73 protein-coding genes, 22 pseudogenes and 1 riboswitch (2 of these 96 only partly in view) are annotated in these 54,222 nt (G+C 31.4%); of the genes and pseudogenes, 18 read left to right on the forward strand and 77 right to left on the reverse strand.

Annotated elements, in window-relative coordinates; all coding sequences use genetic code 11:
- The 6 genes and pseudogenes from PL321_RS00785 to PL321_RS00810 all read right to left on the reverse strand — a co-directional run.
- Positions 1-237, reverse strand: partial view of a dihydroorotate dehydrogenase electron transfer subunit gene (locus tag PL321_RS00785; protein WP_443110681.1) — the 5' portion only. It extends 450 nt beyond the left edge of the window; the window shows 237 of its 687 coding nt (coding positions 1-237); its start codon is at positions 235-237; the stop codon falls past the left edge of the window.
- Positions 227-1,078: pseudogene (pyrF, locus tag PL321_RS00790) on the reverse strand (orotidine-5'-phosphate decarboxylase). The gene PL321_RS00785 and the pseudogene pyrF overlap by 11 nt, the downstream one beginning before the upstream one ends.
- A pseudogene (locus PL321_RS00795) lies at positions 1,056-2,265 on the reverse strand (dihydroorotase). The pseudogenes pyrF and PL321_RS00795 overlap by 23 nt, the downstream one beginning before the upstream one ends.
- Before the next feature lies 1 nt (position 2,266).
- Positions 2,267-2,698: an aspartate carbamoyltransferase regulatory subunit gene (locus tag PL321_RS00800; RefSeq protein WP_273963137.1), complete on the reverse strand. Its 432-nt coding sequence runs from the start codon at positions 2,696-2,698 to the stop codon at positions 2,267-2,269.
- A gap of 1 nt (position 2,699) precedes the next feature.
- A pseudogene (gene pyrB, locus PL321_RS00805) lies at positions 2,700-3,620 on the reverse strand (aspartate carbamoyltransferase).
- 178 nt (positions 3,621-3,798) lie between these two features.
- Entirely contained in the window at positions 3,799-3,960 is a 162-nt protein-coding gene (locus PL321_RS00810) for a hypothetical protein (protein ID WP_273963138.1), read from the reverse strand.
- Positions 3,961-4,398: 438 nt separating this feature from the next.
- Between PL321_RS00810 and PL321_RS00815 the strand changes: the two genes are divergently transcribed.
- Positions 4,399-4,593, forward strand: coding sequence for a DUF378 domain-containing protein (locus tag PL321_RS00815; protein ID WP_273963139.1), 195 nt, complete (start codon positions 4,399-4,401; stop codon positions 4,591-4,593).
- Positions 4,594-4,614: 21 nt separating this feature from the next.
- Here the strand turns inward: PL321_RS00815 and PL321_RS00820 are convergent, their stop codons facing one another.
- From PL321_RS00820 to PL321_RS00885, 15 genes and pseudogenes are all read right to left on the reverse strand, one after another.
- Positions 4,615-5,010, reverse strand: coding sequence for a hypothetical protein (locus PL321_RS00820; protein WP_273963140.1), 396 nt, complete (start codon positions 5,008-5,010; stop codon positions 4,615-4,617).
- A gap of 154 nt (positions 5,011-5,164) precedes the next feature.
- Positions 5,165-5,650, reverse strand: coding sequence for a pyridoxamine 5'-phosphate oxidase family protein (locus tag PL321_RS00825; RefSeq protein WP_273963142.1), 486 nt, complete (start codon positions 5,648-5,650; stop codon positions 5,165-5,167).
- On the reverse strand, positions 5,638-5,832 hold the full coding sequence (locus PL321_RS00830) for a hypothetical protein (RefSeq protein WP_273963143.1): 195 nt from the start codon (positions 5,830-5,832) through the stop codon (positions 5,638-5,640). The genes PL321_RS00825 and PL321_RS00830 overlap by 13 nt, the downstream gene beginning before the upstream one ends.
- 4 nt (positions 5,833-5,836) lie before the next feature.
- Complete coding sequence (locus tag PL321_RS00835; protein WP_273963144.1) at positions 5,837-6,184, reverse strand: hypothetical protein; 348 nt, start codon at positions 6,182-6,184, stop codon at positions 5,837-5,839.
- On the reverse strand, positions 6,185-6,748 hold the full coding sequence (locus tag PL321_RS00840) for a DUF1576 domain-containing protein (protein WP_273963145.1): 564 nt from the start codon (positions 6,746-6,748) through the stop codon (positions 6,185-6,187).
- Positions 6,727-7,424, reverse strand: a pseudogene (locus PL321_RS20655) (DUF1576 domain-containing protein). The gene PL321_RS00840 and the pseudogene PL321_RS20655 overlap by 22 nt, the downstream one beginning before the upstream one ends.
- A 91-nt stretch (positions 7,425-7,515) precedes the next feature.
- Entirely contained in the window at positions 7,516-7,677 is a 162-nt protein-coding gene (locus PL321_RS00850) for a hypothetical protein (RefSeq protein ID WP_273963146.1), read from the reverse strand.
- A gap of 440 nt (positions 7,678-8,117) precedes the next feature.
- Positions 8,118-8,528, reverse strand: coding sequence for an Hsp20/alpha crystallin family protein (locus PL321_RS00855; protein WP_273963147.1), 411 nt, complete (start codon positions 8,526-8,528; stop codon positions 8,118-8,120).
- A 75-nt stretch (positions 8,529-8,603) separates the two neighbouring features.
- Positions 8,604-8,864, reverse strand: a pseudogene (locus tag PL321_RS20660) (heparan-alpha-glucosaminide N-acetyltransferase domain-containing protein); the annotation flags it as partial.
- Positions 8,861-9,291 (reverse strand): annotated as a pseudogene (locus tag PL321_RS20665) (heparan-alpha-glucosaminide N-acetyltransferase domain-containing protein). The pseudogenes PL321_RS20665 and PL321_RS20660, both read right to left, overlap by 4 nt.
- A gap of 19 nt (positions 9,292-9,310) precedes the next feature.
- A pseudogene (locus PL321_RS00865) lies at positions 9,311-10,259 on the reverse strand (acyl-CoA dehydratase activase).
- Positions 10,250-11,334: pseudogene (locus tag PL321_RS00870) on the reverse strand (2-hydroxyglutaryl-CoA dehydratase). The pseudogenes PL321_RS00865 and PL321_RS00870 overlap by 10 nt, the downstream one beginning before the upstream one ends.
- A 285-nt stretch (positions 11,335-11,619) precedes the next feature.
- On the reverse strand, positions 11,620-12,207 hold the full coding sequence (locus PL321_RS00875) for an acyl-CoA dehydratase activase-related protein (RefSeq protein ID WP_273963150.1): 588 nt from the start codon (positions 12,205-12,207) through the stop codon (positions 11,620-11,622).
- Positions 12,208-12,288: 81 nt separating this feature from the next.
- A pseudogene (locus PL321_RS00880) lies at positions 12,289-13,050 on the reverse strand (exodeoxyribonuclease III).
- A gap of 74 nt (positions 13,051-13,124) precedes the next feature.
- The gene (locus PL321_RS00885; RefSeq protein WP_273963151.1) at positions 13,125-14,309 is read right to left on the reverse strand and encodes a transglutaminase domain-containing protein; all 1,185 of its coding nucleotides are present in this window, start codon (positions 14,307-14,309) and stop codon (positions 13,125-13,127) included.
- 166 nt (positions 14,310-14,475) lie between these two features.
- Here PL321_RS00885 and PL321_RS00890 point away from each other — a divergent pair.
- Together PL321_RS00890 and PL321_RS00895 are read left to right on the forward strand one after the other, a co-directional pair.
- Positions 14,476-14,918: pseudogene (locus PL321_RS00890) on the forward strand (cell wall hydrolase).
- A gap of 140 nt (positions 14,919-15,058) precedes the next feature.
- Positions 15,059-15,310: a hypothetical protein gene (locus PL321_RS00895; protein WP_273963152.1), complete on the forward strand. Its 252-nt coding sequence runs from the start codon at positions 15,059-15,061 to the stop codon at positions 15,308-15,310.
- A 36-nt stretch (positions 15,311-15,346) separates the two neighbouring features.
- Here the strand turns inward: PL321_RS00895 and PL321_RS00900 are convergent.
- The 3 genes and pseudogenes from PL321_RS00900 to PL321_RS00910 form a co-directional block, all read right to left on the reverse strand.
- A pseudogene (locus PL321_RS00900) lies at positions 15,347-16,288 on the reverse strand (phosphoglycerate dehydrogenase).
- An 84-nt stretch (positions 16,289-16,372) separates the two neighbouring features.
- The gene (locus tag PL321_RS00905) at positions 16,373-16,993 is read right to left on the reverse strand and encodes an ATP-binding protein (RefSeq protein WP_273963153.1); all 621 of its coding nucleotides are present in this window, start codon (positions 16,991-16,993) and stop codon (positions 16,373-16,375) included.
- A 130-nt stretch (positions 16,994-17,123) separates the two neighbouring features.
- Entirely contained in the window at positions 17,124-18,260 is a 1,137-nt protein-coding gene (locus tag PL321_RS00910; RefSeq protein WP_273963154.1) for a THUMP domain-containing class I SAM-dependent RNA methyltransferase, read from the reverse strand.
- Positions 18,261-18,389: 129 nt separating this feature from the next.
- Between PL321_RS00910 and PL321_RS00915 the strand changes: the two genes are divergently transcribed.
- Both PL321_RS00915 and PL321_RS20670 read left to right on the forward strand, forming a co-directional pair.
- Positions 18,390-18,797, forward strand: coding sequence for an aminotransferase class IV (locus tag PL321_RS00915; RefSeq protein ID WP_273963155.1), 408 nt, complete (start codon positions 18,390-18,392; stop codon positions 18,795-18,797).
- Between the two features lie 35 nt (positions 18,798-18,832).
- A complete protein-coding gene (locus PL321_RS20670; protein WP_443110713.1) occupies positions 18,833-19,180 on the forward strand; it encodes an aminotransferase class IV in 348 nt (115 codons plus the stop codon).
- Positions 19,181-19,200: 20 nt separating this feature from the next.
- Here PL321_RS20670 and PL321_RS00920 read toward each other — a convergent pair whose 3' ends face one another.
- The 22 genes and pseudogenes from PL321_RS00920 to PL321_RS01010 all read right to left on the reverse strand — a co-directional run bounded on the left by PL321_RS00920 (position 19,201) and on the right by PL321_RS01010 (position 28,783).
- Complete coding sequence (locus PL321_RS00920) at positions 19,201-19,617, reverse strand: 4Fe-4S binding protein (RefSeq protein ID WP_337961023.1); 417 nt, start codon at positions 19,615-19,617, stop codon at positions 19,201-19,203.
- Positions 19,618-19,699: 82 nt separating this feature from the next.
- Positions 19,700-20,845, reverse strand: a complete 1,146-nt coding sequence (locus tag PL321_RS00925) for an NADH-quinone oxidoreductase subunit D (protein ID WP_273963156.1) — start codon at positions 20,843-20,845, stop codon at positions 19,700-19,702.
- A gap of 107 nt (positions 20,846-20,952) precedes the next feature.
- Positions 20,953-21,195: pseudogene (locus PL321_RS20675) on the reverse strand (NADH-quinone oxidoreductase subunit C); the annotation flags it as partial.
- A 5-nt stretch (positions 21,196-21,200) separates the two neighbouring features.
- A complete protein-coding gene (locus PL321_RS00930; protein ID WP_273963157.1) occupies positions 21,201-21,329 on the reverse strand; it encodes a hypothetical protein in 129 nt (42 codons plus the stop codon).
- Positions 21,310-21,870, reverse strand: a complete 561-nt coding sequence (nuoB, locus tag PL321_RS00935; RefSeq protein ID WP_273963158.1) for an NADH-quinone oxidoreductase subunit NuoB — start codon at positions 21,868-21,870, stop codon at positions 21,310-21,312. Before nuoB ends, PL321_RS00930 begins: the two co-directional genes overlap by 20 nt.
- Before the next feature lie 43 nt (positions 21,871-21,913).
- Entirely contained in the window at positions 21,914-22,570 is a 657-nt protein-coding gene (locus PL321_RS00940) for a complex I subunit 1 family protein (protein ID WP_273963159.1), read from the reverse strand.
- A 5-nt stretch (positions 22,571-22,575) separates the two neighbouring features.
- A complete protein-coding gene (locus PL321_RS00945; RefSeq protein WP_273963160.1) occupies positions 22,576-22,797 on the reverse strand; it encodes an NADH-quinone oxidoreductase subunit H in 222 nt (73 codons plus the stop codon).
- A 115-nt stretch (positions 22,798-22,912) separates the two neighbouring features.
- Positions 22,913-23,134 carry a hypothetical protein gene (locus tag PL321_RS00950; RefSeq protein ID WP_273963161.1) on the reverse strand — a complete coding sequence of 74 codons (222 nt, stop codon included), beginning with the start codon at positions 23,132-23,134 and terminating at the stop codon, positions 22,913-22,915.
- Between the two features lie 20 nt (positions 23,135-23,154).
- Positions 23,155-24,003: a proton-conducting transporter transmembrane domain-containing protein gene (locus PL321_RS00955; RefSeq protein ID WP_273963163.1), complete on the reverse strand. Its 849-nt coding sequence runs from the start codon at positions 24,001-24,003 to the stop codon at positions 23,155-23,157.
- A gap of 26 nt (positions 24,004-24,029) precedes the next feature.
- A complete protein-coding gene (locus PL321_RS00960) occupies positions 24,030-24,344 on the reverse strand; it encodes a proton-conducting transporter transmembrane domain-containing protein (protein WP_273963164.1) in 315 nt (104 codons plus the stop codon).
- Between the two features lie 71 nt (positions 24,345-24,415).
- Complete coding sequence (locus PL321_RS00965; protein ID WP_273963165.1) at positions 24,416-24,664, reverse strand: hypothetical protein; 249 nt, start codon at positions 24,662-24,664, stop codon at positions 24,416-24,418.
- 10 nt (positions 24,665-24,674) lie between these two features.
- Complete coding sequence (locus tag PL321_RS00970) at positions 24,675-24,839, reverse strand: hypothetical protein (protein ID WP_273963166.1); 165 nt, start codon at positions 24,837-24,839, stop codon at positions 24,675-24,677.
- Positions 24,840-24,844: 5 nt separating this feature from the next.
- Positions 24,845-25,243 carry a proton-conducting transporter transmembrane domain-containing protein gene (locus PL321_RS00975; RefSeq protein ID WP_273963167.1) on the reverse strand — a complete coding sequence of 133 codons (399 nt, stop codon included), beginning with the start codon at positions 25,241-25,243 and terminating at the stop codon, positions 24,845-24,847.
- Positions 25,244-25,266: 23 nt separating this feature from the next.
- Positions 25,267-26,121 (reverse strand): complex I subunit 5 family protein, encoded by an 855-nt coding sequence (locus PL321_RS00980; protein ID WP_273963168.1) that lies wholly within the window; start codon positions 26,119-26,121, stop codon positions 25,267-25,269.
- A 4-nt stretch (positions 26,122-26,125) separates the two neighbouring features.
- Positions 26,126-26,476 (reverse strand): sodium:proton antiporter, encoded by a 351-nt coding sequence (locus PL321_RS00985; RefSeq protein ID WP_273963169.1) that lies wholly within the window; start codon positions 26,474-26,476, stop codon positions 26,126-26,128.
- Positions 26,477-26,478: 2 nt separating this feature from the next.
- On the reverse strand, positions 26,479-27,222 hold the full coding sequence (locus PL321_RS00990) for an MnhB domain-containing protein (RefSeq protein ID WP_273963170.1): 744 nt from the start codon (positions 27,220-27,222) through the stop codon (positions 26,479-26,481).
- Positions 27,212-27,457: a Na(+)/H(+) antiporter subunit B gene (locus PL321_RS00995; RefSeq protein ID WP_273963171.1), complete on the reverse strand. Its 246-nt coding sequence runs from the start codon at positions 27,455-27,457 to the stop codon at positions 27,212-27,214. Before PL321_RS00995 ends, PL321_RS00990 begins: the two co-directional genes overlap by 11 nt.
- Before the next feature lie 90 nt (positions 27,458-27,547).
- The gene (locus tag PL321_RS20680; protein WP_443110682.1) at positions 27,548-27,697 is read right to left on the reverse strand and encodes a monovalent cation/H(+) antiporter subunit G; all 150 of its coding nucleotides are present in this window, start codon (positions 27,695-27,697) and stop codon (positions 27,548-27,550) included.
- 75 nt (positions 27,698-27,772) lie between these two features.
- Positions 27,773-27,859, reverse strand: coding sequence for a monovalent cation/H+ antiporter complex subunit F (locus PL321_RS20685; RefSeq protein WP_443110714.1), 87 nt, complete (start codon positions 27,857-27,859; stop codon positions 27,773-27,775).
- Positions 27,850-28,020: a hypothetical protein gene (locus PL321_RS01000; protein ID WP_273963172.1), complete on the reverse strand. Its 171-nt coding sequence runs from the start codon at positions 28,018-28,020 to the stop codon at positions 27,850-27,852. Before PL321_RS01000 ends, PL321_RS20685 begins: the two co-directional genes overlap by 10 nt.
- A gap of 16 nt (positions 28,021-28,036) precedes the next feature.
- A complete protein-coding gene (locus tag PL321_RS01005; RefSeq protein WP_273963173.1) occupies positions 28,037-28,453 on the reverse strand; it encodes a Na+/H+ antiporter subunit E in 417 nt (138 codons plus the stop codon).
- Positions 28,454-28,537: 84 nt separating this feature from the next.
- Positions 28,538-28,783: an ArsR/SmtB family transcription factor gene (locus PL321_RS01010; RefSeq protein WP_273963174.1), complete on the reverse strand. Its 246-nt coding sequence runs from the start codon at positions 28,781-28,783 to the stop codon at positions 28,538-28,540.
- Positions 28,784-28,976: 193 nt separating this feature from the next.
- Here PL321_RS01010 and PL321_RS01015 point away from each other — a divergent pair, with 193 nt between their 5' ends.
- Both PL321_RS01015 and PL321_RS01020 read left to right on the forward strand, forming a co-directional pair.
- A complete protein-coding gene (locus PL321_RS01015) occupies positions 28,977-29,621 on the forward strand; it encodes an arsenic resistance protein (protein WP_273963175.1) in 645 nt (214 codons plus the stop codon).
- 62 nt (positions 29,622-29,683) lie between these two features.
- Entirely contained in the window at positions 29,684-29,983 is a 300-nt protein-coding gene (locus PL321_RS01020; RefSeq protein WP_273963176.1) for a hypothetical protein, read from the forward strand.
- A 55-nt stretch (positions 29,984-30,038) separates the two neighbouring features.
- Here PL321_RS01020 and PL321_RS01025 read toward each other — a convergent pair whose 3' ends face one another.
- From PL321_RS01025 to PL321_RS01095, 15 genes and pseudogenes are all read right to left on the reverse strand, one after another.
- The gene (locus PL321_RS01025) at positions 30,039-30,419 is read right to left on the reverse strand and encodes a desulfoferrodoxin (RefSeq protein WP_273963177.1); all 381 of its coding nucleotides are present in this window, start codon (positions 30,417-30,419) and stop codon (positions 30,039-30,041) included.
- Positions 30,420-30,922: 503 nt separating this feature from the next.
- Positions 30,923-31,249, reverse strand: a pseudogene (locus tag PL321_RS01030) (hypothetical protein); the annotation flags it as partial.
- Positions 31,250-31,340: 91 nt separating this feature from the next.
- Positions 31,341-32,255, reverse strand: a pseudogene (gene pabB, locus PL321_RS01035) (aminodeoxychorismate synthase component I).
- Positions 32,230-32,553 carry a hypothetical protein gene (locus tag PL321_RS01040; RefSeq protein WP_337961024.1) on the reverse strand — a complete coding sequence of 108 codons (324 nt, stop codon included), beginning with the start codon at positions 32,551-32,553 and terminating at the stop codon, positions 32,230-32,232. Before PL321_RS01040 ends, pabB begins: the two are co-directional and overlap by 26 nt.
- Entirely contained in the window at positions 32,523-32,666 is a 144-nt protein-coding gene (locus tag PL321_RS01045; protein ID WP_273963179.1) for a hypothetical protein, read from the reverse strand. Before PL321_RS01045 ends, PL321_RS01040 begins: the two co-directional genes overlap by 31 nt.
- Positions 32,659-33,233, reverse strand: a pseudogene (locus PL321_RS01050) (anthranilate synthase component II). Before PL321_RS01050 ends, PL321_RS01045 begins: the two are co-directional and overlap by 8 nt.
- Before the next feature lie 125 nt (positions 33,234-33,358).
- Positions 33,359-33,574, reverse strand: a complete 216-nt coding sequence (locus PL321_RS20690; RefSeq protein WP_443110715.1) for an ATP cone domain-containing protein — start codon at positions 33,572-33,574, stop codon at positions 33,359-33,361.
- A gap of 155 nt (positions 33,575-33,729) precedes the next feature.
- Positions 33,730-33,909, reverse strand: a complete 180-nt coding sequence (locus PL321_RS01060; protein ID WP_273963181.1) for a hypothetical protein — start codon at positions 33,907-33,909, stop codon at positions 33,730-33,732.
- Positions 33,910-34,017: 108 nt separating this feature from the next.
- Positions 34,018-34,254: a hypothetical protein gene (locus PL321_RS01065; RefSeq protein ID WP_273963182.1), complete on the reverse strand. Its 237-nt coding sequence runs from the start codon at positions 34,252-34,254 to the stop codon at positions 34,018-34,020.
- A gap of 203 nt (positions 34,255-34,457) precedes the next feature.
- Positions 34,458-34,685, reverse strand: a complete 228-nt coding sequence (locus PL321_RS01070) for a hypothetical protein (RefSeq protein ID WP_273963183.1) — start codon at positions 34,683-34,685, stop codon at positions 34,458-34,460.
- Positions 34,686-34,835, reverse strand: a complete 150-nt coding sequence (locus PL321_RS01075) for a 6-pyruvoyl trahydropterin synthase family protein (RefSeq protein ID WP_273964325.1) — start codon at positions 34,833-34,835, stop codon at positions 34,686-34,688.
- 109 nt (positions 34,836-34,944) lie between these two features.
- Positions 34,945-35,109, reverse strand: coding sequence for a 6-pyruvoyl trahydropterin synthase family protein (locus tag PL321_RS01080; protein ID WP_273963184.1), 165 nt, complete (start codon positions 35,107-35,109; stop codon positions 34,945-34,947).
- Positions 35,109-35,784, reverse strand: a pseudogene (gene queC, locus PL321_RS01085) (7-cyano-7-deazaguanine synthase QueC). Before queC ends, PL321_RS01080 begins: the two are co-directional and overlap by 1 nt.
- Positions 35,781-36,543: pseudogene (locus PL321_RS01090) on the reverse strand (acyl-CoA dehydratase activase). Before PL321_RS01090 ends, queC begins: the two co-directional pseudogenes overlap by 4 nt.
- Positions 36,540-37,537, reverse strand: a pseudogene (locus PL321_RS01095) (2-hydroxyacyl-CoA dehydratase family protein). The pseudogenes PL321_RS01090 and PL321_RS01095 overlap by 4 nt, the downstream one beginning before the upstream one ends.
- Before the next feature lie 403 nt (positions 37,538-37,940).
- Between PL321_RS01095 and PL321_RS01100 the strand changes: the two are divergent.
- The 3 genes from PL321_RS01100 to PL321_RS01110 are packed head-to-tail and all read left to right on the forward strand — an operon-like array spanning position 37,941 to position 38,835.
- Positions 37,941-38,366 (forward strand): hypothetical protein, encoded by a 426-nt coding sequence (locus PL321_RS01100; protein WP_273963185.1) that lies wholly within the window; start codon positions 37,941-37,943, stop codon positions 38,364-38,366.
- A complete protein-coding gene (locus PL321_RS01105) occupies positions 38,363-38,551 on the forward strand; it encodes a hypothetical protein (protein WP_273963186.1) in 189 nt (62 codons plus the stop codon). The genes PL321_RS01100 and PL321_RS01105 overlap by 4 nt, the downstream gene beginning before the upstream one ends.
- Before the next feature lie 26 nt (positions 38,552-38,577).
- Complete coding sequence (locus PL321_RS01110; protein WP_273964326.1) at positions 38,578-38,835, forward strand: GerMN domain-containing protein; 258 nt, start codon at positions 38,578-38,580, stop codon at positions 38,833-38,835.
- A 209-nt stretch (positions 38,836-39,044) separates the two neighbouring features.
- On the opposite strand, the pseudogene PL321_RS01115 reads toward PL321_RS01110, so the two are convergent.
- Together PL321_RS01115 and lysA are read right to left on the reverse strand one after the other, a co-directional pair.
- A pseudogene (locus PL321_RS01115) lies at positions 39,045-39,776 on the reverse strand (glycerophosphodiester phosphodiesterase).
- A gap of 152 nt (positions 39,777-39,928) precedes the next feature.
- Positions 39,929-41,213: pseudogene (gene lysA, locus PL321_RS20695) on the reverse strand (diaminopimelate decarboxylase).
- A gap of 506 nt (positions 41,214-41,719) precedes the next feature.
- On the opposite strand from lysA, the gene PL321_RS01125 reads away from it, so the two are divergent.
- The 6 genes from PL321_RS01125 to PL321_RS01150 all read left to right on the forward strand — a co-directional run bounded on the left by PL321_RS01125 (position 41,720) and on the right by PL321_RS01150 (position 45,221).
- On the forward strand, positions 41,720-42,250 hold the full coding sequence (locus PL321_RS01125; protein ID WP_337961025.1) for a spore germination protein: 531 nt from the start codon (positions 41,720-41,722) through the stop codon (positions 42,248-42,250).
- Positions 42,251-42,258: 8 nt separating this feature from the next.
- Positions 42,259-43,044 (forward strand): spore germination protein, encoded by a 786-nt coding sequence (locus PL321_RS01130; RefSeq protein WP_273964328.1) that lies wholly within the window; start codon positions 42,259-42,261, stop codon positions 43,042-43,044.
- Positions 43,045-43,057: 13 nt separating this feature from the next.
- Positions 43,058-43,354 (forward strand): GerAB/ArcD/ProY family transporter, encoded by a 297-nt coding sequence (locus PL321_RS01135; RefSeq protein ID WP_273963187.1) that lies wholly within the window; start codon positions 43,058-43,060, stop codon positions 43,352-43,354.
- Between the two features lie 334 nt (positions 43,355-43,688).
- Positions 43,689-43,991 carry a GerAB/ArcD/ProY family transporter gene (locus PL321_RS01140; protein ID WP_273964329.1) on the forward strand — a complete coding sequence of 101 codons (303 nt, stop codon included), beginning with the start codon at positions 43,689-43,691 and terminating at the stop codon, positions 43,989-43,991.
- 136 nt (positions 43,992-44,127) lie between these two features.
- A complete protein-coding gene (locus PL321_RS01145; protein ID WP_273963188.1) occupies positions 44,128-44,418 on the forward strand; it encodes a hypothetical protein in 291 nt (96 codons plus the stop codon).
- On the forward strand, positions 44,391-45,221 hold the full coding sequence (locus PL321_RS01150) for a Ger(x)C family spore germination C-terminal domain-containing protein (protein WP_273963189.1): 831 nt from the start codon (positions 44,391-44,393) through the stop codon (positions 45,219-45,221). Before PL321_RS01145 ends, PL321_RS01150 begins: the two co-directional genes overlap by 28 nt.
- Before the next feature lie 119 nt (positions 45,222-45,340).
- Here the strand turns inward: PL321_RS01150 and PL321_RS01155 are convergent.
- From PL321_RS01155 to PL321_RS01215, 14 genes and pseudogenes are all read right to left on the reverse strand, one after another.
- Positions 45,341-45,529, reverse strand: a pseudogene (locus tag PL321_RS01155) (ATP-binding cassette domain-containing protein); the annotation flags it as partial.
- Positions 45,530-45,605: 76 nt separating this feature from the next.
- On the reverse strand, positions 45,606-45,872 hold the full coding sequence (locus tag PL321_RS01160) for an ATP-binding cassette domain-containing protein (RefSeq protein WP_273963190.1): 267 nt from the start codon (positions 45,870-45,872) through the stop codon (positions 45,606-45,608).
- Between the two features lie 41 nt (positions 45,873-45,913).
- Positions 45,914-46,279 (reverse strand): ABC transporter permease, encoded by a 366-nt coding sequence (locus PL321_RS01165; RefSeq protein ID WP_273964330.1) that lies wholly within the window; start codon positions 46,277-46,279, stop codon positions 45,914-45,916.
- Between the two features lie 11 nt (positions 46,280-46,290).
- Positions 46,291-46,563, reverse strand: a complete 273-nt coding sequence (locus tag PL321_RS01170) for a hypothetical protein (RefSeq protein WP_273963191.1) — start codon at positions 46,561-46,563, stop codon at positions 46,291-46,293.
- A gap of 169 nt (positions 46,564-46,732) precedes the next feature.
- Positions 46,733-47,401: a substrate-binding domain-containing protein gene (locus PL321_RS01175; protein WP_273963192.1), complete on the reverse strand. Its 669-nt coding sequence runs from the start codon at positions 47,399-47,401 to the stop codon at positions 46,733-46,735.
- A riboswitch (molybdenum cofactor riboswitch) is annotated at positions 47,394-47,510 on the reverse strand. It overlaps the preceding gene by 8 nt.
- A 2-nt stretch (positions 47,511-47,512) precedes the next feature.
- Positions 47,513-47,927: pseudogene (locus PL321_RS01180) on the reverse strand (secondary thiamine-phosphate synthase enzyme YjbQ).
- A gap of 181 nt (positions 47,928-48,108) precedes the next feature.
- Positions 48,109-48,264, reverse strand: a complete 156-nt coding sequence (locus tag PL321_RS19365; protein WP_337960915.1) for a hypothetical protein — start codon at positions 48,262-48,264, stop codon at positions 48,109-48,111.
- On the reverse strand, positions 48,261-48,923 hold the full coding sequence (locus PL321_RS01185) for a carbohydrate ABC transporter permease (protein ID WP_337960916.1): 663 nt from the start codon (positions 48,921-48,923) through the stop codon (positions 48,261-48,263). Before PL321_RS01185 ends, PL321_RS19365 begins: the two co-directional genes overlap by 4 nt.
- Positions 48,920-49,834 (reverse strand): carbohydrate ABC transporter permease, encoded by a 915-nt coding sequence (locus tag PL321_RS01190; RefSeq protein ID WP_273963194.1) that lies wholly within the window; start codon positions 49,832-49,834, stop codon positions 48,920-48,922. The genes PL321_RS01185 and PL321_RS01190 overlap by 4 nt, the downstream gene beginning before the upstream one ends.
- A 70-nt stretch (positions 49,835-49,904) precedes the next feature.
- Complete coding sequence (locus PL321_RS01195; RefSeq protein WP_273963195.1) at positions 49,905-51,047, reverse strand: ABC transporter substrate-binding protein; 1,143 nt, start codon at positions 51,045-51,047, stop codon at positions 49,905-49,907.
- Positions 51,048-51,497: 450 nt separating this feature from the next.
- Positions 51,498-52,517: a hypothetical protein gene (locus PL321_RS01200; RefSeq protein ID WP_273963196.1), complete on the reverse strand. Its 1,020-nt coding sequence runs from the start codon at positions 52,515-52,517 to the stop codon at positions 51,498-51,500.
- Positions 52,518-52,519: 2 nt separating this feature from the next.
- A complete protein-coding gene (locus PL321_RS01205; RefSeq protein WP_273963197.1) occupies positions 52,520-53,065 on the reverse strand; it encodes a hypothetical protein in 546 nt (181 codons plus the stop codon).
- Positions 53,062-53,373, reverse strand: coding sequence for a hypothetical protein (locus tag PL321_RS01210; protein ID WP_273963198.1), 312 nt, complete (start codon positions 53,371-53,373; stop codon positions 53,062-53,064). The genes PL321_RS01205 and PL321_RS01210 overlap by 4 nt, the downstream gene beginning before the upstream one ends.
- Before the next feature lie 22 nt (positions 53,374-53,395).
- The gene (locus PL321_RS01215; protein ID WP_273963199.1) at positions 53,396-53,533 is read right to left on the reverse strand and encodes a hypothetical protein; all 138 of its coding nucleotides are present in this window, start codon (positions 53,531-53,533) and stop codon (positions 53,396-53,398) included.
- A 388-nt stretch (positions 53,534-53,921) separates the two neighbouring features.
- On the opposite strand from PL321_RS01215, the gene PL321_RS01220 reads away from it, so the two are divergent.
- Both PL321_RS01220 and PL321_RS01225 read left to right on the forward strand, forming a co-directional pair.
- Positions 53,922-54,113 (forward strand): hypothetical protein, encoded by a 192-nt coding sequence (locus PL321_RS01220; protein WP_273963200.1) that lies wholly within the window; start codon positions 53,922-53,924, stop codon positions 54,111-54,113.
- Positions 54,114-54,124: 11 nt separating this feature from the next.
- A protein-coding gene (locus tag PL321_RS01225; protein ID WP_273963201.1) for a coiled-coil domain-containing protein crosses the window boundary here: on the forward strand, positions 54,125-54,222 show its 5' portion. The gene runs 67 nt beyond the window's last position; 98 of the gene's 165 nt are visible here — the first part of the coding sequence; its start codon is at positions 54,125-54,127; the stop codon falls past the right edge of the window.

A 54,222-nucleotide genomic window follows, 5' to 3' on the forward strand; every position in this document is an offset into this window, starting at 1 on the left:
GGACTTTAAATTGCTTAATATTTTTGTCCCCCTACCCTTTACCTGATATGCAAAACTTACCACACCATCCTCTACATTATGAACACTTATAGGTCTTGCAAGTATTGGCTCATCCTCCCAAGCCTTTAACATATAAAACTGTCCTGCTTTAACCTCATCATCTATTTTTAAGCTTAATACATATACATCATCATAAACCTTTATATTTGAATATACTAAAACACTTTTATATTCCACTTAAAATCTCCTCCCTCATCCTTAAAACTTCTTTCCTTGCACAATAATCAAAGTTTTTTCATCTTGATATTTCTTATATGCAAGGAGAACTGACCTTGAGGAGTTTACAACTCCACCATTTTTGCCCTTCATAAGCTTTCTTACATCCTCTGAAGTGCCCCCTGTGCCCCATAGCCTGGTATTAAGAAGAAAATGTTTTTATACCTTTCTCTTATATTTAATGCCTCCTTTGTGTCTGTGCACCCTACAACAAATCCAATGCTACTATATCCACAATCTCCTATATATTCTTCAGCCACCTTACTAAACAAATCTCCAACCTCTTCATATACTCTCCTTCCATCTATAAGCCTTTTCATCTGTATATCCTTTGAACCTTTGTTTGACGTTTTTAAAAGAAGAAATATTCCTTTATTATTTTTAATATAACTTAGATATTCATCTATACTGTCTAAACCCATATAGGGATTTAGTGTTATAAAGTCTCCCTCAAAATCACCCTCAAAGTGGGCCTTTGCATACATTCTTGCTGTACTTGAAATATCACTTCGTTTAACATCACATATAGCTATTAACCCCTTCTTTCTAAGATACTGTAGTGTCTTTTTATATACCTTTAAACCCTCTAATCCTAATGCCTCATAATAGGCAATCTGAAGCTTGTAGCAGGAGGCTACATCCTCTGTTGCATCAATTATTCTTTTATTAAATTCAAATAGTGCATTATATTCATCCGTATATCTTTTAAAAACTCATATGGTATATAATCAATTGAGGTGTCAAGTCCTACACATACAGGTCCTTTTTCTTCTACAATTTTATATAACTTGTTTATTATCATTTTCTTCACCTCTTTTATAAACAACTCTTCCTGCCTTTATTGTCATAACCACCTCACCAAATACCTCCATTCCATCAAAGGGCGTGTTTTTCCCTTTAGATACAAATTTTTAGAATCTATTTTATATTTTTTATTTAAATCTACCAAAGTAACATCTCCATCAAATCCAATATCTATCTGACCTTTATTAAATCCAATAAGCCTTGATGGATTTTTAGACATTAGTTTACTTAGAGTTTTTAAATCAATATGTCCACTTTTTACAAGGTGTGTATAGCAAACCGAAAAGGCTGTCTCAAGACCTGAAATACCAGGTGCCCCTTTATCTTATCTTCCTTTGTATGTGGTGCGTGGTCTGTTGCAATTACATCTACATACCCCTTCTCTATGGCATATATCAATCTATCAACATCCTCCTTTTTTCTTACTGGAGGATTTACTTTATAATCATTATCATATAGGGCTATATGGTGTGGAGTTACCTCGCAAGTTACCTTAACGCCCTCCTCCTTTGCCCTAATTACCTCATTTATAGATTCCTTTGTACTAATATGGGCAACGTGAAGAGGTGTTCCTGTAAACTTGGCAAGGGATATATCGCGAATTGTCATTATGTTCTCAGACAGCCTTGTATCAACCTGTGATATATCCTCATCCTCTGCGTGAGAAATTACAGTTATGCCCATATTCTTTGCCTTCATCATAGCCTCCAGCATAACCTTACTTCTCAATACTCCCTTACCATCATCTGAAATAAACCTTGTTGGGAATTTTAATTCATCAAGATGTGATGTGTCTGTACCTTCCATATTCCTTGTGATTGTTACCGTCTGATGTATATCTACCAAATTAATATCCCTTGTTTTTGAAATGACATATCCTAAAACCTCATTTGTCGAACAGGGCGGATTTGTATTTCCCATTAAATTTACCCCTGTATACCCTCCCTTAACTGCAGCTAAACTACCTGTAAATATGTCTTCCTTGTAGGTAAAACCAGGGTCTCTAAAGTGGCAGTGCATATCCACAAAGGAGGGAAGCAGCACAAGGCCCTTCCCATCAACAGTATTACACTCTTTTTTAATATTCGCTCCAACTTCCTTTATTATTCCATTTTCTATATAAACATCAAGCATTTCATCTTTATTAAAATCAACTACTCTTGCGTTTTTTATTAAAATATTCATATTACACCTCCATATTTGAATAGGCCTCATCACAATATATACATCTATATTCTCCTATTTGTTTGTTAACTAAGTAGAATATGTGTTTTATATCAGGCTCTATGGAGGTTACACATCTTGGATTTTTACATTTTATGATGTCAACAACCTCTTCAGGTAGATTAAGTTTTATCTTCTTGGTTATTACTTCATCTTCGATTATGTTTATTGTTATATTTGAGTCGATTAATCCTAAAACCTCATAATTTAAATCAATTATATTTTCAATTTTGATAATATCCTTCTTCTCAAGTTTACTACTCTCTGCATTTTTTATAAGAGCAACATTATAATCTGCCCTATCAAGTCCTAAATATTTAAATATGTGTATTCCAAGACCAGCTTTTATATGGTCAATTACTATTCCATTCTTTATACTGTCTATATTAAGCATTTTATTCCACCCCCAAAAGTTTCATAATAAGTGCCATTCTAACGTACATACCGTACTTTGCCTGTTTAAAATAGCAGGCTCTTTTATCTTCATCTACCTCATAGGCTATTTCATTTACCCTTGGAAGTGGATGCATAATAATCATATCTTCCTTTGCTTTATTTACCTTTTCCCTATCAAGTATATAGCTGTCCTTTAGCCTTAAATACTCTTCTTCGTTAAAAAACCTCTCCCTTTGAATGCGCGTCATATAGAGTATATCTAATTCTCCTATTACTTCTTCAAGCTTTTCCACTTCTATATACTCGATATTATTTTTATCAAGTATCTCTTTTCTAATATAATCTGGTACTCTAAGTTCCTTTGGGGATATTAAAACGAACTTATTGTTTTGATATCTTGATATGGCTTTAATTAAGGAATGAACTGTCCTACCAAATTTCAAATCTCCACAAATCCCAATTGTAAGATTTGAAAATTGGCCCTTAAACACTTTATAGTAAGAAGATCTGTTAAAGTTTGAGTTGGATGTTGGTGACCTCCATCACCAGCATTTATTACAGGAATAGATGAATACATTGATGCAAGCCTTGGTGCACCCTCCTTCGGATGCCTCATTACAGCAATATCTGCATAACAGGAAATAGTTCTTATTGTATCTTTTATGCTTTCTCCCTTTGCAACTGAAGATGAGTTTGGTTCTGAAAAGCCTATTACACTTCCACCAAGCCTTAACATTGCTGCCTCAAAACTAAATCTTGTTCTGGTGCTTGGTTCGTAAAAAGAGTTGCTAATATTTTTCCTCTGCAGACATCTTTAAATCTGTCTTCCTGTTCAATTATTTTTGAGCCAATGATAAAATTTCCTCAAGTTCGCCAACAGTAAAATCCATCGGGTCAATTAGATGCTTTCCCTTTAACATATTATCTCCTCCTTTTAGCCTCACGGGGCTAATTTAAAGGTAATAAAAAGCCTTCCCTTGTGGGAAGGCATAATTCACCCATTGACTTTGTCAACCTTCCCAGCCTCTCTGGACTGTTTTTAAAGGTTTTTATTATAGTAGCATATTTTTTATTTTTAGTCAATCTTTTTAAGCTGTTTTATAGTTTCCTGAACTTTTTCTTTTCATCTTCACTTAAATTATTGTTCTTTAATAACTTCTCTAAGTCTTCAACTATTTTAGGCTTTTCAAGATATTTATCTGCAAAACTCTTAAGTAGTTTTGTCATATCATCTGAATCAAGCTTAACAATCTCCTTCATAAAAGAATCAGGATTTTTCTTGTATTTATTATAGATTATATCTGTATAGATCTGCTTTGCTGTACCTGTTAGATTCTTTCCCTGTTCTATGAATTTATTTAAATTGTTAAAATCTATTAAATCAAAACCTTTGATAATAAATAGTATACTCTCCTGCTTTTCTTTGTCTATCTTTGATAAATCAACATTTTCTGATTTTATTATACCCTTGACATCCTCTAATTTGATGTCTGCAAGTTTGTTTATTGCTTCTATGTCTAAACCTTTATTTTTTCTATGTTTTTATACACAGTCAAAAGCCCAAAAACTAATAGCAAAAATATTATTAAATTGATTATCTTTTTCAAACAATCCACCTCCTAAAAATTATATGTTTAGTAATATTTATATTATACATTAAATATATTTATAGTGTAAGTAATATTAGGAGGTCCTTATATGAATAAGCTCTACAAGGTTGCCTTTGTTTTAGTACTTATCGGTGCAATCAACTGGGGACTTGTTGGATTCTTTGGATTTGACTTAGTTGCTACACTCTTCGGCGGTGCAGAAGCTGTACTATCAAGAGTAATCTATGCACTTGTAGGTATCTCTGGACTTATCCTAATCTATAACAAATTAGCAAAGAAGTAAATATGGGCCAAAGGCCCATATTTACTTCTTTATTTCATCTCCAATACTTATAACTCCGTTCTCTAAAGCCCTTATAAAAACTGCCTTTCTTAAAGGACAATGTGACTTTCCAACCACAAGTTCACATTCCGCAAAACAATCTTTATTCCTTAAAACTAAAAAATCTAAACCGCCTATTTTAAAAGTCTGTCCTTCTCTCAAATCTACTGCCTCATCAAACAGTAAATTGTGTTTAAATCTTTTACTACATAAACCCTTAGGATTTATTTCATCTTTAAAATAAACCACACAATCAAAGACTTCCCTTCCTTTTTTATAGGAATTCTTAATTCCTCCATCCTTTACAACTTCAACTTTATTTTTTAAAACTTCACACCCACTTTTATCCTCATACTTTATTTCTATCAATCTACTCATATTATCACCTAAAAATAAAATATCTGTTTAGTATCGTATCCCATCTGTTTAAATTTTGAATTTAAAAACTCAACTTTATTTATTTTTACCCTTATCATATTAAGCTTAAAGGGAAGACTAACTATATTTTCATACTTATATCCCTTTAAATCAATTATTTTTTATATTCACTTGAAGAAAATTCAACAAAAGATGCCTCACCTTCAATCTGCATTCCAAATAGTTTGTTCATACCCTGATATTTATCGTATATAGCTATAGATACCCTATTATTTAAATAAATATTGGAAAATTTTTCTCCACCTTCTGTTAAAAAATATAAATACCCATCTTTATAGGTATACTCAATTGGAGTTGCCCTAACTCCTATTCCACAGGTTGTTAATGTACAGGTTGTATTGCTGTTTAGATACTCCTCAATTAAAAATTTTAATTTTTCTATTGGCATCCGCTTTATAACCAATTTATCCCTTAACTCTTTTAACTCTCTTGCTATTTTGCATATTGTTTCTATATTCTTTGCCTCTATAAATATTTCTTTATCTATCTTTAATAACTGTTTTAAGGGACTTATCAATTCATTTTCTCCATCAATTATAAAGGCTTTTGGCTTCTCCCTTAATGTACTTACATTTTCCACAAAAATCTAAGTACATATTCTTCATCACTGTCTAATAAAAAGATACAAAAATTTATCAAATTAAAATCAATATCCCCTATATCATTTACCTTTATACAGACAGAAGGCCCTAAAACCTTTGAAATTACATCTGCCATATACCTATTTTTGTCATTAAAATAGGCAACTAAACACCCCTTCAATTTACTACCTCCTAATCAAATAAAGTATTAAAACATTATCCTCTACCTCTATGGAAAATTCATCCACCATCATACCAACTAAATTAGTTTCATCTGATGAATATGAGTCTCCTGTTAAATTCCAATACAGTTCTTCTACCTCTCTATATCTCTGAACAGAAAATATCTTTTCAAGCTTTGCTTTTACTCTTTCTATCTCCTCTTTATTGTTTAGGTGTACTCTAAATCTTATTTTTGTTTCTTTATTAAAGTCTAATGTGGAAGTTATATGACAAGTATCTGTATTCTCTATAAAATATTTGTTAAGTTCATCCATTATCTTTAAAACTTTATTTCTCTCTTTGCTTATCATTTAAGCATTTCTCCTTTCATAATACGCACTTATCAAAGGAATTAAAAACATTGCAACAAGACCACCTGCAAATCCATTATTATATAAATTAAGTCCTGCGTGGAGATAACCTACACTTAAGGCCATTGATACGTGTAAAAATCCTGCTATCATTCCCCATATAGGTCCAAATTCTCCTGATATAGGAGCTAATGTTGTACAAAATAGAATTGCCAATATCACAGTTGGAGAGTTTAAACTGTGTACATTTAAATATGATGATACCGCTGCACCAAATACAACAGGTAATGTATTATTTGTATGTTTTCCTAAGGTTGAAAAACCTACTATTGTAAATAGGCCACCTATAACAGGCCCGTTTAAATTAGTTATTAACAATGTAAATACCATATATATTATGCCCATTATTCCCATATTTAAAAGTGCAACATCTTCACCAAACAATACTGTAAAGTCTGTAAGTAGCTTACCTGAAGTTTTATTTAAATCCTTTAAACTATCAATCTTTAGTTTCCCGCCTATTTTTATTGAATATAGAATCATTAAAAGGAAAACAAAGAGCAATATAAATTCAACTCCTGCATCCCTATTATTATACCACAAAAGTCTTTTGGAATTTCTCCACCAAAGGCTCTAACATTGCTTACAAGAATTGTAGCTATAAAGCCTGCAGTAAGCCCTGTATTATATAGACAATAACCTTGATGGAATTTTAAACAATATGCCGCAAGTGGCGGAAAGATAAATCCAATAAATATAGAGATTAATATGCCAAGAATCATACTAAAATGAGGATGCAAAATTTCAAGCCCTCTAAACTGAATAAGTGTTGGTGAAAGGTTTGTTGAAAATATTGCTATAAGTGCATAGTTTAAAAACTCTCCCTTTTATATTTAGAGTACAGCCATACACCAAACATAATCGGCCAAATATTTACTATGTTCTTACCAAACATAGCAAATCCTACACTTGTCCAAATAGCAGCTGTGATAGCTCCATTTGCCTTTGCCTTTAAAATTAAAAAAATAGAAGTATTTATTATACCAACTAAACCTGCATTAACAAAAGTTGCTCCAATACCACCAACTTCAAAATAGTCAGTAATTAATATGTCAGGTTCTTTAATTATTCTACCCAAACCATAAAGCACATTTATTAATCCGTCGTGTACTATTCCAAATACAATAAAACTTAAAAATATAAAAATAAACAAATAGTGTAATCTGTAATTCTTGTTCATAAAATCCCCCTTTATACCTTTTGATAAAATTATATCACAATTTTAAATATTTTGATATATTTTGAGGGGATTTTTAATGCAAAGTAACACATTAATCTTCAAAAGTTATTGATGATTCAGTCTCTCTACACCATCTTGTAGTTATACAAATACCTAAATTTCTTGGACAAAACTTACACATACAGCTTTTATCTTCACCATCACATTTCTCATTTTTAAAATATATGCATTTTTTACAGTTACTATTAATCATAATATCACCTCCAAATTTAAAGGGGTTGAATTTCAACCCCTTAACAATAGCTTCTTCCACCTATTCTAAATCCTCTGTAGTCCTTATTTATTTCAAAATCATTTATAAGAAAAGCAAATTCTTTGTCTGCAACAAACTTTACTCCTTCATACTCATATAAATCATCACTATCGCGTTGTTCATCCAGAACAACTCCAAATCTTGGACCACCTCATCCAAAACCTTCTAATGTTATTCTAACTGCTGTTTTTCCTCTTTTTCAAGTTCCTCCTTCAAATCCTTTAAAACTTCATCTTTTATTTTAACTCTCATTTCACACCTCCGTCTATTTATTTTTATAATAGATAATTATTATTCATTATTTAAATTAATTGTATCATATTACTGCAATATTATAAATATAAAAAATATATTTGTTTAAAAAACAGTGAGGAATTCCCTCACTGCAGCTTTATTCTTTTTCCTCTACTTGTCTGTCTATCTGATTTAGGTATAGTTAATGTTAAAATTCCATCCTTATATTCTGCCCTTGCCTCCTCTGCCTTTACCTCAGCTGGAAGTGGAATAGTTCTTGAAAAATTTCCATAATATCTTTCTACTCTCCTTAAGTGTTCATCCTTATATTCATCAGATTTTTTAAATTCACCTGTAATTCTTACCTCTTCATCATATACAACAATATCTAAATCATCCTTTGATATACCAGGTATCTCTGCTTTTACTTTTATTTCATTTTCTGTTTCAATTACATCTATTCTTGGCCTCTCAAACTCTTCAAAGGAAAATAGACTATCCATTTGTCTTCTTAGCCTTTCTATTTCTCTAAAGGGCTCAATTGGTTTTAAATACATAGGGCTACACCTCCTGTTTGTTAATTCTAATTTTATTTTTGGAGAATGTAGCCCTATTAAACAATTAAATTTACGTTAAAAAGTTAATTTTTTCAATAATTTTATTAAGTATAAAACTTCCAAAATGACTGGTTGATGAAGCAAATATATTTCAAGGGACCTTCTACTTACAAACTCAATAATTTTAGATTTTACTTCAAAGGGAAGAATTCTTTTTCCTCTTTTATATACTAACCTAAAAATAAGTATTCCAGATATGTAGTAAATGATGTATGGGAAAATAGGGTAGTAATCCAAGGATACAAATCCATAATAAACAAACCCAAAGGGGATTAAAAAGGATTTGTTATTCTAATACTTTGTGCAAGCCTATAAATAAAATAAGAAATAATTTGTATCATTAGTAGCCAATAGTAATTTAGTTTATTTAAAATTATAGAAAACAAAGTCATAGTTGCTAAAAAATGAAGTATCCCAAACCTTATATACTGTTCTCTAAAAACTATATAGGATATAACATTTATTAACAGGGCAAAAATATATAATTTTATTGATTTTTTATTAAGTTTTTTCCTAAATTACTACTAACACCCGATACAATTATAAAAAGTAATGCCGAACTCTTACCCACATAGAACCAAAATCCATCTTCATAATTAACACCAAAACCCATAAACTCCTTTAAATCGTAAACTGTATGAAAGACCACCATAAGTGTTATTGCTAAAAATCTAAAGAAATCTACTTCCGCTATTCTTTTCATCTTAGAATACTCCAAATTACTAAACAGCAATTCTGCTCCATTTTCCGCACTTATCTCCAAAATAGCCTATGTTAACTTCATTTTCCTTAAGTTCCACGACCTCACACATATTAGAACATCCGTTGCACTTAATTGTATTAGGCTTTATCAAAGTATTGTGGATTCCAAATCCCCTAAAGGATGTTTTACCACTTAAATTTACCTCTTCCTTTGCCAGTATTGCTGCCCCTATCGCTCCCATAACATCATAATGTTCTGGAACAAAAACCTCCATATTTAAAAGTTCTTCAAAGGCCCTTTTCATACCTATATTTGCTGCAACCCCACCTTGGAAGAATATCTTAGGCTTTATATTCTTACCCTTTGCAACATTACTTATAAAGTTTCGAGCAAGTGCACTACAAAGTCCAGCTATAATGTCCGAAACATCATAACCTAACTGTTGTTTATGTATCATATCCGATTCTGCAAAAACGGCACATCTTCCTGCTATTCTTACGGGGTTTTGGAATTTAAGGCATATTCACCAAACTTTTCAATTGGTATTTCAAGTCTTTCTGCCTGCCTATCTAAAAAGGAACCTGTACCTGCTGCACAAACAGTATTCATAGCAAAGTCTGTTACAACACCATTTTCAATAGTTATTATTTTACTATCCTGTCCACCTATCTCTATTATTGTTCTCACTTGTGAATCTAAATTTATTGCTGCAATAGCGTGGGAGGTAATTTCATTTTTGCGATATCTGCACCTACTAAAACCTTTGCTAAATACCTTCCACTACCTGTTGTTCCAACTGCCTTTATATCCCTATCGTTATAAAATTTACTTAACTGTAGAAGACCTTCCTGTATTACCTTTATTGGTCTTCCCTTTGTTCTTAAATATTGTTTATGAACTACATTTAAACCTTCATCTAATACAACAATGTCTGTACTAACCGAACCTACATCTATTCCTAAATACACCTCTTTTTCCTCCCCTCTATTAAATCTAAAAATGCTTCAACTCTTGTATAGTACCCTGCTTCACCTGTCATCTCATCCACTACTAAGGATAGTATTGGTATACCGTACCTTTTTTCTATATCTGGCAATATTGCCTTGGATACAATTTCAGGCATACATCCAACAGGAAAAATTTGTATAAGACCATCAAAGCCCTTTTATAATTCAACAATGCTTCGCCTACACATTCCTGTGCGTGTCCACCAATGCATAATTTTAAATACTGCTTAGCCTCTTTATAAATTTTACTTTTATTAATCTTTAAGGCTGATAGTGTAGTATTTTTAACCCACCAGCTTGGATAAAGAGTTCTTTTAGTTGATACCCCTAAATTCATAAGTATATCCTCTATATATAAATTTGATAATGAATCGATTATTGTATATATTTCACCTATAATTCCTATTTTGATAGGAGTCTTAAAATTATCTATCTCAACCCTTTGAACTTTATTTTTATATTTTTCTAAAACCCTTAATGTCTCTTGTGCCCCCTTAGCTTCTAATGCTTCTTTTTTACATCCTTTAAAAGCCTTGAAAATTCACCTTTATTTTTTTCGTATCCAGCATAAAATCTACATTCTCTTTCTATTTCATCAATTAAATTTATTGCCTTTAATGCCATATTTAAGACCTTTAACTTCTTATAGGTTGATAGTTTACTGTCCTTTGCCACACTGCTTAGTCTACTTAAAAATTCCTTCATTCCAATTTTTGATGGTTCATCTATTACAATGAAATTTATATGCCTTCCTAAAGACATAAGTACCTTCTTTTGAAGTTCACAATATTCTCCAAATCTACAGGGTCCACAACTTCCTGTTATAAGAACAGTATCTGCTCCCTTTCTATGCTTTCTATATAGTTTCCAATCATAATTTTAAAGGGAAGACATACATCCTCTGGCGAGTGTAAACATCCAATTTCTAATGTTTTTTAGATGATATAGGTGGTATAGTATAATCTACACCAAGTCCTTCAAACAGTACCTTACCTGCAATGTATGTATTACCCAAGTGAGGAAATGTTATATTCATTTCTTGCCCTCCTCTTTAACAAATCAACAAATGCCTCTATTCTTGTGTCAACACCTGCTTCCCCTGTATGTTCATCAATCTTTAATACGAGGTATGGAAAACTTCCTATATCCTTTTTATTAAGTCAATGGCAAAGGAATCTATACCACACCCAAAGGAGGATATATATATAATCCCATCTATTTTACCTGTTTCTACTAAAGAAATTGCACAATTGTAGCTATTTCTTAAGAATGTCCAAAAGGCTTTTTTATTAACCTAAAGCTATAATCCTCAGGCTCAATATTATCTTCTATAAAAACTTCTACTCCATTTCCTAAGTTTTTTCAGCAAACCCATATTCACAAAATCATCGTATATTAAATACGGATGTCCAATCAGAAGCACTCTAACAGTAGGGTTTAGAATATTTATTTTATTATATTTGTAAAGATTGCTCTTAAAACCCTCATATGCCTTTTTAAATTTCTCTTTATCTACTTTAAAGGGTTTTGTAAAGTTGTATAGAGAACTTTTTAAAGTTTTTTCATCATATGCATAAATAGTTGGACATATAATATTTTTTATATCAAGGGAGTATCTAATCATTTCTGGAAGCCTGCAAAATTTTGGACATATAAACTCGTTTTTATGTAGCTTCATTATTCTTGGAACTAAAACAATGTCACATCTATCCCTTAAATATTCAACGTGACCGTGAAATATTTTTACAGGCAAACAAGCCTCATCTACACAGTTTAATACCCCTAAATCAAGTATTTCCTTATTAGTTTTAGGGCTTACTACAGTTGTAATTCCTATTGTATGTAAAAATTCTTGTATTGCATCTCGATATTTAATATTAAGCAGTGCATTAGGGATTCCTATTATCATACCATCACCCTCATATTAAAATTCCTTATAAAGTATGTACAAAAAGAAACTATTTTATACAAAAAAGAGTGCAAATGCACTCTATATTTTAACCTCTATCATTATAGGGCAATGGTCTGATCCCATAACATCAGTCAATATTCTTACATCCTTTACTCTATCTATAAAATTTCTTGAAACAAAATGATAATCAATACGCCATCCTATATTCTTCTCTCTTGCCCTAAATTTATAACTCCACCACGTATATTCTACTTTATCAGGATAGAAGTATCTAAAAGTATCTATATACCCATTTTCAATAAATTTATCTATCCACGCCCTCTCTATCGGCAAAAATCCTGAATATTTTTCGTTTGCCTTTGGATTTTTTAAGTCAATCTCTCTATGGGCTGTGTTATAATCTCCACATACTATAAGTTTTTTACCCTTTTCTACTTCACCATTGCAGTAATCTAATATTGCATCATAAAACCTTAATTTATAATCTAACCTTTCATCACTCATTTGACCGTTTGGGAAATATATGTTTAAAAGAGTAAACTCCTCAAACTCAGTTATAACAATTCTCCCCTCTCTGTCAAACTCCTCTATTCCAATTCCATACTTTACTTCCTTTGGCTTAATCTTAGTATATGTAGCAACTCCACTATAACCTTTTTATCTGCAAAACTAAAGTATGAATAATACCCTTCAATGTTTTTTAGCTCATCCTTTAATTGATTTTCTTGTAACTTTGTTTCTTGTATACATAAAATATCTGGATTTTCTTCTCTTATCCATTCAAAAAATTTTTTGAGCAATCGCCCTAAGTCCATTTACATTCCAAGAATAAATCCTCATCCTATCACCTCGATTAAAATTATACCTTTATGTTACCAGAAAAAACTAAAAATAAAAGGCACCAATTGGTGCCATCAGTTCCACTTATGTGTTTTACTCATCTCTTCATCTGTTTTTAAGAAATAGTCATACCTTACCATATTTTTGTTTGGATAACCATTTATAACTGGGTCATCAAAGGTAACATCTACGTGTAGCCAACTATCTCCTACCTTTACTTTATTCCAAGCGTGACCTTCACCATCGGCTATTCCAATAACTATGATTGACTCTATTCCAAAATACTTTGTTAATCTTTGAAAAGCTGATGAATAACCACCACATATTGTTTTATTTGTAGTTAGTGCATAGTAGGCGTGTGAATCCCTTGCATATTGCACCTCATCACCCGTCTTTAAAAAATCGACATCATAACTAAAATTGTAGGCTACATAATCGTGGATTACTTTTATTTTCTCTTCTGTAGTTTTTGCTTCATTTACTTTATTTTCAATTTTTGAAGCTGCATTTTTAACTACTTCATATAATCCTAAATTCATTTTCAATATTTCCTGCTGTGGCAAAACATATCCAAAATATATTGTCGTTCCTTTTGAGTCTGATGAATATTTTATTTGTCTAAGATATGCAAAATCTGAATAAGAATAAAGTACATCCTCTATAGCATTAGAAAGAGTTTTTATGTCACCTGAATAAAGAGACTTGTCTATAAAAATTGAATTTTTACCTTCAAAAATTGCCTTTGCAATTTCATAATTTAATTTATTAACATTTTCCTTGTCTTTTTCTAAAAGAAAGAAATCTATACTTTGTGAATAGGATTCTAAACTTACTGTGGCTTGTCCATTATCTTTTGTTAAAACAGGTGACGTATCAGTTTTTTTATACTGTACATTTAGAGAATAACCAATAAACACCCTCTTCTTTTTATTAACCCTATAGTGTTTCTTTATACTTAGTTTTTCAACATTATTAACACCCTTTGCTGCATTCACTGCCTTTGTCAAAGCAGTATCTGCTATTTTTTCATTATAACCATTAGATGATAAAACTATGACGGGTGCCTTCTTTTTCATTTGAACATTTAAAACAGTTGTATATCTGTTTGTAAGTAAATCTACATACCCTATTTTTACAGCATAGACTTTATAGTTATTAATATTTTTGCTATAGCCTTTAGCTAATGTAATATCAGAAGTTAAGGTAAATAATAAAATTAATATTAGAAGTAGCGTTTGTAATTTAAAAAGTTTTTTCATCCCACCACCCCTTTTTTTATTTTCTATTTAATTATTATTTTAATTTGACTAATTTTTAAATTCAATATACCAAACACAATATTAACAATGTAATTTTAAACTTAATATCACTTTTTTCATATATTAGAATATATTAGTATTAGTTAGGGTTTTATGGGGTGATTATATGCCGCTATCTGATAGAGAAATGTTTGCAAGGCTCATTAAATGTGAAGCTGAAGGAGAAGGCGAATATGGAATGAAGGCTGTAGCTACTGTTGTAATGAATAGAGTACACATAAGCTATGGAGAATATTTTAGAATATGTCAAGGTAGCCTTCGTCGTGTTATACTTCAGCCTTTTCAATTTACCTGTGCTATGACAACAGTATACGGACAATATAATGCTCAAAATATATACAATATGCGTCCCGATGATTTCCATTACCAGATTGCAGACTGGGCTTTATCTGGAAACAAATTATCTGGTGTAGGTAGTGCTCTTTGGTACTACAATCCCTTTAGTCCTGTTTGTGCAACTTACTTTCCAAAACCAAAACAGGTATATATGTAACAAGAATTGCAAAACACTGTTTCTATAACCCAACCCCATTGTATGCAAAAACTTGATATAAGGAGGTCCTTTATGAGCAAAAAATTCAAATGAACCTGTACAGGAGAAGAATGTAAATTTAGAGGCTGAACCTGTTTATTTTGTTCCAACCTTTTATCGTTATCCTTGCCCCTTTGTTGATGACAGACAAGAGGATTTGACCTTTGATCCTCAAACCGCAATGGATGATCCAACTCTAAAGAACATAAACTTCACTCAAGCCTACTTAAGAACACAAATAGGGAAAAAGGTAAAGATAGACTTTTTAATTGGAACTAATCTATTTATTGATAAGGAAGGTATACTGCTTGAAGTTGGTGTAAGCTATATTGTAATAAGAGAAACTACTTCAAATGCAAAGGTTATGTGTGATTTCTATTCAATAAGATTTGTAACAATATTTGAATAGCATTAACCCCAAAAGGTGCTGATGCACCTTTTGGGGTTAATATCCTTTAATAATATCAACAATATTTAGAAGTTCTCTTCCATCAACGTATCTTTTCATATTTTCATAGATAATATTATATCTTCTTTCATTTCTCATTTCTGAAACCCAAGAATTGTGGGAGTTATAATTATATTTTCAATATCCCAAAGAGGGCTGTCTTGTGGAAGAGGTTCTTCTTCAAAAACATCTAATGCAGCCTTTTTCACCTTACCTTCCTTTACAGCACAAATAAGTGCATCTGTATCAATTACACTTCCCTTGCAATATTCACCAAATAAACCCCATCCTTCATACTATTTATTAACGCACTATCTATTAGATGGTATGTTTCCTTTGTTAATGGCACTGAAACTACAACAAAATCACAAATCGCTACTACCTTTTAATTTCACTTAAACTGTAGCACTCGTCGAAATAATCAACTTTCCTTCCTTTAGTATTTACTCCAAGTAATTTTACATCAAACCCCCTTAACCTTTTTGCAGCCTCCTGTGCTATTGTACCTGTTCCTATAAAAGTAACTGTTTTGTTAAATAGTTCTAAAATACTTGTATCTATTTTCCATTTTCTCTCCTTTTGTTTTTCATAAAACTCTCGACTGTTTTTTATCATCTCAAGCATCTTTAAAACTATCCATTCACCCATAGGAATGCTGTATCCACCTTTATTGTTTGTAACTATAATATTTCTTGCTAAAACTATATCCTTTGGAATCTGATCTATTCCGATACTTGAAAGCTGAATCCATTTGAGCTTTTTCATAAAGCTTATATCCAATGTTAAGAAGGGATTATAGCACACAAGCACCTCTACATCATCAAACTCATCCTCATAAACTACTGTATTTTCATTTCGTATCAAGATTTCATACCCTAAATCCTCAATCCTCTTCATTTTCTCGCTGCCATAATCATAAGTGAAAAGAGCCTTTATCATAAAATCACCCCCTATATTTAATTATACTAAATTTAGATACAAAGTTATAATATCAAAAGTTTTATATCTGATAGCATTTATAACTTAAAAAGCCAGCAGAAACCACCTCTGCTGGCTATAACTTTTATGCACCCTTTTCTTCTTTATTTTTTTAGATAGTCCTATTATCTCAAATATCTTCTTAGCTCTTTCCTTTGTTGAACCATCTAACGTAATATAAGGTACATTTTCGGCATCTAAGAAATGCTTTACTGCTTCATCTACCTTAATAGCAGTCTCTTCATCCTGCCATCTCACTCCATCCCTTTCATATCCAAATTCTCTTGGTAGGAAAAAGATGTAATCATACTTTGGAAGATCTCTTATTGCAAGGGCATAGAGATCCTTTAATATCTCAATTTCTTTTGTTGTTCTTTTCTTGTTACCAAGCATAAATCTTCCATAGATGTATGGTAAAAATGTAGCATAGTCTGTAATTGCATAATCAAATACTTCAAGCTCGTTTTCTAATCTTGCTTGACCAAGATAAATACCATATTGTTCTGCAAGGTGTTCAATCATTCCCTTGTCCTTAAGATATTCTGTTGAATATTCAGTAGCACATCCAACATTTAATCCCATAATCTTCATTTCTGCATATAGATATTGAATAAGTGTTGTTTTTCCACATCTTGGACCACCAATAATTGCTATTCTTACAGGCACTTCACTCACTCCATAACTTAATTTTTTATTTTAGAAAAAAGCAATTTCTATTATATCAGCTTAACTTCATACATTCAATAACGAAAATTATATTATTAATTTTTTTATAATTTGTTATATAAAGATAATTTTAATCTACTATTCTTTTTGGTGGTAATGGTCCAAAATATTGATATAGATAGCAAAGAAGCTTACCGTTATAGAGTTTTCTATTTTTATCTGCCTTCTTTCCGAACAATTTTTCAAAATCTAAGTGGTTTGTTAATATAAAATAGGACCAAGAATCTAATTTACTAAATACCTCTCCCATCTTTCTATATAACTTTTCAACCTGTTTCAGCTCGCCTATTCTTTCACCATAAGGAGGATTACAAATAATACAACCATACCTTTTCTTAGAACTTAACTCCTCCATAGGAAGTTTTTGAACAAAAACTAAATCCTCAACTCCTGCCCTTTTTATATTTTCCCTTGCAACCTTTAATACTTTTCCATCAATGTCTTGACCTAATAGTTTAAACTCTAAATCATTAACTTCACTCTTTGCCTTTTCCCTAATTTGACTCCATATATTTCTATCTATATGTGCCCAATTTTCTGCATCAAAACTTCTATTTAAACCAGGTGCAATGTTTTTACCTATTAGTGCAGCTTCAATTAGGATTGTTCCTGAACCGCAAAATGGATCAATTAACTGTCTATCTGGCGTCCACTTACTTAAAAGAACCATTGCTGCTGCTAAAGTCTCCTTCAAAGGTGCCTCTCCTGCCATAGTTCTATATCCTCTTTTATGTAGTCCTACACCCGATGTATCGAGACTTATTGTTGCAATATCCTTTAAAAGTGCAACCTCTATTTTATATGTAGGCCCATCTTCACTAAACCAATCTGTTTTATATTTTCTCTTCATTGATTCAACGACTGCCTTTTTAACAATTGCCTGACAGTCTGAAACGCTAAAAAGCTTTGATTTTACGGATTTTCCTATAACGTGCATCTTTGCATTTTTAGGAAGAAAATCTGGAAAATTTATAGATAGTGTTCCTTGAAAAAGATCCTCAAAGGTTTCTGCCCTAAACTCTTTTAACCTAATATATACCCTGTCTGCAGTTCTTAGATACATATTTAATTTTGCAATGTCCTCATCGTTTCCCTTCAATGTAACCTTTCCATTTTCAACTTTATAATCATTATAACCTAATGCTTTAAGTTCACTTGCTGTAACAGATTCTATTCCAAAGGCAGTAGTTAATACTATATCGTACATTTTATCTCTCCTTTATCTATATTCTTCATATATCATATCCCAAATATAACTTATTTTGCAATAATAATGATATTAGTGTAAAATATCTTACGAGGTGATTAAAATGGGAGAAGCTGTTTTAAAATATTTTTGCACAATGGAAAAGAATATGAGGTTAATAATTTTGATAGCATATACAAGGAAGTATCTCCAAGTATATATGAAGTTATAAGATTAATCAATGGAAAGCCTGTATTTTTAGAGGACCATATTGAAAGATTAAATAACTCTGCCAAACTATTAAATGTAGACTTTTATGCTGAAGTGGATAATATCGGAAAACAGATTATACAATTGGCAAAACTAAACGATATTCAAAATTATAATGTGAAAATAATAGTAAACAACTTTAATAATCCAGATATTTATTTGTTTTTTATTAAATCTGTTTATCCTTCAGATGAAGCTTATAAAGATGGAGTTAAAACAACTCTATATAAGGCAATAAGAGAAAATCCTAATGCAAAGGTTATAAATGCAACATTAAGGAAAAAATAAATAAACATCTTGAGGAAAACAATCTATATGAGGCTATACTTGTAAACAATTTTGATGAGATAACAGAGGGAAGTCGTTCAAATATATTTTTTATAAAGGGTAGCAAATTATATACTGCACCTAAAGAGGATGTTTTAGTTGGAATTACAAGAATAAAAGTTATAGAGATTGCTAATAAATTAGGATTTGAGGTTGTTGAAGATAAGATAAAAGTAAGTCAAATTAGTGAATTTGAAGCTTGCTTTTTAACCGGCACTTCACCAAAGGTACTTCCAATATCATATATTGATTCTTATGCCTACAATGTAAACAATGATATTCTTAGAAACATAATGAGGGAATATGATAAAATGATTAATAATGAACCTCTCTATGTTAAATAAACATAGAGAGGCTTACTTTATTATCCTAATACTCTCTTGCTTTTTCCTGTGTTATATCCTATATCATCTCCTAAAGTCTCGTCTGGCATAAGCCTAAACTTCTCCTTAACATATTCTACTTCTTCCTTTGCTGACATTGACATTACTGTCTTAATCTTATAGATGTAATGCCTTGACATCTTTAAAGAGTTAGTTGGACAAACATCAACGCAGAAGGCACAGAAACTACATCTACCATAGTCAACAACAGGCTTTTTAATTTCCCTTCCCTGCTCATTTTTTCCAACTACCTTCATCTTTATTGCATCAAATGGACATATTCTTTTACACGCTGCACATCCAACGCATTTTTCTAAATCATTTGTATGAAGACCTCTATAGGTAGGGGATACTCCCTCCTTTGGAAATACCCTTAATATCTGTTTAGGATATTTTATTGTTACAGGCTTTCTAAATAGATTTTTAAAGTTGTAAGTGGAGAATAAACGCTTTTATCACCTAATGCCATAAAAACACCTCCTACTTGTCTATATCTGGTGGGCATATGGCGAGTGATGCCATCCAAGCCGCAACATCATCTATTTTCATCTTAGGCAGGTGTTTTTGTGCATATAACAGTCCTGCTGGAAGTGATGGTCCCCTAACACCTACTCTATATGGTTTCATCCCTCCATCTGATACAACATAATATCCAAACTCACCTTTAGAAGACTCAACCTTTGCATACGCTTCTCCCTTTGGTACCTTAAGCATAGAAAGATTGCCTAAATTTAATCTTACATCACCCTCAGGCATTTCCTTAAGTGCTTGTCTTATTAATTTTATTGTCTCTTCAAATTCCAATCTAACTTGAACAGCACGCGTTAAGGCATCTCCACCCTCTTGAGTTACAACCTTTACATCAAGATATGGATATGCTGCATAGGGGTCATCTACTCTAACATCATATGCTGCACCTGAAGCCCTAAGATTTGGGCCTGTTATTCCTGTTTTTAAAGCCTCTTCTTTTGATATATAACCTAAGCCCTTCAACCTTTTATGGATTATAGGATTTTCAAAAACTAATTTATCGTATTCTATTAGTCTATTTTCAAGATGATCTAATACCTCAATTAATCTCTCTATCCAACCTTCTGGCAGGTCGTTTCTTACTCCACCTGGGATATTGAATATATGATATATTCTTGCTCCTGTTAACCATTCAAACAAATCAAGAACTAAATCTCTATCTGCCATCATAATATACATTGGTGTATATAATCCAAGTGCTGCTCCAAGTGCCCCCATTCCCATTAAAAATGAAGTTAATCTGCTCATTTCAAGGGTTATAGTCCTTATGAATTTTGCTCTATCTGGTATATCAACCCCCATAATCTTTTCTATTGCAGTACAGTATGCAACTTCATTCGGGTCTGGGTCAACAACACATATTCTTGGAACAAGTGCTATGTTTTGAACCCATAGTTTTTGTTCCATTAATTTTTCAAATCCTCTATGAAGATGCCCTGCATTTGGTCTTACCTTAACTATCTCAGTTCCTATCATCTCTAATACATATCCAAAATTCCCGTGCATACCTGGATGATTAGGGCCAAAGAACAATTCATATACTGCTAAATTATCTTTTTCAGCTATTTTACTTAGTGAATATGATGGTGCATCCATTATCTATCACCTCCATCTACTTCTGCGTCATACAGCCTTATTGAAAATTCTCTGGTATCAAAATCCTTTCTAAGCGGTGGAATGTCAACCCAATTTTCCAAAAATAGAGGTGATAAATCATTATTCCCCTCAAATTTAATACCAAAGAATTCGTGTACCTCTTGTTCGTAAAATTGTGCTTGTTCCCAAAGACTGTTTACAGTTGATACCTTAGGATTATTCCTTTCAACTCTTGTTTTAACTAATATATGAATTTTATGTTTATATGACCAAAGGTGATAAACAACTTCAAACTCTCCATCTTCTATAAAATCAACTGCCGTTATAAAGGACAGATGGTCAAATCCTATGCTTTTTAAAAAACAATATCATTTAAAAGAGTATCTTTATTTACTAAAAGGGCTATTTGATTATGATATAAATCTAAAACATTATATCCTCTATCAACTAATAATTTTATAATTTCATTCTTTTGCATTTTCATTTTTTCCCTCCAAATCATTTTTAGGGGTTTGTCCTAATATAGGTTCTGTCTTTTTAAGTACCCTATCTTGATTTGCTTTATAGTATTCATAATTTTCCTTGTACTTTTTATAAGCCCCTGCCTCTCCCGATTGAATCATCTTCATTAAAGCTTGAAGTGCATCGATTACTGCTTCAGGTCTTGGCATACAACCTGATACTGTAATGTCAACAGGTATATACTCTGCTAAATTTGTTATTGTGTTATATGAATCCCAATATATTCCTCCATTTACAGTACAAGAACCAAAGGCTAATACCCATTTAGGTTCAGGCATTTGTTCATAGGTTCTTATTATTCTCTTTAAAGTTTTTAAAGAAACATATCCTGTTACAAGTAGTACATCGGCCTGTCTTGGTGTAGCCATAGGTCCTATTCCAAATCTTTCAAGATCCCACCTGGATGTCATCGATGGTGGCAACTCCACCGCTCCACAACCTGTACAATAATGAAGCATCCAAATAGACCTTTGTCTAAAAAATCTATAACATTCTCTATACAACTTCTCTTCTTTTCTTCCTTTAATTGCTGCATTCTAAGCACCCCTATAATAGAATAAGAAATAATTGAAGAACTGCAATCCCCATCGGAACAGTCCATAAAAACTTAACTGCTTGTTCTATTTTAAATCTTGGGAATACAGCCTCAATAAACACTGTAATTAAATAAATCTCAAACTGCTTTAAAACAAAGGTAAATACATTGCTTGCTCCACCCATAAAAAGGTTTACTATTATTGCAGTTTCAACAAATATTGCAACTGCGTGTGTTAAAAATGCAAGTCCAAGATATTTACCACTTAATTCAACCATTGGACCTGACGCTATTTCAGCAGGTGCAATCATTGCATCAAAGGGCTTTTCTCCCATCATTGCTTGAAGTGCAATTTCTGCTGCAATAAAAGCAAGAGGAAACTTTATCATATTCCAATTTAAAATCGAACCTGCCTGTGCATTTGAAATTAACTCAAGTGACGAAGTTCCATTAAATATAATAAGCCCAAGAATAACAGTAAAAAACGGTACTTCATATCCAAGCATCATTGTTAAGGCACGGGACACACCTATTGTGGCATTAGGGTTACCACTTGCAGCAACTGCCATTGCCATCCCAAGATATCCTATTGCCATTAAATACATAATTACTATTAAGTTTGTACTTGTTTTTACTGCAACGTGTCCTGCAATCGGAACAAACAGCATAGTAGCTAAAAGTCCCCGAGGGACATAACCATTCCTAAATCCATTACAAAATTATGTGTTATGGATTTTCTTGAAAACAACTTTCCAACATCAATAAAGGCCTGATAAAAAGGTGGACCATATCTTAGTTGAATTCTTGCTATAACCTTTCGTCCAATTCCCATAAACAGTAGACCAATAAATATTGCAAATATACCAAATAAAAATACTCTTAAAACTGCCATCATATAATCAACCCTCCTAATATTAATAGGAGAACTCCTATGCTAAATAAAAGTACTGCACTTTCTCCTTTTTTAAACAGTCCTTGAATTGTTAAACTTACATATTCAAAATTTCTTCCTATATTTGCAAAAAATCATCTAACGATACGGTTTTAAGTAATGGTTCAAACATCTCTTTAAATGGCTGATAGAAGGCATATGAGTAGTTAAACCTATCTGCATCTACACCCCATTCCTCTGGGTATTCCCCTGCTGTATAATTATCATTTTGAGGAACCTTTTCAGATTTATTACCAAAGAAATACATTAGGGCTGATATTATAACTCCTGCAACAAACATATAAAATACTATTTTTAAATCTATAACTGAATTTTTAAACTTCCCTCAAGTGTTGTCCAAGATGCTATCGCAACATTGTAACCTGCTGCCTTCAAAACTGATGTAAGTGGTCTCATCACAACTCCTGGTACTACACCAGCTACTAACATAATAATCATCATAATAAACATAGGAACTGCCATAGTAAGTGGTACTTCCTTTACGCCCTTAAACCTATCAGGAAGTTGTCCTAAAAATATTGAAGCTAAAGCTCTAAAGAGGTACATAAATGCACCTGTTGATGCAAATATCATAGCTATTGCAAATACCACCATCTTCTTTGACATAAGTGCCTGTATAATCATCCACTTTGAACCAAATCCATTAAGGGGTGGTATTCCAGCTGCTGCTATAATACCTAATAAAAACGTCATAAAAGTAAGTGGCATTTTGTAAACTAATCCACCAAGCTTATGCATCTCACTTTCACCAGTTCTAAATACAACTGCAGCAAGTGTTAAAAATATAGCTGCCTTTAAAATCATATGGTTTACAACGTGAAAAAGTGAACCTTCAAATCCAACTATAGTCATTGAAGAAAATCCAAGCAAAATATATCCCATATTTGCAACTGATGAATAAGCAAATAATTTTTTCATATCAGTTTGGAATATTGCAAGCAACGTTCCAAGCACAGCACTTATTGCACCAAGATAACCTAAAGTATATTCAAGTATGTTTGCAGTATTTAATATCTTTGGAAGATTAGCACTTCCTACAACTGGCACAATAAATACAGCCATTGGATAAACCCCATACTTTATCATTACAGAAGACATAAATGTAATATAATCCTCTGGTCCCTCAGCATAAACCTTTTGCGGCCACATATAGAAGGGAAATACTGCTGATTTTATTAAAAGGAAGTTAAAAATAGAAGCAGAATTCCTATTCCTAATTTTTTAGAAGAATTTATTATCTGAAGTAAGCCATAGGCTGATGAAAGTATTTCAAAGGTACCTGTGTACATACCTAAAAGTGATATAGCAATAAGCATTAATGCCGCGCCAAATATCGATAATGCTAAGTAATATTTTGCTCCATCAAGTGCCTTATCCTTGCCATTTGTAATAGCAAAGAAACTTGTCCATCCCATAAGCTCCCACATCATAAAGAAGGTTACCCAATCCTTTGCAAAGAATATACCCAAATTAGAAAATATAATAAGCATCCAAATAGCCGATACATTTCCCTTTGATTTTTTATTAAATCCTATTGAAAATATTGATATAATTAAAGTTATTACTGCAGAAAAAATGCAAAATACCAACCTATTGGATTATTTGAAACTCCTAAAGTAAGCTTTGCTCCTAAGATTACATAAGCTGTATCAATTTTATAACTTAAATCCCACATTCCATAAATTGAGTAGAGCTTATATAATATAAAACCATTAGATGCTAAAAATATACTCCAAGTTACTCCTTTATTTTTAATAAAAAATGCTAATAAAAGAGTGGTGATTAAAGGAACTAAAAGCAGTTCTATCATAATCTCAACCTCACTTTAACGATAAAATTATGTTTATATATTTATAAGGTGCGTTTTTTATTTCATCAATTAAATTCCATAAAACTTGTTCAATATAATTTGGATATATACCTATTGCTAAAATTAATAGGGCCAACAGGAACGGAACTACAGAATAAACCCTTGAAATATTCACACTATTCACATCCTTATCTGTAAAAATGTGTGGGAAATTCTTAAATAATAAACACCTTCAACAATAGATGCAGTCAATATTATTATTAAGCCTATTGTCGGTAATTTACCTTGTGCTAAAGCACTTAAAATAATAGAAAACTTTCCCCAAAAACCTGCAAAGAAGGGCATTCCCATTAGACTTAGTGCTGCTATTGTAAAGGAAATTGCATATATTGGATATTTTCTACCTAATCCCTTCATATCAACGTAATTTTTGCTATTAACTGCATTCCAATATTGTTTTGTTACTATAAACATTATTAATTTAGCAAGATAATTTGATATAACAATATAAAGTGCACCCTTTATAGATTCAAAACTTCCTAATGCTATTCCAAACATAAATATTCCCATTTGAGCCATTGAAGAAAAAGCAAGTATCTTTACTAAATTTTTTCCTTAAGTGCACCAACTTCACCTATTATGACTGTCATAAATGAAAGTATCATTAGTATAGTTGAAATGTTTGTTTTATACATATTAGGAAAAACTATAAGAAGAATTCTTACTGCACCATATATGCCAGCTGTTCCAAGCATTCCGTGTGTAAACATATTTACAGAGGTAATTGAACCTTCATAGGATTTAACAACCCAAAGGTTAAATGGAAATATTTTAAGCTCAACCAGCATACTTGATAAAAATAATATTAATATTAAATTAAATGATGCTTGATTTAGGCTTGGCAATTTTACTGCGATATCGGCAAAATTTAAAGTTCCTAAGGTTTTATATATTAGTCCGATTGAAGCTAAACTAAAAAGCGAAGCTGTAGATGATAAAATTAAAAACTTCAATGCTGCACCTGTTGATAGCCTATCTCTTTTATAGGCAACAAGTCCAGCAATAGCAAAGGTTGAAAGTTCAGTAAAAAGGTAAAAGTTAAACATATCTCCTGTTAAAACCATACCATTTGTAGCAGCTAAAAGTACAAAATAAAAGGAATAAAATTGATATTCTTTTATGTCTTTAACTAATGTTATAGAAATTACTGCTGCTGTATTTACAAGTAATAAAAAATAAATTGTTATATCAGTTACAACGAAATTTATACCATAGGGTGCCTTCCATCCTCCTATTGCAACATTAAATGGAATACATCCACTCTTAAAAATAAATATTGTGAATAATAAATTAAAAAATGTAACTAAATACATAATAATTTTGTTTTTAGTTTCTAAGAAAAGAGATAAAAATGCTGCAATTAGAGGGATAACTACTAAAAATACAACGCTGTTCATATATTTACCCCTCTTCATCAGTTGCTGTAATTAAATTTGAGTTGTGTGTGTTTTTATACCTTATAGCAAGTGCTAATGCAAAGGCTGTAGTACCAAGACCTATTACAATCGAAGTTAAAACCAATGCCTGCGGAACTGGATCAACCATTTTATCAAGATTTGCAATACTTAAATCAGATTGTAGGATTGGCGTTAAGCCTCCCTCAATATATCCAAAGGCAACTAAGAGCATATTAATTCCTGTTTCTATTATGTTAAGGGCTATTAAAATCTTAACTATATTTTTTCTTGTTAAAACTCCATAAAGTCCAACAAAGACTAATGATAGTGAAGATAATATAAAAACTTTAGTCATAATCAACACTCCTCATAAAATTCAAAATAAATATTTGACAATTCAGCAGCAACTTTAAATGCTATAAGCCCGTAAAATACAGGTATTAGACCACCTGAGAATAAATCTCCTATTCTATCGCCTACTATAAAGTTTTGAAAGAAATTGCCCTTAATAAAGAAGGATACTATTCCTATAATAAATATTGATATGCCTGCAATTGCTTCAATAACCTTTAAAGTTTTACTTTTTACTGTTTTTCTACCTGATAAAACTCCTATTAATATTGAAGTTGATATAATCGCACCGGCTGGAAAACCTCCACCTGGCGATAGATGCCCATTTATAAACATATATCCACCTATAATAAGCATTAAAACCATAAGAATAGGTGCCCATCTATATAAAATTACAGATGGTTTTTTTATACTTCTTTTATCCTTTGGTATAACAAAACCAAACCCTAAGATAGTTACAAAAAGAACTATAACTTCAAGGGTTGTATCAAATAATCTATAGTCTACAACAACTGAGGTAACTATATTTGCAGATGTATCTTCTGCAGTTTGTCCAAAAGCATATGTGCTTTTTTCATCTAATACATTCTTTTTCAAGTATTTATCTGCCACCCTCATCTTAGGAGTAATATTGTCTGTTATCTTTATTCCACTTCCTGTATCAATCGAAACCTTATAGATATAAAAGGCCATAAATGAAAGAATTAAAAGCGTAACTATATTTAAAAATAAAGACTTCTCATCTTTCATCTCTCTTATCCTCCATTTTCTTATATGTGAATATAAATAATGCTGTTGTTATAGCGGAACCTATTGCAGCCTCTGTTATGGCAACATCAGGTGCCTGCATTAAAAGAAACATAACTGAGGACATTAATGATACTATTCCAAAAATAACTATTGCCCTAAAAACATCCTTTGTTAATACAGTCCAAACTGCCCCTAAAAACATAATCACAGCTACAAAAATTGCAAAATTAATCATTTTTCTCACCCTCCTTCAAAAGGGGATTGGATTCTAATATAAACTTTGCCTTATTTCTCCTAAGTGCAGCTTTACAGATTGTATGGGACGCTATAGGAGATGAAAAGAGAAAAACAATCCCATAAGTATAAGTTTGGGTGCTGCCTGTGTATTTAAAAATGCAAATCCTATAAGTAATGCCAATATCCCAAGAGTTGAAGCCTTTGTTCCTGCCTGTGATTGATTAAGAATATCTGGCATCCTTAAAATTCCAAGACCAGCAAGGAATAAAAATGTTGCCCCAACTAAAACAAAAACCAGCCAACAAATTGCATACTATATTCCTCCCTCTAAATAACGTGCTACAGCTACAACACCAACAAAGGATAGAAGACCATAGATTAAAGCAACATCTAATAGCAAAACATTATCTGTAAAAAAGCAAATACGACAATAAAACCCGATGTTATTGTTGTCAAAACATCTATTGCTACAACTCTACTTTCTATTGAATCACCCTTTATTAACCTAAGTACGCTAAGAAACATTCCTAAAATGATAAGTGTTATTGGAATATAAAACATTATTCAAATGCCTCCTTTAGAATTTTTCAAAGGGTCCCTTAAGTTCCTCTACATCATCAACCTTTGTGCCTTCAACTACGTGTATATACATTACATCCTCATCTAAATCTACAGAAATTGTACCTGGAGTTAATGTAATTGAATTTGCAAGTAATGCCTTTGCTATATTGGACTTTAATTCTGTTTTTACTTCATATATCTTTGGTGAAATAGGTAGTGAAGGAGTTACAACAATCCTTGCCATATTTAAGTTGGCCTTAACCAACTCAATTAAAAAAACTATAAAATATTTTGTTAAATAATATAGGGATTTTATTTTAAATCTTTTACCATTTTGATTGTAAAATTGGATTAAAACTGAAATGAAAAAGGATAGTACTAAACCAAATATAAATTCTTGACTTGTAAGTGGATAGCTTAGAGCTGACCACACTAAAAAAGAGAAAGAAAAGCAAAAATAAAATTATTCATTGGACCACCTCCAAAATTTTCGGTTATTCCCCTATTAATGAGAGAATTATCCTTTTACATTATCATCTACTATGCTGTATATAACCTCAAGTCCACTTCGTTCTCCCTCAATTACACCTGCGTTTTTTAATATTCCTAAATGCTTTGATACAGTTGATTGAGGTATATTTAAACATTCTTGAATTTTGGTTACATTTGATTGTCCATTTAACAAGCAAAGCAAAATTGACACCCTTATAGGATTAGATAAGGCTTTGAACTTATCCGATAATTTTTGAATTTTCTTATTCACGTATATACCTATACCCCCTTCTTGTATTTATATATTATAATATTACAATATTATGCTTATTATTTCAATTTAATTATTTTTTAACAAGTTAAGGTTGTTGGCATTTGCCATAATATTATATGATTTATTGTAATTGGTTAAGATATTTAGAGAAATTAAATAATAATTAATTATATATACCCCTATGCGGTATTTGATATTTCAATCAAATATAAATATAATTAAATTCGTTGAAGGGAGGAATTTATATGCTAAAAAAGATATTTTATTATCCATCAAAAATCTTGTAAAGGTTATACCCCTTGTAATGTTGATTGGTTTTCTAACTGGATTAAAGGTTGATTTAAATTTTATGAAAAGCTATATTTTGGTATTTACCGTATTTATGATTTATCCAACAATGGTAGGGTTTAATTATAAGAGTGCCTTTGACTTGTCACATTCAAAGTTAGTTCTGCTATCTCTACTTATAAACTTTTTAATTATACCTGTTATTGCATACTTTATGGGAATTACATTATTTAAAAACAATATGGATATGTTTGCGGGACTTGCGATAGCATCACTACTACCTACCAGTGGTATGACAATCTCTTGGACAATGTTAAACAAAGGGAATGTATCAGCAGCTGTAAAAATAACTGCACTTAGTTTATTTGTAGGTTCCCTTGTTGCACCTTGGTATTTACTTTTAATGGTTGGTAAGTATATTCCTATTGACATAGTAAAGACCTTCATTACAATTATTCAAGTTGTTGTAATTCCTTTAATTCTTGGTACTATAACTTACAAGCTTCTTCTTAAAAAGTATTCTATGGAGGAGTACAATAAAAAATAAAGCCAATACTTCCTGCGATAAGTATATGGTTTCTTCTTGGAATAGTATTTATAAGCATAGGAATGAAATCAAAAGTTATAATATCTAAACCAGATTTAATTCTTTGGTCATTAGTTGTACTTACAGTATTCTATCTAATTAACTATATAGTAAGCACATTGGTTGGAAAAATATTCTTAAATAGAGAAGATGCTATAGCTTTAGTATATAGTACGGTTATGCGTAATCTTTCCTTAGCACTTGGAATAGCTGCATCAAGCTTTGGTTCTAAAGCTGCACTTATAGTTACCCTTGCCTTTATTCTTCAAGTTCAAAGTGCTTCTTGGTTTGGAAAATACTTTGTAAATAAAGTGTTTAAATAAAATATAATAAAAAATTCCCCAAGTTAACGCATATCCACTTGGGGGAATAGTTTTATTATGCCTTCCAGAGTCCGTGAAGGTTGCAATATTCTCTTGCGTATAAAACTTCTTCACCATCATTTAATTTAAAGAAGGCTTCTGGTTTATCTCCTGAGTTTAAGAATCTTCTATATACTTTATCTTTAGTGTGTACCTCTATCCATTCAATATAGTGCTTTTCTTCCATTGGATGTTCAACGCTTCCTACCTTAACAAGAACTCCACCATCCACAAGCTCTACAACTGGCACGTGTTTTTCCTTTGATGCATCTACTGTATTTTCAACTCTTAATGTCATTGGCTTATTGCAACAAACTAAAGTACCTGCTCCCTTGTGAAGAACCTCTACAATATTCCCACAAATTTCACATTTATAAACTTGCCTAACCTCTGTCATTTTAACCCCTCCTTGACGGAAAATTATTTTCTATTAATACTATTATAGCATTAGATATATAAAATTCAAGTAGAACCATCATAATAATTTCTTAATTTTATGAATTGTTTAATACAACTTTTATGTTTGTCAACAATCTGAACCACTACTAAATGTAGTAGTTTGTACAAGTAATTATATCAATTTAATAAAAGTATTTTTCCATAAAATGGTTTAATTCACATTTCACCTGGGTGGCACTATTTGAGAAGGTAGTATCTCCAATTTGGGATATAGGAAGTACCCCTACAACACTGTTAGTAAAAAGGCTGAGTTAAAATCTTTTATCTCATCTAATGTTATACTTTTTTTACAACCTCTATTTCCTTAGATTTAAAGTGTTCTATCAATTTTTTCTTACAATTCCAGGCAATATTGAACAAGTTATACTTGGGGTATAAACTACATCATCCTTAACAAAAACAAATTTCCATAGGCTGCCTCACTAATATAGCCTCTATAATCTAAAAATATACAGGAATCATATCCTTTATTTTTGCCCTCAAATCCTCAATATAATTTTGACCATAATTGAAGGTCTTTATGTGATTTAAAATACTTTTAGCCTTTCTTTCCTTTGATATACAAAGCCTCAGGCCATTTTCATAGTGCTCTTTTGTATATGAAGGATGCCTTAAACTTATTTTTATTTCTCCGTCTATAAAAATAACCTTTATTACAATTGGATGATTAACCCCTTTAATTGAATCGTAAATATCATTTTTAAACTTAACAAAGGTTAAGTCATTTTTTATACCCAAAATATTTAAACTTCTTTTTAATCTTTTAAAATGATCTTCTAAAAGTTAACTTTTCCTTTAATTGAAAACAATGTTTCAAAAGCAGTAAGCCCAAAGGCTACTCCTCTATCAAAAATATCAATCATTTTAATCCCCCTTTCACAAGAGAGTTGTAAAGTGCCCTTCCCTTGTGAAGTGTCTCCTCATATTCTTCCTCTCCATTAGAATCCCAAACAATTCCTCCACCTACGTTGTATATTATGTTTTCTTTATCCATTACTGCTGTTCTTATTGCAATGTTAAAATCCAAATTACCGTTATTTGAAATATATCCTATTGAGCCTGTATATATACCTCTGTTTACCCTTTCAATCTCATTTATAACCTCCATAGACCTAAGTTTTGGAGCACCTGTTATAGAACCACCTGGAAACATTGCCTGTATTATTTCTTTAAAGCCAACACTGCTAAGTAGTTTTCCTTTTATTGTTGAAACAAGATGGTTTACTGTTGAATACTCTTCCACATCAAATAAGCTTTCAACCTCTACTGTACCTGGAATACATATCCTTGATAAATCATTTCTCTCTAAATCAATAATCATTAAAAGTTCAGAACGACACTTTTCACTTTCATAAAGCTCTCTTTTAGCATTTCATTCTCTTTTTATCCTCCACCTTTTTACTGTTCCCTTAATTGGCCTTGTTGTTATTATATCTTCTCTTTTTCTTATAAACTGCTCTGGTGAAGTAGAAAGTATGTATTTATCCTTTACCCTTATCAATGCATTATAGGGGCCATAGTTTGCTCTTCTGAACTTTGAATAAATATAAACAGGATTTAGCCTTCCCTTTCCGTAAAATTGTTGGGAAATGTTTACCTGATATACATCCCCACTTCTTATATACTCTCTGACCCTCTCTACTGCCCTTAAGTATTCTTCAAACTCAAAATTAGACTTTAGATTAACATCTATATCCTCTTTAATTTCTACATAATTAATATTTTTAATTCTATTTATAACATCCTCATCATCTGTAACTATATAAGTTCTCATTGTTTTTATTATCGAGTATTATAAAATCCTCGAAGTACTCAAAATAAATACTTGGTATTTTTATAGGAGAATTTTGCTTTGACTTTATTCCCATTAACTCTTCTCCAAAGTCATAGGATAAATATCCAACAAATCCTCCATCAAAGACAAGTCCTGTATTTAGTGGTCTTTGTTCTTTTATCAATTTATCAATAACCTTAAGAGGATCCTCCTTAAATTCATAAGTTTTATCCCCATAATCAACAAAGGTTCTCCCATCTGAGTAACTTATGCTATATTTAGGCTTAAAACATAAAATAGAATAATCCCCGTATCTTTAACCCTGAAACTACTCTCTAAAAGCTGTGGATTATAATCATAAAGTAGGTTATAGAGCCTAAAAGCATCTAATTTATAGTCTACTTTAATCATTTCTGCTCCTCCTTAAGAAGTTTTGAAGCATATCAAGCCCATTCTCTGTTAAAATTGCCTCTGGATGAAATTGAACTCCTTCTATATCAAATTCCTTGTGTCTTACTCCCATAATTTCTCCATCTAATGTTCTTGCTGTAACCTCAAGACAATATGGAAGAGTGTTTTCATCTATTACTAAAGAATGATATCTTGTTGCATTTAAAGGATTTTTAACCCTTTAAATATCCCTTTCCCCTCGTGAAATATTTTATGAACCTTTCCGTGTACTGGACTTTTTCCTTTTATAACATCTGCTCCAAAATAGTGGCCTATACATTGATGCCCTAAACATACACCAAGTATAGGTATCATTCCTTTATATTTTTCTAAAATCTGAAGAGATAAAATTGATTCATCTGGCCTTCCTGGTCCTGGTGATAAAACAATATAATCTGGATTTAATTTATCAATATCATCAATTATTATTTCATCCCTTGATTTTACTACAGTTTCTTCTCCTAAAATTAAAAAATAATGGTATAGGTTATATGTAAATGAGTCATAGTTATCAACTATTAAAACCATAAATTCCACCCCTAAACTTGTAGTTTTTGGTTTATTTTATATTCATATAATACCATAAATATATTTATTTTTAATTTTAACACAAAAATAAGAAGCTGCCACCTTTGTGACAGCTATTTAATACACTAATACCCTATGTACGCCCTTGAAACATCCTTAAAGCCTTCTTTGTTTAATGTTTCTACTATTACTCTTCTTATAATTTCAAAGGAAACTTCCTCTTTACCAAGTGCCTTTATTTCATTTTCTATATCCTTTGCGATGTTGTGTAAATCTGATTCATTTAATGGTTCTCCTATATCATCTGAAGCTGCTTGTATGCTTTTTATTATCTTTTCAATGTCAAAATCCTGAACTCTGCCATCCCTTTTATAACCTGCATAATATCACCCCTTACTCCTTTATTAATTAATGTTACATTATTTTTTCAGAATTTTTCAACATATTATAGGAAATAATAACAGCCACAAGCTAATGCTATGTGGCTGTTATATAATCATCCTTGGTCTAAGCCTGTTAACACCTTATCGAAGGCATTAACTGTGCATTTATAACCATCAAAGTTAACACAGTTTTCACAGCTTTTGTCAACCGCTCCTGTTGAAGATGTAAATCCTTCTGCTTGATATTTCATACAAGATGCTGCAACTGCTTTTAATTGTTCTCTACTTGCCATAAAACCCTCCTCTCAATCACTATTATTTTCCCTAAAAAACCTTTATTTATACTCCCCTTTTATCCTTATCCCAAATTATTTTATGAAGTTGAAGATTAAGCCTTACTTCTAAGTTATTTTCCATAAAAATCTATTTTTATCCTTCAAATATTCAACAATATAGCTTGGTTCAATTTGTCCAAAAACAGGTGAAAAATTTAATATAACTCCCTTAAAATACTCTTTATACTTTTCTACAACATCCATTGAATAATCTAAGTCCCCTTCACTTCCTACAACAAATTTGATTTCATCATTTGGTATTAACCTTTTAAAATTTTCTCTAAAAATGTTATACCTGTCCATATTAGAAGATGGACATTTTATATCTAATGTGTAAAAGAGATTTTTTCTCTGTTTATTTTCAGTAAACTCAAATATTTCTTCATCATTATATAGTTTAACACTACCGTTTGTTTCTATTCTAACCTGATATCCATTTTGTGATAGATATAAAGGTATATATCGTTTAGCCTTATTTTCCTCAAGTGGTTCGCCACCTGTTACGATTATTTTTTACAAGCATATGCTTCTACCTCTTTTAAAATTTCAAAGGGAGTCATCAAAAGATATTCTCCATCATAGCTATACCTTGTATCACAATAGCTGCACCTTAAATTACAACCATAGGTTCTTACAAATGTTGTTAAAAAGCCACTTGTTATACCCTCTCCTGAGATGCTGCTGAAAATCTCAACCATAGGAATTTTTTCATTTAAAAATTCTTGTCTTTTCAATTAACCAACCACCTTTGCAAAACTTGTTTGGGTTTCATAAAGTGTTATTGAAACAACCTTTATCCCTAAGTTCTTTAACTTTTCATTTAAGATTTTATAAAAATCCATAGACATATTTTCTGCAGTTGGTCTGTAGTCTACTTCAAATATTTTTTACCACCCTGTTTTAAAACTTCTGCTATCTTGTGTTCTACCTCATCCTTAGAATGCTTATAATAAATAAATGAATGGTCTATTTTATCAATTATATGTTGCTTGATTATATTTTTAAATCCTTAAAATCTATAACCATTCCATTTTTAATATCCCCAGTAACTTCAACAATCATTTTATAGCTATGCCCGTGTAAGTTCTTACAATCTCCCTGGTGCTCAGACAGCATATGGGCAGCCTCAAAATTAAATTCCTTAGAAACAGTAAGCATTATTTTGCCTCCTTATATTCAATTGGGTCCTCAAATCCTGCCTCCTTAAAGGCCTTAAGCCTAAGTAGACAGCTATCACATACTCCGCAGGCCTTATCTTCTCCCTTATAGCAGGACCAAGTTAATGAATAATCAACCCCAAGTTCCATTCCAAGTTTAATTTCCTCTGCCTTTGTCATATTTATAAATGGTGCATTTATTTTTATGGTTTTCCCCTCAACACCACAAACTGTTCCCTTGTTTATAGCCTTCTCCATAGCATCTAAAAACTCCTGTCTGCAGTCAACATAACCTGAATAGTCTACTTCACTTACACCTATAAAGATATCCTGTGCACCTATCTTTTCTGCATAGGATGCTGCAAAGGCTAAAAATATCATATTTCTTGCTGGAACATAGGTTACAGGTATATCCTGTCTATTTACATCGCCCTCTGGAACATCAATGTTTTTATCGGTTAGTGCAGAACCCCCCAAGCATCCATATTAGTCTTGACTATTATGTGTTCCTTTACACCTGCTGCCTCTGCAACCTTTTTGCACATTCAAGCTCCTTATCGTGCCTTTGACCGTAATCAAAGGATATTGCATAAACTTCAAAACCCTTTGACTTTGCAAGATATAGTGCAGTAGTTGAGTCTAATCCTCCTGATAAAAGTACAACAGCTTTTTTCATTTTAATCCCATCCTTTCTCCATAATAACAGCATCCTATTGCACCGTTAAATTGTGCATCATCTAATGTTATTATTTCTTTATAATCATTTTTTAAATACTCAATTAAAGCTCTATTTAACGATGCACCACCAGATAGTATTATTCTATTTGATTTAAACCTTGTAAGCATTGGACTTAATCTTTTATATAGTGAATAATTTACACCTGCACATAGCCTTTCAATTGATACACCCTCTGCTATTTTCCCAATAAGTTCAGATTCTGAAAAACTGCACAGGTTGAGTTTAATTCAACAGGTTCTTTATAATATTTTGTCATATAGTTTAAATCAACTTCTAAAATATTTGCCATATTCTCTAAATATCTTCCACAGGATGCGGCACACTTGTCGTTAAGTTCTATATCTGTTATAACTCCCTTTTCCACCTTTACAGCCTTAACATCCTGTCCACCTAAATCTAATAATATAAAGTCTAAAAGCCCCGTTTGAAAAATTACCCCATAAATGTGGGCCTTTATTTCATTAATTGGGGTAAAATCCCTAAGGTTAATATTATTTCTTCCATAACCTGTTGAGATTCCAATATCAAAATCACCCATATTAAGTTTTTCTTTATCAACAATAAGCCCCTCTTTTTTATACAAAAGTCCCTATAAAATTTCATTGTACTTATCTTATTTTTCCTGATAATTCTACCGTCTTCCCAAAGTACAATCTTTACTTCTCTGCTTCCTAAATCTATTCCCAGTATCTTCACCTTTTCCATTCCTTTCTATCTTTCAGCATATCCACAAAGGCCTCAAGCCTTAATTTTGTTCGTGCATCAAGCTCATTTAATTTATCTCCCTCAATATTAATAACTGGAACATCCAGCTTACTTTTTACAATAATATCCTCAATTCCTCTATAACAAAAGGCTTGTGTATAGTGAATTACGCCATCTATTTTCCTTTCTTTAATCTGCCTTTTTATTTCATTAAGTCTAAATTCAATATCGTAGGGATATGTGTAATCATAGTACTGGTCATATATATCCCTGTTATTTTTAAATCTTGGAAAGGAGAATTCTCTTTGAACTTCATTGTAAACAATTTTTGCACCTATACTTTCCATATAGTCATATATGTCACCCATCATAGGTGGAACTCCAATATACGCAAGTTTTATATCATATTCCTTCTTACTCCTACTTTTTATTTCATCGATTTTTGCTTCAGCATATTTTCAAATTCAATATAATCACCATTAAAATCACTTGATGAAACTAAATATAGATGGTTTTCAAAGCCTGTAGCTAATCCTTCTACTGTTAAAATATCTATTTCAATCAAAAGTTCCCTTGACTTATTTAACCTCTTTCTTATCTCTTCAACATCAGATACTTTAACATTAAACATCTTCATAAAATCATCTAAAGATTTTTTTACATCCTCTAATTTATGGGAGTTAGGATATTGAAAGGGATATATTCTTATACCCTTTAATTTTAAAACCTCCACCAATGCTCTTGTATTTGAGCAGTCCCCTTCAATTACACCTACTACTTCTTTTATCCCTTCCTTTACACAAACCCCATATAACCCCTTAATCCAAGCACACATACTCTTTGGAAATCCATCCTTCTCTGCTATGTCTATATATTCCATATAGTTATCAGATGTAACAAATATATTGTTTAAGTCAATTACCTTATATCCAGCTGCAATTAAAATCTCCTGTGGTACTGTTGTTGTTATCCCAATCCTTTTCATAATTCACCTCCAAAAATCAAAAGGGGCTACGTGCTCCTTAAAAGCTACAAAAATGTAGCTTAAGCCCGTAGTTTTGTTTTAGGACAGGATGGTTTCGAACTGTCCTATTAAGTTTTCTATGTTAGTATATCATATCCTTGTAAAAAGTAAACATAATAAATTTTAATTTTTCTGTAAACATTGTTTATGGCTTTTTTAACCACTACTGGTGTATAATAAAAGTATAACAGATTGGAGGGATAGTATGAGAAAAATTAAAAAATTTTATTTACAGCTTTATCTTTGGTTTTAATATTATCTTCTTTTGCAGGCTGTGCAAAAACAATAAACCTACCGATACAAAACCTAATGATAACACAAAACTTACTATTAAAGATTATTTCCCTTTAAAGAAAACGTTTTTATGAAATATCAGGGAGTAGGAAACGAATATGCAGAACACAGAACCTATGTAGACTACATTGAGGGAGACAGAATACAAATAAGGGATGTAAATCCAGGTACAACACTTGCAAAGATATATGAAATAAAAAATGGTGAGTTAAGATTAATATTTTCAAGGGAAGAATACTATTATAAAGAAAACCTGCTTTCAACTACAAATACAAACTACGATGTTCTTTTGAAGGAACCTATTGAAAATGGAACAACTTGGACAACAAAGGATGGTTTAAAAAGATATATATCAAATAAACAGGCAAAAATATCAACTCCAAGTGGAGAATATACAGCTGTAGAAGTTATAACAGAAGGTAATGACTATAAAATCTTTGATTACTATGTAAAAATATTGGTCTTGTTAAGACAGTTTATAAAAGTGGAGATGTGACTATAGAAAGCAAACTTGAGAAGATTGTAGAAAATACGCCTTTCATTCAATCTATTAAATTCTATTACCCAGACTTTAATAATGAAAAATTGGCCTTTAAAGAGGAAAAAATATCCCTAAACACTAACGAAGATGTTAAGGATACAATAGAAAAGTATCTAAAAATCCTCCAAAGGAAGATTTAAATAGGGTATTTGGGCCAAGTGTAAAAATAAACAAACTTTACTTTAATAATAGTCAAAATAAGGTGTATATAGATATAACCAGCAAATTTATAGAAGAAATGAATGCAGGTTCTCTATTAGAATCTATGATACTACAGAGCCTTGTGAATACTCTTGGGGACTACTATAATGTTGATAAGGTTTATGTATCACTTGATGGAAAACCCTATGAATCGGGGCATATTGCAATAACAGAGAACGAAGTTTTCTATGTAGATTATAAAAATGTATATGAAATAAAATGAGAGAAGTCTGTTGAAAAATTTATAATATACTTGGCCCCTTGAAGGATTTCCTTGGCATTCCTTCATTTCGCTAATCAAGTGTAAGCTTTTCTTTATTTGAAAAGCAACACTTGCTAAAGCTTATAAAATATGCCAATTTGAAATCCTTTCAAGGGGCAATTTCATAATTTGAGCATCTTTTATGTTTGTCAACAATCTGTGAGAGGCGTTTATACAGCCTCTCTTTGATTTATAATCAATTTATTTAACTTCTCTGGATAATTTGTTATAATCCCATCTACCCCAATACTAATTAAATACTTCATATAATTTGTATCGTTTACAGTAAAGGTATTTATCATAATCCCCTCTTTTTAATTTGAGTTACAACATCCTTACCAAGAGAATAAAAATAGGGATGAAGTGCATCTGCACCTACATACTTTGCATATTTTTCTGGGCAGTATAGATTTTCCATATATAAAAGCCCTGTTTTTATTTCACTTGATAGCTTTTTAACTCTTACTACAGAATAGTGATTAAAACTTGATATAATAACATTTTTTGCATTCCATAGCGATATATTAAATCTAAAAGTTTTTCTTCTATCCCCTGATATTCAATTATTGTATTTTTAATTTCAAAATTTATTACCACCTTTTTCCCCTTAACAAGAAGTAATAATTCCTCAACAGATGGTACCTTTTCATTTAAATATTCTTTAGAAAACCAAGAACCTGCATCTAATTTTTTATTTCAGAAAAGGTATAGTCCTTTACAAATCCTATTCCATCTGTTGTTCTATTTACCATCTCATCGTGCATTAAAACAAGTATACCGTCCTTAGTCATTTGAACATCTGTCTCTATTCCATTTGCCCCAAACTCCAGTGCCTTTTCAAAGGCAAGTATTGTATTCTCAGGATAACGACCACTTGCACCCCTATGAGCAAAATTAATCAAAAACCCACCCCCTTATTTTGTAATTATTCTCCAAAAAATTAAAATTCCTCTATTTATAGTTTAAAAATTAGTTAAATTTAAAGCTCCATTGATTAAGAACAATTCAACTATAGTAATTAACTCTTTTCTTAATCAATAGAGCTTATTATATTCTAAATATCGTTTCTTATAATATCCTCATAGCTTTCCCTTTTACAATAAGTCTGTCATTTCCATTATTAACCATAACAACCGCAGACCTTGGAACTCTGTTGTAATTACTTGCCATAGAATAATTGTAGGCACCAGTACTTAAAACTGCAATAATATCTCCCTTTGCAATTTAGGAAGACTAATATCTCTTATCAAAATATCACCCGATTCACAGCACTTTCCACATATAGTTACAGTTTCCTTTTCCTGAGCATTTATCTTATTTGCAACTAATGCAGTATACTTTGCAGAATAAAGAGCTGGTCTTATGTTATCTGTCATTCCTCCATCAACGCTTACGTATTTTCTTACACCTCTTATTTCCTTTATTGAACCTACTCTATACAAAGTAATTCCTGCTTCTCCTACTATCCATCTTCCCGGCTCTATAAAAACAGTTGGTTTTTTTAGATTGTATTTATTAAAAATTCATCTACTGCTTGGTGAATGGTCTCTGTAAAATAGCTAATAGGCAACCTTTTATCTCCCTCATTATAAAAAATACCAAATCCACCTCCACAGTTTATTTCTTCAATCTCAAATCCAAATAGATTCTTTATACTTAAGATAAATTTAGCAAGAACTTCAACCTCTATCCTGTATATATCATTTTGGTGAAGTTGAGAACCTATATGGGCGTGTATTCCCTTTAGATTAAATTTATTTGAAGTTAATATTTTCTTTACAGCATATAGGGCACTCTCATCATACATAGGAAAACCAAATTTTGAGTCTACTTGACCTGTTTTTATAAAGTCGTGGGTATGGCCATCTATACCTGGGGTTACCCTTATTTGAACATCTATTGTTTTTTTCTTATTACTCAAAATTTCCTCTAAGATATCTATCTCATTAAAGCTGTCTATTACAATTCTTCCTACTCCATACTCAACTGCCATTTCTAATTCTTCATAGGTTTTATTGTTTCCGTGAAAAATAACATTTTCCATTGGAAAATCAACTGATTTTGCAGTATAAAGTTCTCCACCTGAAACAACATCAAGCCATAATCCTTCTCTTTTATTATTCTGCACATCTCTTTATTCAAAAGGCCTTACTGGCATAGGCTGCAACTCCATCATATTTTAAAATATGATTTTCTTTTATATCCTTTATTCTTTCTAATATTTCCTCCTCATTCATAACATAAAGTGGAGTACCATATTTTTCAACCAAATAATTACATCCTACTCCTGAAATTTTTAACATACCATCCTCTTCCTTTAATCCTCTATACCCGAACATTTTATCCCTCCAAACTTTTTAAGTGTATATTAACAAAGGATTATAACAGTTTCAATAGTTCATTACAATATAGTTCAAAAGAATTATTTTTGTTAAAACCTTCTTCATAATCTATAGTACAACATTATGACAAATTTATTTCCTACTCCAAAACATCTCCAAATTCTCGTATATTTCCCGGAAATCGTTAATATTAAATTTATTATATACAACATTCGATATTTTTTATTATTTATCAATCTATTTGACATTTCCTATTGGAATATTCTCTGTAATTCAACACCATTAACCACACAACTTTTTACTTTATCAACTTCTTATAAAAATTATACATAAATTTCAAAAATTTTGCTAATGATATTTTTAAATAAAGAAGAAGAGGTGTTAAATATGGAGCATCTCAGTAAAAACATATATCAAAACATAAATAAAATTATCTCCTATATGCCTAATTCCTCCACCTTAGTAAAGCGTGAAATTTTGATAAATAAAAAACTAAATGTTCTATTATCTTTGTTACAAACCTCTGCAATCGCAAATCCATAGAACTGCATATTATACGTCCTCTTTTAAATGAAGTAAAGGAAGACATAGAAACAATGCAAGAACCAGCAGAATATCTAATACAGAACTATCTATCTGTCAGTGAGGCACAGATAATAAAGCATCTTGATAATATAACAGTAGAACTTTTGCGTGGAAAATGTCTAATTTTAATTGATAAAACAAATCAGGCAATTTTATGCGATACCTCAGATATACCCCATAGAAATATACAGGAATCAAATGTCGAAAAAACTATAAGAGGTGGACGTGAATGCTTTGTTGAAAATCTTGAAATAAACTTAGCACTAATTCAAAATAAGGTAAAATCAAATAAGCTTAGAATTGAAAGACTAATTCTTGGAACTGAAAACAATGCAGATGCCGCAATAATCTACTTAGATGGTGTAATTGACCCTGTTGTACTTGATTCAATAAAGTTCAAGCTAAACCGAATAAAAAACTACCCTATGTATTATGCACGGGATATGTAGAACAGCTGATTGAGGATTTCCCCTACGGCTTTTTCCCACAACTTAAAAACACAGAAAAGCCTGATAAAGTTGTATCAGATCTTTTCCAAGGAAAAGCTGCTATTTTAATGTCTGGTGCTCCCTATGCCTTAGTTGCACCTGCAGTATTTATTGAGTTTTTCCAGGGCTTTGAGGACTATTCCCAAAGAATTTTAACTTCTGTTTTTGTGCGAATCACAAGAACTTTGTCAGCACTACTGGTAATTTTAGCTACGCCTATATATCTTTGTGTGTTATCCTATACTACAGCCATTGTTCCTATTAAACTTATTAAGGTTATATATAACTCAAGACTTGGAATACCTCTGCCTCCCTTTTTAGAGATTTTAACTATGGAAATTGCAGTTGAACTTTTAAGAGAAGGTGGGCTTAGACTTCCAACACCAATTGGGCAAACCCTTGGTATAGTTGGTGGTATTGTAATAGGTGAAGCTGCAACAAAGGCTGGTCTTGTTAGTCCTACAACTTTGGTTGTTGTATCCACAACAGTTATTGCTTCCTTTTTAATACCAAACTACGAAATGGCTCTATCTATTAGATTTCTTAGATTCCCAATGCTTATTTTAGCACAGCTATTTGGTCTTTTAGGCGTAATACTTGGATTTTATATTATAGTTATAATTCTTATTAATATGAATTCCTTTGGAGTACCTTATTTTTCACCCTTTGCACCACTTAATTACTCCGATATTAAAGATACCGTAATAAGATTCCCTTTAGACAAAATTCTTCGTAAACCTAAAAGTTTTAAATAAAGAAGGGTAAAATATGAGTAAAGTAGTTGAAAATACAATTACTAAAAGACAATATGTATTTATTTTAATTAGTGCAGTTGTTGGAATTGGTATTTTATCTGCTCCTAATTCTATCTGTCAAAAGTCAGAACAGAGTGGCTGGATTTCAATGTTATTAGGCTGTATATATCCCTTAATAATTACCTTCTGTGCCTATGTAAGCCATAAAAATATGGGTTTTATAGACTTCTATACTCTAAATCAAAAATCTATGGTGATTTTTTACAAAGGTTATTTTTATGTTTTTTATGTTAACTCTTTTTATTTATGAATCCTCAGTCTTATCAGGATTTTATAATGTTCTAAGCAAAGAAATAGCCTTTTACCTTCAACCCTCAATAGTCATTACTGTTGTTTCTATAACTACAGTTTTTACAGCAAGCTTTGGACTACAATCATTAGGACGACTATCTGAAATTGTATTCTATTTTTCTTCACTGCTTTTTCTCTTCCCTCTATTTACAATAAAAAAGGAGATATAACAAATGTTTTACCTCTTATTTCCTCCTATAATAAGATTATATCCTCTATACCTGCCTCCTTTTACTCCTATGCTGGTATAGAGATCTGCTTTTTATATTGCCCTATGTAGTAAATAAAAAAATATAAAATATGCCGGTTTTACATCATCCTTCATCATAGCCTCAATGTACACCTTCTTAACCTTTTTAGTAATTTACTATATGGGATATGAACTAACTACTAAGATTTATTATCCTGTTCTTTTTATTATGGAAACAATTGAAATTAGTATAATATCTGACTTTAAAATAATATTTATTTTTCTTTGGAGTGGAATAATATTGAAAATTATGGCCTGTGACTATTATGTTATTGCTTATACATTTTCAAAACTTACACATATTCCCTATAAAAAAGTTGTCTTATTACTTGGCCCTTCGTTATGATGTTTACAATTTTTATGATACCTGAACACGGGAAAAACGTTTTACTTGAGCATATTTTACCATATATTGTATATACTATACTTATATACTCAATTCTAACAGCTATATTATCCAAAATAAAGGTGAGGAAGGATATATGAAAAGAATTATATTGATAATTATAATAATATTAATTTTCACTATGACAAGCTGTTATGAAATGGAACCACTTGAAAACTTATCAATAATGATTGGTATAGGATATGACATAGATAAAGACAGTAAAAATAAGATTGTTGACCCTATTGAAATGTTTGTATTCAAAGGCGATGGAGAGGTTGAAAGGCTAATATCTCCAGGAATTGCTGAAACCATCTACAATACAATAAATGATAGGCAAACAATTATGAGCAAAAATTTTTGGTTGGAACAGAAAAATTATATCTAATAAGTAAAGAAAGAGCAGAATATGGTATAGAGGATTTATTAGAAACTATAGTTAGGGATGAAACAAGAAATGAAATTGCCTATGTAGCTATTACAGAAAAGGAAACTGAACACTTTTTTAAAATGAATCCAATTGACAATACAAGTGTGTCAGAGGCTATTTCAGGTATATTAAAATTTTCTAACCTTGCAAACTTTTTTCCTAAAGAAACAACGATTAAAGAACTTCTATTTATGTACAACCAAACAGGAAGAAGAATAATACTGCCATATTTAATTGACGACAATGGAAAACCTAAAATTTATGGTATTTGTGTCTTTGACGGTGCAAAACTAAAACATATTATTCCCCTTGAAGAGGCCTTTTACATTAATATGATAAGAAGTAGAAAAAGCGATGGGTACATAAGTATACTTAAGGATAACAATCCTAAAATTTGTTATAGTATAAAGGCTAAAAATTTTATTAATGTAAAAGTTGACTATACCGACAAACTTATTTATACAATTAATGTTACATTAAAGGGTACTCTTAAGACAGATACAATTAACAATAATGCAATTACGGCAAAGGAAGTAAAGGAAATTGAAAGAGCCTTTGAGGAATACGTAACAGAGAAGCTTAATAAAACAATAGAAAAAGTTCAAAATAAATATAGAACAGACTGCCTTGACATTACAAAATATGCTGCCGCAAAGTTTGGAAAACACAGTCCTCTATTATCAGATGAGGAGTTTCAAAGGGCTCAAATCGATGTCAAAGTAAAGGTCATTCTTGTTGATTTAGGAAGAAGTATGAAGTAAATATTCCTGTATTATTTCATTTTCTTTAATTTGTACTTTGTCTATTTCCTCTACAATCCTCCCCATATTCATAAAAATTATCCTATCACATAATCTTATTGCTTGATAGATGTTATGTGTTACAACAACAATACATCTATCATTTTTTTGCTATTTAAAATAGCCTCCTCTATTATTCTTGTGTTTTTAGGGTCTATATTGGCTGTAGGTTCATCAAAAAGCATAAGTCCCTTATTTTGTAATAATACCCTTCCAATTGCAACCCTTTGCATTTCTCCACCCGACAATCTTGTAGCATTTCTTTTATTAAACCCTCTATCTTTAGCATTTTTACTATGTGGTCTAAATTATCTAAATCTGTCTTAGCCCACTCTATACTCATTTTCAAATTTTCTTCAACTGAACAATTAAAAGATAGGGTTTTTGTGATAAAACAGAAATATCTCTATTAAACTTATTTATATCCCCTTTAAATACTACCTCTCCCTTATATTCCTTTAAACTGCCACCTAATATCTTTAAAAGGGTACTTTTACCAGAACCATTAGGTCCTAAAATACCGTAAATGTTGCCGTCCTTTAAGTTTAACTCCCTTATGCTCAAAGAAAAATCGCCCTTTTTATACTCTAAATCCTTTATTGCAACCTCCATTTGTTAACTCTCCCTATTTAAATTTGATATCAATAGATTAACTAAAAAGATATAAGTAAAAGTATTATGCCTACTGCTATTGCACCTTCAAAATTACCCATATTAGTTTGAAGTACAATATAGGTAGTCATTACCCTTGTTTTGTGCTCGATGTTGCCACCAACCAACATAACAGCACCAACTTCTGAAATAGCTCTTGAGAAACCTAAAAAGACAGTTGCCAAAATATTGTATTTTAGTTCTCTAAAGATTAAAATATACCTACTCTTCCTATCAGCATTTAAATTATTTAATTCTTCTAATATATAACTTCCCTTTGTATTTATTACGTTTATGGCTGAACCTGAAATTAAAGGAACCACAATAATTATTTGTGCTATAATCATAGCTGTTGGTGTAAAAAGCAGTCCTAAGCTTCCTAATGGCCCCCTTCTTGAAAAAGAATATACACAATAAGTCCTGCAACAACAGGGGGAATAGCCATAAAGGTATTAATTATACTCTTTAACTTTTTATTGAACTTATAATCTTCAATTGTTATAAATAGGGATATAAAAATACCAATAATACTTGATATAATCGTCGATATAAAAGAAACATAAAGAGATAGCAGAACTATCTCAAATATGTTTCTATCAAATCCTGCTATCAGTTGCATAGCACCTAAAAATCCCTGCCAAATATCCTTCAACAAGAACAACTCCTTTTTTACTTTTTGGCGTTAGGCATAAATAAACTCTGTCCAAATTTCTCTTTACCAAATTCACCAATTAACCTTTGAGTCTTTTCTGATAAAATCCATTTTATAAAATCCTTTGCACCATCGCTGTTAATCTTATCATTAATATTCGGATTTACAGCTATAACTCCATATTGATTTTTAAATCTTCTTTTCCCTCAACTAACACTTCTAACTCTAATTTATCCTTCAGTGCAAGATAGGTGGCTCTGTCTGATATTGTATATGCTCCCTTTTCACTTGCCATAAGAAGTGTTTCCGACATTCCTTTTCCAACCTTAATATACCAATCACCCTTTGGTTCTATACCTATTTTATTCCACAACTTCTTTTCAAACTTATGTGTTCCTGATTCATCCCCTCGAGATATAAACTCTGCCTTTACACTATATATCTTCTTTAACGCCTCTGAAGCAGAAGAGAATCCTTTTATTTGTGCACTATCATCCTTTGGCCCTAAAACTATAAAATCATTGTACATTACATCAAAACGTTCAATGCCATAACCGTCCCTAACAAACTTTTCTTCATCTTCCCTTGAATGGACTAATATCACATCAGCATTTCCATCCATACCAAGCCTTATTGCTTGTCCTGTTCCAACTGCAACCACATTTACTTTATATCCATATTCTTTTTCAAACTGTGGTAATAAGTAATCTAAAAGCCCTGAATCACGTGTGCTTGTAGTAGTTGCCAAAGTAATCTCTCTGTTTTTAGTATTTTCTTTACAGGATACTGCAAAGAATAAAAATAAAAATGTTAAAAATAATGCAGTAAATCTTTTCATATAAACAACTCCTTTCCAAATTGGGAGGCATATTCGTTTCCAAATATACCCTGACGGCTGTAATCCATAGCATCGCCTTAGGATATACAGCTCGAAGCTGTACCTATTATATCACTCTCCTATTATTTTAACAAGAACACGTTTCCTTCTCATTCCATCAAATTCGCCATAGAAGATTTGTTCCCAGGGTCCTAAATCTAATTTCCCATTAGTTACAGCAACTACTACTTCTCTTCCCATTATTGTTCTTTTAAGTGTGCATCTGCGTTATCCTCAAACCCATTATGTTTATATTGACTATAGGGCTTTTCTGGTGCTAATTTTTCAAGCCAAACTTCAAAGTCGTGATGAAGACCTGATTCATCATCGTTTATAAAAACACTTGCTGTGATGTGCATTGCATTGCAAAGAAGTAAACCCTCCTTTATTCCGCTTTCTTTAACACAGTCTTGAAGGGTGCTTGTTATGTTTACGAATCCCCTTCTTTTGGAATTTCAAACCATAGTTCTCTTCTGTAACTTTTCACAACTATCCCTCCCTATATTTTTTCCTATTATTTATTTTACTAATTTTACAAGAATAATACATAACTTAGAAGCAAAAAATAAGTTCCATAATGGATTTTAGCTAAATGTTTATAGTCTTAACAAGATTTTAAATCCATTTACGGAACTTGCTATGAATATATTCTTTAAAAATTATAATTTTTATTGCTTTAATGAACCAGTCATACCTTGAACAAAATAGTTTTGTAATGTAAAGAAAATTATAATCATTGGTAATGTAGCAATAACTATAGCCAACATTATAGCACCATATTCAGGAAAATAGGCTGAAGACATTGACGAAATAAGTAATGTCATTGTTTTTGTTTGTCTGTTTGCAGTATTATAAGTGGCCAAAGATAAGCATTCCAGCTGGTCATAAAAGAATAAATAGCAGCTGCTGCATAGGTTGATTTCATAGAGGGAACAACAATGGATGTAAATATTTTAAACTCACCTGCACCGTCCACTCTTGCAGCCTGTATTATTTCTTTTGGAAAGCTTTTAAAGCTCTGTCTAAAGAAAAATATTATAAATACAGATGCAAGCGATGTAAGAATTAATCCTGCGTGGGTATTTAAAAGTTTCAGTTTAACTATTAATCTAAATAGAGGTATCATAAGGGCTGCAAAGGGAACCATCATTGATAAAAGTATTACAGCATAGGTCTTTTCTCTGACTTTTGAAGGATAGAATTCAAATCCATATGCTGCCATAGATGATATTGCTAAAGATCCAATTACTGTAAGTACAGATATCTTTATTGAATTAAAAAATATTCTCTTTACATCATATTGACTAAATAGTATTTTAGCATTGTTTAACAGATGATTTCCAAAGGTCATTTTCCCCTTTATAACATCAACTGGAGAATTTGTCATACCTACTATCATCCAATAAAAAGGAAAGACAGAAATAATAAACATTACAATCAAAAATAAATAAATTAAAATGCGTGATATTCTTATCTTCTTCATTCTTTATCACCTGCCACTTTAAACTGAATAAAGGTCAATATTGCAACTATAAAAACGATAACATATGCTATCGTAGCAGCGTAACCAAAGTTTGGCATATACTTGAAACATAGGTTGTAAATATAAACCGATAATGTAAGTAAAGAATTACCTGGACCTGTTGTGGCACCAGTTACACCACCTTGAGAAAGGTTCATTGGTTCATCAAATAGTTGAAGAGTACCTATTGTAGACATAATTGTTGTAAAAACTATTATCGGTTTTAACATTGGAATTGTTATGTGAAAAAATTGTTGTATTTTGCTTGCACCATCAATTTCAGCTGCTTCATACAATTCATCTGGAACACTTTGAAGTCCAGATAGATAAAAAACCATATTATAACCTGTCCAACGCCAAGTCATAGCAATTATTACAGTTACCTTTGCCCAAAAGGGATCCATTAACCAAGGAATTGGTTGTTTAATTATATTAAGTCTCATAAGTCCAGCATTTATGAAACCATCGGCACTAAACATCATTTTGAATAAAATAGTATATGCTACAAGGGATGTTACTGCTGGTAAAAATATACCGGTTCTAAATAAACCTCTAAACTTTATAGTCTTGTCATTTAAAATTGCTGCTAAGACTAAAGCTAATAACAGCATAATAGGAACCTGTATAATCAAAAATGCAAAGGTATTTTTTAGTGCCTTAAGGAACATTTCATCTTTAACTAATCTTGTATAGTTACCAAAACCCACAAACTTCTGTACTATTCCTTTAGATGACATAGTAGATAAGATAAGAGAATAAACTATAGGATAAAACATAAATACTATTAACAAAATAACTGCAATAGATATAAATAGCCAACCATATCTATCAAGTGTCTTCTCATAGGATTTTGATGTTTTTCTAAGTTGCATTAAATACACCTCACTTTGAAAAAGAGGAATAATACACTAATTACGCATTATTCCTCTTTTAATTAAATATTTACTTTCCTATCTGATTCTTCAATTGTTCTTCTGCCTTCTTTAATGCATCTTCTACTGTAATCTTTCCTGAGTAAACATCTGGCATATTAGCCATTATTGCAGCATCTGCTTCATAAGTATAAAGACCAAAGTCAACAGAAGGTATGTTCTTCATCCAATTTGAAAGGTCAGTAAATACCTTTTGGCCTCCAAAGAACTCATCCTCTTTTGAATATGCATCACCAGTTGCCGCTGGTAAATATGAACCCATTGCTCCTCTTTCTACTAATATCTTTTGATAGAAATCGTTATCTGAAGCATATATTTTATTTAAGAAGTCTATAGCAATATCTTTTCCCTTAGTTCCTTCAAGTACATACCAACTTGAACCACCAAGGTTTGAAGCATTAACAGAACCTGAAACATTTAATCTTGGAGTTGGTGCAACTGCCCACTTTCCTGATTGAGTAGCTTCTGCCTTAATTGAACCTATAATCCAAACTCCTGTTACTACAGATGCAGTATCTCCTTTATTGAAGGCTGCAACCCATTCATTCCATCCACTTGTCTTCTTAATTATATCAGCATCTACTATAGCCTTATAGGTTTTAACTGCTTCCTTAAGTGCTTCATTGTTCGCTATATTAACATTTCCATTCTTATCAAAATACCATTGTCCTGCAGATTGAAGCATTATTCTCATTAATCCACCATCGTCAAGTCCAAAACCAAGCATTGCTTTTCCAGTTGCCTTCTTTACGTTTTTCCCTATTTCTATAAACTTGTCCCAAGTGATATTATTTAAATCCTCTGGTTTATATCCTGCTTGTTCAAGTAGGTCCTTTCTATAGAAGAAACCTGAAACACCAGAATCAAAGGGTACTCCATATACCTTCCCATTTACTGTCATAAGACCAACTTTGTAATTTGCAAACTTGCTGTGATCAATTTTGCCTGTTAAATCTGCAAAGGCTCCTGGATATGATTTTAAATATTTTTGAGCATTGTAATCCTCTATTAAAACTATATCTGGAAGACCATCCTTTACGCCTGATGCAAGCATTGTATGTAGTTTTTGTTCAAGATCTGCCTTTGCCATATCAACTATTTCAATTTCAACCTTTGGATTATCCTTTGTATATCTTGCTTTGGCTTCATTCATTATTGCAATGTTGAAATTGGGGTCCCAAGCCCAAATTGTTATTTTCCCTGATTTTTCTGCTGGCTTATTATCTTGTCCACTTGTTTGTTGTGTTTTGGAACATCCTGCAAAAATAGAAACAAAGAGACTAAGAATTAATAGAATGGATAAGCTTTTTTCTTCAACTTCTTCTCCCCTCTTTTTAAAAGTTTTTTAGAAAACCTTTTCTAAAATTATTTTATTATAGTTTATAGAATATTACAACAATATTTTGAAATTTCTTAATTATTTTATTAAAAAAGAAAGTAATTTATTTATAAAAAATTTGTGATTCTAATAAAGAATCACAAAGGCTGTTATAAAAGATGCTCCGATTATAAAATTTCCCCTTGAAAGGATTTCAATAAGGAGTGCCATAAATCCTTCAAGGGGATAATTAAATCGTACTATTTACCACTATTTCTTAATAATTTATCTTATAACAAAAATTGCAACTTCTCCGTGCTTTAATATTACATCCTTTTCTTCTTTTTCTTCCTTCTTAAAGTCCCTAAATATTGATCTAATTGAAGTTATATTGCATCCAAGAGCCTTTTCTATATCGTCCTTTGTTATCTTAACTGAATCTTCGAAGTCTAAATTTCCTGCAACAAGCAGTATTTCTCCATTTACTTTAAATGCAGTCGAGAGTATACCTTCTTTATCAAATCTACATTTTACGTAGTTATTTATATCTGTTATATAATCAAGATACTCTTTTCTTATCTCTGCCACATCTACTAATATATTTATTATTTCATCATTCTCACTGTTTTCCCAGTGTAATGCATATTTATCAAAGAAGGCAAGTTTTCCGTATAATGGGTCCTTCTTATCAAGTAAAAATCTATTTTCTTCCTTAGCATCAAGGCCTAAATTCATAGGTTGTTTTTCTAAGATTTCAAAACCTGATGTTATAAATGGAACACCATTAGGTAAAAAGGCATTCATAACAGCAACAAATTTTGAAAACTTCTTTCCTCCAAGTCTTGAGGCTGCTCTTGGAGTATCTGGAGTTTCAGCTGCTGCAAATATAGGTGCCTTCAGATTTTCCATATCCTCTACAAGTTTATTAAACTTACCCTTATAAAATCTTGGTTCTTCAGCCCAAGCTGTTCCTATTATCATATTGTAGTTTGCTTCTCTTGCCGCTTTATCGCCCTTATTATCTAAAACCTCAGCAATAAAGCAGAAATCTTCATCAAACTCCCTTGGATTCTTTAAGATCATTTCTTCTAATTCCTTTGGCAGTGCGTGTCCCATATCAATACGTGCACCATCTATACCATACTTTCTTTGATAGCTTGGTATGATATCTGCTATTCTCTCCCACAATTCCACGTTCTTTTGTTTTCCTTGGAATATATTTGATTTAATAATATCAAACAATATATATGGAGGTTGATTTTCATCTACATACTTTGCAGATTCCTCAGGATTGTCTAAATACAATCTTAAAAAGTAACATCTGTCCAAGGTGGTTGTGGGTCATTTATGCAATCCGAAAAAGCAGGGGCTGTAGTTATACCAAACTCTTCTTGTATTAAATCAAAGAAGTCTAAACTACTGTCCTTTAAGCATCTTTCCTTTATACTGTTCCACTTCTTTTCATCAATTACATTTGGTGCATTGCAGAATTTTTTAATATGTTTTTTAACACTTTCACTTGCATAAACCTTTGGTAAATTTTCTACCGATGGCTTGTCTCCTGCCCTTATTCCTTCTACATAAGGTGGTGCATATGTGTCAAGCTCCTCTAATTTTACCCAATAGAACCACTCAGGATGTTCAAATATTAGATCACTATCCCTTGCAGAGGTTCTTGGTATAATATCTATCATAATTCTTATACCTAAAATATGACAAGCTTCTACCAACCCTTTAAATTCTTCATCAATTGTAATATCTTCTCCAAGCATTGGATCCTTTAAAGTTGGATCAAGTTCAAAGAAATTTTTAACTGCATAGGGTGAACCCATTTCTCCCTTTTTGTATCTCATACTATTTTTGATATTGGAAGAAGATATATAGCATCAATCCCCATTTTCTTAAGGTGTGGAAGAAGTGCTATAGTTTTTAAGAACGTACCTGTATCTTTAAGTCCAAACTTATTTGTAAGCTCAAGGGAGCCACTGCCATCGTGGTCATAGGCACTTGATGTTCTTATTTGCATACCGTACACATTTGCTTTCTTTATCCAGTCTCCACCTATGTATCCATCCCATTTTTTAGTTTGAACTAATTTTGATAGAGGCTTACTATAATCCTTTTCTCCATTGTAATAAGGTAATATTGTCTTTTTATACACTCACTATAAAATTCATAGGGATTTACTTCAATTGTCCCATTTTTTCGTTTAAATTTTTGTAGCCAAAAGAGTTCCAAATAGCAGGCACTTTAAATTGAATTTCTTTTCCCTTTTCTATGTTTTCCTCAAGCCTATTTAATATTTTTAATAAACTGCTCATAATATGCCTCCTTATATTTGTTCAAACGATTGCACGATTATATTATAAATTATTTCATTAAATAAAACAACCTATTTGTTAGAAAAATATTATTTTTATAAATAAATTAATCATCATTATACTATGTCAATTTTTTAGATAAGCTGTATTAAATTCTTTATATGCAGGAATTTTTGTAAAAATTTTTCTTTATTTTTTATACCAATTAACTTTAAAAAATGTTATAATTTAAGTGGTGATAAAGGGGTATAGTATGAAACTAAAGAAAATCGCTTTAGCTTTGTCTTTATTTTTGTTTTAAGTACAAGCCTATCCTATGCAAATCCTATAGAAGAAAAAAGCAGTTAGAACAAAAGCTTAAGGAAACCAAAAAGAATATAACGAAGTTATGGAGGAAATAGGACAAATAGAATCAAAAATAGAAGAGATAGATGCAGAAGCCTATGAAATAAGCCTTGAGATAAAGAAAAATAATGATGAAATTAAAAAAATTAATGATGAAATTATTAAAAAACAAGAAGAAATTGAAAAGGCTCAACTTGAATTTGAAAACAGAAAAAAACAGCTGATGAAAGAATAAAAAATATGTATATGAATGGTGCTGAAAACTATATAGAGTTAATATTAGGGTTTACAAGTTTCAGCGATCTACTTTCAAGAATTGAAATGGTTAAAACTGTGATACAATT

Source organism: Caloramator sp. mosi_1, assembly GCF_028622835.1.
Taxonomy (GTDB): domain Bacteria; phylum Bacillota; class Clostridia; order Clostridiales; family Caloramatoraceae; genus Thermobrachium.

Excerpts from the sequence above, each read along its gene's own strand:
- PL321_RS01195 (WP_273963195.1), bottom strand. The coding sequence starts at position 51,047 with ATGAATGAAGCCAAAGCAAGATATACAAAGGATAATCCAAAGGTTGAA.
- PL321_RS00975 (WP_273963167.1), bottom strand. The coding sequence starts at position 25,243 with ATGGCTCAAATGGGAATATTTATGTTTGGAATAGCATTAGGAAGTTTT.
- PL321_RS01025 (WP_273963177.1), bottom strand. The coding sequence starts at position 30,419 with ATGACAGAGGTTAGGCAAGTTTATAAATGTGAAATTTGTGGGAATATT.
- PL321_RS01215 (WP_273963199.1), bottom strand. The coding sequence starts at position 53,533 with ATGAGCAGTTTATTAAAAATATTAAATAGGCTTGAGGAAAACATAGAA.
- PL321_RS00955 (WP_273963163.1), bottom strand. The coding sequence starts at position 24,003 with ATGTGGCCGCAAAAGGTTTATGCTGAGGGACCAGAGGATTATATTACA.
- PL321_RS01145 (WP_273963188.1), top strand. The coding sequence starts at position 44,128 with ATGAAAAGAATTATATTGATAATTATAATAATATTAATTTTCACTATG.
- PL321_RS00850 (WP_273963146.1), bottom strand. The coding sequence starts at position 7,677 with ATGATTAATAGTAACTGTAAAAAATGCATATATTTTAAAAATGAGAAA.
- PL321_RS00945 (WP_273963160.1), bottom strand. The coding sequence starts at position 22,797 with ATGATGGCAGTTTTAAGAGTATTTTTATTTGGTATATTTGCAATATTT.
- PL321_RS00990 (WP_273963170.1), bottom strand. The coding sequence starts at position 27,222 with ATGAAAGATGAGAAGTCTTTATTTTTAAATATAGTTACGCTTTTAATT.
- PL321_RS20680 (WP_443110682.1), bottom strand. The coding sequence starts at position 27,697 with ATGCCAGATATTCTTAATCAATCACAGGCAGGAACAAAGGCTTCAACT.
- PL321_RS00835 (WP_273963144.1), bottom strand. The coding sequence starts at position 6,184 with ATGATAAGCAAAGAGAGAAATAAAGTTTTAAAGATAATGGATGAACTT.
- PL321_RS00885 (WP_273963151.1), bottom strand. The coding sequence starts at position 14,309 with ATGAAAAAACTTTTTAAATTACAAACGCTACTTCTAATATTAATTTTA.
- PL321_RS00985 (WP_273963169.1), bottom strand. The coding sequence starts at position 26,476 with ATGACTAAAGTTTTTATATTATCTTCACTATCATTAGTCTTTGTTGGA.
- PL321_RS00940 (WP_273963159.1), bottom strand. The coding sequence starts at position 22,570 with ATGCTGTTTGTTCCGATTGCAGGACACGTTGCAGTAAAAACAAGTACA.
- PL321_RS00910 (WP_273963154.1), bottom strand. The coding sequence starts at position 18,260 with ATGTACGATATAGTATTAACTACTGCCTTTGGAATAGAATCTGTTACA.
- PL321_RS01205 (WP_273963197.1), bottom strand. The coding sequence starts at position 53,065 with ATGAGATACAAAAAGGGAGAAATGGGTTCACCCTATGCAGTTAAAAAT.
- PL321_RS01000 (WP_273963172.1), bottom strand. The coding sequence starts at position 28,020 with ATGTTTTATATTCCAATAACACTTATCATTTTAGGAATGTTTCTTAGC.
- PL321_RS00815 (WP_273963139.1), top strand. The coding sequence starts at position 4,399 with ATGAATAAGCTCTACAAGGTTGCCTTTGTTTTAGTACTTATCGGTGCA.
- PL321_RS01060 (WP_273963181.1), bottom strand. The coding sequence starts at position 33,909 with ATGGCAAGTAGAGAACAATTAAAAGCAGTTGCAGCATCTTGTATGAAA.
- PL321_RS01185 (WP_337960916.1), bottom strand. The coding sequence starts at position 48,923 with ATGAAGAAGATAAGAATATCACGCATTTTAATTTATTTATTTTTGATT.
- PL321_RS01135 (WP_273963187.1), top strand. The coding sequence starts at position 43,058 with ATGAGTAAAGTAGTTGAAAATACAATTACTAAAAGACAATATGTATTT.
- PL321_RS01065 (WP_273963182.1), bottom strand. The coding sequence starts at position 34,254 with ATGGACAGGTATAACATTTTTAGAGAAAATTTTAAAAGGTTAATACCA.
- PL321_RS01080 (WP_273963184.1), bottom strand. The coding sequence starts at position 35,109 with ATGCTTACTGTTTCTAAGGAATTTAATTTTGAGGCTGCCCATATGCTG.
- PL321_RS01045 (WP_273963179.1), bottom strand. The coding sequence starts at position 32,666 with ATGATTAAAGTAGACTATAAATTAGATGCTTTTAGGCTCTATAACCTA.
- PL321_RS00820 (WP_273963140.1), bottom strand. The coding sequence starts at position 5,010 with ATGAGTAGATTGATAGAAATAAAGTATGAGGATAAAAGTGGGTGTGAA.
- PL321_RS01020 (WP_273963176.1), top strand. The coding sequence starts at position 29,684 with ATGAAATCAAAAGTTATAATATCTAAACCAGATTTAATTCTTTGGTCA.
- PL321_RS01175 (WP_273963192.1), bottom strand. The coding sequence starts at position 47,401 with ATGAAAAGATTTACTGCATTATTTTTAACATTTTTATTTTTATTCTTT.
- PL321_RS00960 (WP_273963164.1), bottom strand. The coding sequence starts at position 24,344 with ATGCTTATTATATTTTCTAATTTGGGTATATTCTTTGCAAAGGATTGG.
- PL321_RS00855 (WP_273963147.1), bottom strand. The coding sequence starts at position 8,528 with ATGTATTTAAAACCAATTGAGCCCTTTAGAGAAATAGAAAGGCTAAGA.
- PL321_RS00995 (WP_273963171.1), bottom strand. The coding sequence starts at position 27,457 with ATGATTAATTTTGCAATTTTTGTAGCTGTGATTATGTTTTTAGGGGCA.
- PL321_RS00965 (WP_273963165.1), bottom strand. The coding sequence starts at position 24,664 with ATGATAGAACTGCTTTTAGTTCCTTTAATCACCACTCTTTTATTAGCA.
- PL321_RS01220 (WP_273963200.1), top strand. The coding sequence starts at position 53,922 with ATGGAGGAAATAGGACAAATAGAATCAAAAATAGAAGAGATAGATGCA.
- PL321_RS01190 (WP_273963194.1), bottom strand. The coding sequence starts at position 49,834 with ATGCAACTTAGAAAAACATCAAAATCCTATGAGAAGACACTTGATAGA.
- PL321_RS01100 (WP_273963185.1), top strand. The coding sequence starts at position 37,941 with ATGAAATATCAGGGAGTAGGAAACGAATATGCAGAACACAGAACCTAT.
- PL321_RS19365 (WP_337960915.1), bottom strand. The coding sequence starts at position 48,264 with ATGACATTACTTATTTCGTCAATGTCTTCAGCCTATTTTCCTGAATAT.
- PL321_RS00875 (WP_273963150.1), bottom strand. The coding sequence starts at position 12,207 with ATGATAATAGGAATCCCTAATGCACTGCTTAATATTAAATATCGAGAT.
- PL321_RS00925 (WP_273963156.1), bottom strand. The coding sequence starts at position 20,845 with ATGGATGCACCATCATATTCACTAAGTAAAATAGCTGAAAAAGATAAT.
- PL321_RS00810 (WP_273963138.1), bottom strand. The coding sequence starts at position 3,960 with ATGAAGGAGATTGTTAAGCTTGATTCAGATGATATGACAAAACTACTT.
- PL321_RS00800 (WP_273963137.1), bottom strand. The coding sequence starts at position 2,698 with ATGCTTAATATAGACAGTATAAAGAATGGAATAGTAATTGACCATATA.
- PL321_RS00930 (WP_273963157.1), bottom strand. The coding sequence starts at position 21,329 with ATGAAAATGCAAAAGAATGAAATTATAAAATTATTAGTTGATAGAGGA.
- PL321_RS01160 (WP_273963190.1), bottom strand. The coding sequence starts at position 45,872 with ATGGAGGTTGCAATAAAGGATTTAGAGTATAAAAAGGGCGATTTTTCT.
- PL321_RS00950 (WP_273963161.1), bottom strand. The coding sequence starts at position 23,134 with ATGTTTGTTGCAGGAGTTATAATATCAGCCCTAATGTATTTCTTTGGT.
- PL321_RS00980 (WP_273963168.1), bottom strand. The coding sequence starts at position 26,121 with ATGAACAGCGTTGTATTTTTAGTAGTTATCCCTCTAATTGCAGCATTT.